Origin of the sequence: Cupriavidus sp. Agwp_2 (assembly GCF_040784895.1) — a bacterium.
GTDB lineage: Bacteria > Pseudomonadota > Gammaproteobacteria > Burkholderiales > Burkholderiaceae > Cupriavidus.
In genome coordinates this window covers 2221437-2276670 of sequence record NZ_CP088084.1, presented here as the reverse complement: position 1 = coordinate 2276670, position 55234 = coordinate 2221437, and the positions used below count along the sequence as shown (strand labels likewise).

The 55234-nt window shown below is 69.0% G+C and carries 53 protein-coding genes and 1 pseudogene (1 of these 54 running past the window's edge); 33 read left to right on the top strand and 21 right to left on the bottom strand.

Annotated elements, in window-relative coordinates:
• The 19 genes from narJ to LPA45_RS27995 form a co-directional block, all read left to right on the top strand.
• Positions 1-511: the 3' portion of a nitrate reductase molybdenum cofactor assembly chaperone gene (narJ, locus tag LPA45_RS28085; protein ID WP_116322410.1), read on the top strand. Its footprint begins 155 nt before the window's first position; only the last 511 of its 666 coding nucleotides appear in the window; the start codon falls outside the window, past its left edge; the stop codon is at positions 509-511.
• Positions 512-557: 46 nt separating this feature from the next.
• On the top strand, positions 558-1241 hold the full coding sequence (narI, locus tag LPA45_RS28080; RefSeq protein ID WP_116322411.1) for a respiratory nitrate reductase subunit gamma: 684 nt from the start codon (positions 558-560) through the stop codon (positions 1239-1241).
• Positions 1242-1257: 16 nt separating this feature from the next.
• Positions 1258-2010 (top strand): peptidylprolyl isomerase, encoded by a 753-nt coding sequence (locus tag LPA45_RS28075; protein WP_317923748.1) that lies wholly within the window; start codon positions 1258-1260, stop codon positions 2008-2010.
• Between the two features lie 29 nt (positions 2011-2039).
• Positions 2040-2738, top strand: a complete 699-nt coding sequence (locus tag LPA45_RS28070) for a carbonic anhydrase (RefSeq protein WP_317923750.1) — start codon at positions 2040-2042, stop codon at positions 2736-2738.
• Positions 2735-3310 (top strand): molybdopterin-guanine dinucleotide biosynthesis protein B, encoded by a 576-nt coding sequence (gene mobB, locus LPA45_RS28065; protein WP_116322414.1) that lies wholly within the window; start codon positions 2735-2737, stop codon positions 3308-3310. Before LPA45_RS28070 ends, mobB begins: the two co-directional genes overlap by 4 nt.
• Positions 3311-3514: 204 nt before the next feature.
• Positions 3515-6400 carry an AMP-binding protein gene (locus LPA45_RS28060; protein ID WP_317923752.1) on the top strand — a complete coding sequence of 962 codons (2886 nt, stop codon included), beginning with the start codon at positions 3515-3517 and terminating at the stop codon, positions 6398-6400.
• 75 nt (positions 6401-6475) lie between these two features.
• On the top strand, positions 6476-7492 hold the full coding sequence (locus LPA45_RS28055; protein WP_116322416.1) for a TerC family protein: 1017 nt from the start codon (positions 6476-6478) through the stop codon (positions 7490-7492).
• A 10-nt stretch (positions 7493-7502) separates the two neighbouring features.
• Positions 7503-7928 carry a universal stress protein gene (locus tag LPA45_RS28050; protein ID WP_116322417.1) on the top strand — a complete coding sequence of 142 codons (426 nt, stop codon included), beginning with the start codon at positions 7503-7505 and terminating at the stop codon, positions 7926-7928.
• A gap of 275 nt (positions 7929-8203) precedes the next feature.
• Positions 8204-9889, top strand: a complete 1686-nt coding sequence (locus LPA45_RS28045) for a nitrite reductase (protein WP_116322418.1) — start codon at positions 8204-8206, stop codon at positions 9887-9889.
• Between the two features lie 71 nt (positions 9890-9960).
• The gene (locus tag LPA45_RS28040) at positions 9961-10302 is read left to right on the top strand and encodes a c-type cytochrome (protein ID WP_116322419.1); all 342 of its coding nucleotides are present in this window, start codon (positions 9961-9963) and stop codon (positions 10300-10302) included.
• Positions 10284-10676 (top strand): cytochrome c, encoded by a 393-nt coding sequence (locus LPA45_RS28035; RefSeq protein WP_116322420.1) that lies wholly within the window; start codon positions 10284-10286, stop codon positions 10674-10676. The genes LPA45_RS28040 and LPA45_RS28035 overlap by 19 nt, the downstream gene beginning before the upstream one ends.
• Positions 10604-11845 (top strand): cytochrome D1 domain-containing protein, encoded by a 1242-nt coding sequence (locus LPA45_RS28030; protein WP_271815858.1) that lies wholly within the window; start codon positions 10604-10606, stop codon positions 11843-11845. Before LPA45_RS28035 ends, LPA45_RS28030 begins: the two co-directional genes overlap by 73 nt.
• 8 nt (positions 11846-11853) lie before the next feature.
• A complete protein-coding gene (locus LPA45_RS28025) occupies positions 11854-12840 on the top strand; it encodes an Lrp/AsnC family transcriptional regulator (protein ID WP_116322422.1) in 987 nt (328 codons plus the stop codon).
• A 2-nt stretch (positions 12841-12842) separates the two neighbouring features.
• Positions 12843-13325 (top strand): AsnC family transcriptional regulator, encoded by a 483-nt coding sequence (locus LPA45_RS28020; protein WP_116322474.1) that lies wholly within the window; start codon positions 12843-12845, stop codon positions 13323-13325.
• On the top strand, positions 13325-13840 hold the full coding sequence (locus tag LPA45_RS28015; RefSeq protein WP_116322475.1) for an AsnC family transcriptional regulator: 516 nt from the start codon (positions 13325-13327) through the stop codon (positions 13838-13840). Before LPA45_RS28020 ends, LPA45_RS28015 begins: the two co-directional genes overlap by 1 nt.
• Complete coding sequence (gene nirJ, locus LPA45_RS28010) at positions 13840-15003, top strand: heme d1 biosynthesis radical SAM protein NirJ (protein ID WP_116322423.1); 1164 nt, start codon at positions 13840-13842, stop codon at positions 15001-15003. Before LPA45_RS28015 ends, nirJ begins: the two co-directional genes overlap by 1 nt.
• Positions 15000-16499, top strand: a complete 1500-nt coding sequence (locus tag LPA45_RS28005) for a nitrite reductase (protein ID WP_116322424.1) — start codon at positions 15000-15002, stop codon at positions 16497-16499. The genes nirJ and LPA45_RS28005 overlap by 4 nt, the downstream gene beginning before the upstream one ends.
• A gap of 33 nt (positions 16500-16532) precedes the next feature.
• Positions 16533-17294, top strand: coding sequence for a uroporphyrinogen-III C-methyltransferase (gene cobA / locus LPA45_RS28000; RefSeq protein ID WP_116322425.1), 762 nt, complete (start codon positions 16533-16535; stop codon positions 17292-17294).
• Between the two features lie 92 nt (positions 17295-17386).
• On the top strand, positions 17387-18160 hold the full coding sequence (locus LPA45_RS27995) for a helix-turn-helix domain-containing protein (RefSeq protein WP_116322426.1): 774 nt from the start codon (positions 17387-17389) through the stop codon (positions 18158-18160).
• 46 nt (positions 18161-18206) lie between these two features.
• Here the strand turns inward: LPA45_RS27995 and LPA45_RS27990 are convergent, their stop codons facing one another.
• Genes LPA45_RS27990 through LPA45_RS27980 form a run of 3 tightly spaced genes read right to left on the bottom strand, consistent with a single transcriptional unit; the run spans position 18207 to position 20555 of the window.
• Positions 18207-18674 carry a RidA family protein gene (locus LPA45_RS27990; RefSeq protein WP_116322427.1) on the bottom strand — a complete coding sequence of 156 codons (468 nt, stop codon included), beginning with the start codon at positions 18672-18674 and terminating at the stop codon, positions 18207-18209.
• A complete protein-coding gene (locus tag LPA45_RS27985) occupies positions 18671-19552 on the bottom strand; it encodes a PhzF family phenazine biosynthesis protein (RefSeq protein WP_116322428.1) in 882 nt (293 codons plus the stop codon). Before LPA45_RS27985 ends, LPA45_RS27990 begins: the two co-directional genes overlap by 4 nt.
• A 16-nt stretch (positions 19553-19568) precedes the next feature.
• On the bottom strand, positions 19569-20555 hold the full coding sequence (locus LPA45_RS27980; RefSeq protein ID WP_116322429.1) for a tripartite tricarboxylate transporter substrate binding protein: 987 nt from the start codon (positions 20553-20555) through the stop codon (positions 19569-19571).
• A 169-nt stretch (positions 20556-20724) separates the two neighbouring features.
• On the opposite strand from LPA45_RS27980, the gene LPA45_RS27975 reads away from it, so the two are divergent.
• Complete coding sequence (locus LPA45_RS27975) at positions 20725-21189, top strand: potassium channel family protein (protein ID WP_116322430.1); 465 nt, start codon at positions 20725-20727, stop codon at positions 21187-21189.
• Between the two features lie 25 nt (positions 21190-21214).
• On the opposite strand, the gene LPA45_RS27970 is transcribed toward LPA45_RS27975, so the two are convergent.
• The 4 genes from LPA45_RS27970 to LPA45_RS27955 all read right to left on the bottom strand — a co-directional run bounded on the left by LPA45_RS27970 (position 21215) and on the right by LPA45_RS27955 (position 25490).
• Entirely contained in the window at positions 21215-21979 is a 765-nt protein-coding gene (locus LPA45_RS27970) for a DUF4410 domain-containing protein (RefSeq protein WP_116322431.1), read from the bottom strand.
• Positions 21980-22211: 232 nt separating this feature from the next.
• Positions 22212-23543, bottom strand: coding sequence for an ATP-binding protein (locus LPA45_RS27965; RefSeq protein ID WP_116322432.1), 1332 nt, complete (start codon positions 23541-23543; stop codon positions 22212-22214).
• A 14-nt stretch (positions 23544-23557) separates the two neighbouring features.
• Entirely contained in the window at positions 23558-24271 is a 714-nt protein-coding gene (locus LPA45_RS27960; protein WP_116322433.1) for a response regulator, read from the bottom strand.
• Positions 24272-24491: 220 nt separating this feature from the next.
• Positions 24492-25490, bottom strand: coding sequence for a hypothetical protein (locus LPA45_RS27955; RefSeq protein WP_116322434.1), 999 nt, complete (start codon positions 25488-25490; stop codon positions 24492-24494).
• A gap of 252 nt (positions 25491-25742) precedes the next feature.
• On the opposite strand from LPA45_RS27955, the gene LPA45_RS27950 reads away from it, so the two are divergent.
• A complete protein-coding gene (locus tag LPA45_RS27950; protein ID WP_116322435.1) occupies positions 25743-26657 on the top strand; it encodes a sterol desaturase family protein in 915 nt (304 codons plus the stop codon).
• Between the two features lie 90 nt (positions 26658-26747).
• Here LPA45_RS27950 and pobA read toward each other — a convergent pair whose 3' ends face one another.
• Entirely contained in the window at positions 26748-27917 is a 1170-nt protein-coding gene (pobA, locus tag LPA45_RS27945; protein WP_116322436.1) for a 4-hydroxybenzoate 3-monooxygenase, read from the bottom strand.
• Between the two features lie 127 nt (positions 27918-28044).
• Here pobA and LPA45_RS27940 point away from each other — a divergent pair.
• Positions 28045-28949: pseudogene (locus LPA45_RS27940) on the top strand (helix-turn-helix domain-containing protein).
• A 4-nt stretch (positions 28950-28953) separates the two neighbouring features.
• Here LPA45_RS27940 and pcaD read toward each other — a convergent pair.
• From pcaD to pcaH, 4 genes are all read right to left on the bottom strand, one after another.
• On the bottom strand, positions 28954-30129 hold the full coding sequence (pcaD, locus tag LPA45_RS27935; protein ID WP_116322438.1) for a 3-oxoadipate enol-lactonase: 1176 nt from the start codon (positions 30127-30129) through the stop codon (positions 28954-28956).
• 19 nt (positions 30130-30148) lie between these two features.
• Positions 30149-31516: a 3-carboxy-cis,cis-muconate cycloisomerase gene (locus LPA45_RS27930; protein ID WP_233528330.1), complete on the bottom strand. Its 1368-nt coding sequence runs from the start codon at positions 31514-31516 to the stop codon at positions 30149-30151.
• A 127-nt stretch (positions 31517-31643) separates the two neighbouring features.
• A complete protein-coding gene (pcaG, locus tag LPA45_RS27925) occupies positions 31644-32213 on the bottom strand; it encodes a protocatechuate 3,4-dioxygenase subunit alpha (protein ID WP_116322440.1) in 570 nt (189 codons plus the stop codon).
• Between the two features lie 4 nt (positions 32214-32217).
• Positions 32218-32919, bottom strand: a complete 702-nt coding sequence (gene pcaH / locus LPA45_RS27920) for a protocatechuate 3,4-dioxygenase subunit beta (RefSeq protein ID WP_116322441.1) — start codon at positions 32917-32919, stop codon at positions 32218-32220.
• A 95-nt stretch (positions 32920-33014) separates the two neighbouring features.
• Here pcaH and LPA45_RS27915 point away from each other — a divergent pair, with 95 nt between their 5' ends.
• Positions 33015-33968, top strand: coding sequence for a LysR substrate-binding domain-containing protein (locus tag LPA45_RS27915; protein ID WP_116322442.1), 954 nt, complete (start codon positions 33015-33017; stop codon positions 33966-33968).
• Positions 33969-33972: 4 nt separating this feature from the next.
• On the opposite strand, the gene LPA45_RS27910 is transcribed toward LPA45_RS27915, so the two are convergent.
• Positions 33973-35352: an aromatic acid/H+ symport family MFS transporter gene (locus LPA45_RS27910; RefSeq protein ID WP_116322443.1), complete on the bottom strand. Its 1380-nt coding sequence runs from the start codon at positions 35350-35352 to the stop codon at positions 33973-33975.
• A 452-nt stretch (positions 35353-35804) separates the two neighbouring features.
• Here LPA45_RS27910 and LPA45_RS27905 point away from each other — a divergent pair, with 452 nt between their 5' ends.
• The gene (locus tag LPA45_RS27905; RefSeq protein WP_063237407.1) at positions 35805-36014 is read left to right on the top strand and encodes a DUF2905 domain-containing protein; all 210 of its coding nucleotides are present in this window, start codon (positions 35805-35807) and stop codon (positions 36012-36014) included.
• A gap of 28 nt (positions 36015-36042) precedes the next feature.
• Here the strand turns inward: LPA45_RS27905 and LPA45_RS27900 are convergent, their stop codons facing one another.
• Positions 36043-37995: a methyl-accepting chemotaxis protein gene (locus tag LPA45_RS27900; RefSeq protein WP_116322444.1), complete on the bottom strand. Its 1953-nt coding sequence runs from the start codon at positions 37993-37995 to the stop codon at positions 36043-36045.
• Between the two features lie 237 nt (positions 37996-38232).
• Positions 38233-39258, bottom strand: a complete 1026-nt coding sequence (locus LPA45_RS27895) for a LysR family transcriptional regulator (RefSeq protein WP_116322445.1) — start codon at positions 39256-39258, stop codon at positions 38233-38235.
• A 134-nt stretch (positions 39259-39392) separates the two neighbouring features.
• On the opposite strand from LPA45_RS27895, the gene LPA45_RS27890 reads away from it, so the two are divergent.
• Positions 39393-40625 (top strand): MFS transporter, encoded by a 1233-nt coding sequence (locus LPA45_RS27890; protein ID WP_116322446.1) that lies wholly within the window; start codon positions 39393-39395, stop codon positions 40623-40625.
• 12 nt (positions 40626-40637) lie between these two features.
• Here the strand turns inward: LPA45_RS27890 and LPA45_RS27885 are convergent, their stop codons facing one another.
• On the bottom strand, positions 40638-42554 hold the full coding sequence (locus LPA45_RS27885; protein WP_116322447.1) for an ATP-binding protein: 1917 nt from the start codon (positions 42552-42554) through the stop codon (positions 40638-40640).
• An 11-nt stretch (positions 42555-42565) separates the two neighbouring features.
• Positions 42566-43249, bottom strand: coding sequence for a response regulator transcription factor (locus tag LPA45_RS27880; RefSeq protein ID WP_116322476.1), 684 nt, complete (start codon positions 43247-43249; stop codon positions 42566-42568).
• Positions 43250-43684: 435 nt separating this feature from the next.
• Between LPA45_RS27880 and LPA45_RS27875 the strand changes: the two genes are divergently transcribed.
• The 3 genes from LPA45_RS27875 to xth all read left to right on the top strand — a co-directional run bounded on the left by LPA45_RS27875 (position 43685) and on the right by xth (position 47609).
• Positions 43685-45076: an IS4 family transposase gene (locus LPA45_RS27875; protein WP_271815723.1), complete on the top strand. Its 1392-nt coding sequence runs from the start codon at positions 43685-43687 to the stop codon at positions 45074-45076.
• A gap of 389 nt (positions 45077-45465) precedes the next feature.
• Positions 45466-46686, top strand: a complete 1221-nt coding sequence (locus tag LPA45_RS27870) for a BON domain-containing protein (RefSeq protein ID WP_317920050.1) — start codon at positions 45466-45468, stop codon at positions 46684-46686.
• 113 nt (positions 46687-46799) lie between these two features.
• Positions 46800-47609: an exodeoxyribonuclease III gene (xth, locus tag LPA45_RS27865; protein ID WP_116322477.1), complete on the top strand. Its 810-nt coding sequence runs from the start codon at positions 46800-46802 to the stop codon at positions 47607-47609.
• Positions 47610-47622: 13 nt separating this feature from the next.
• Here the strand turns inward: xth and LPA45_RS27860 are convergent, their stop codons facing one another.
• Positions 47623-48546 carry a LysR substrate-binding domain-containing protein gene (locus tag LPA45_RS27860; RefSeq protein ID WP_317920049.1) on the bottom strand — a complete coding sequence of 308 codons (924 nt, stop codon included), beginning with the start codon at positions 48544-48546 and terminating at the stop codon, positions 47623-47625.
• 146 nt (positions 48547-48692) lie between these two features.
• Here LPA45_RS27860 and LPA45_RS27855 point away from each other — a divergent pair, with 146 nt between their 5' ends.
• Positions 48693-50156 (top strand): amidase, encoded by a 1464-nt coding sequence (locus tag LPA45_RS27855; RefSeq protein WP_116322449.1) that lies wholly within the window; start codon positions 48693-48695, stop codon positions 50154-50156.
• Between the two features lie 121 nt (positions 50157-50277).
• A complete protein-coding gene (locus tag LPA45_RS27850; RefSeq protein ID WP_116322450.1) occupies positions 50278-51264 on the top strand; it encodes a tripartite tricarboxylate transporter substrate binding protein in 987 nt (328 codons plus the stop codon).
• Between the two features lie 54 nt (positions 51265-51318).
• Here LPA45_RS27850 and LPA45_RS27845 read toward each other — a convergent pair whose 3' ends face one another.
• Positions 51319-52095, bottom strand: coding sequence for an NAD(P)H-dependent oxidoreductase (locus LPA45_RS27845; protein WP_116322451.1), 777 nt, complete (start codon positions 52093-52095; stop codon positions 51319-51321).
• Positions 52096-52193: 98 nt separating this feature from the next.
• On the opposite strand from LPA45_RS27845, the gene LPA45_RS27840 reads away from it, so the two are divergent.
• Entirely contained in the window at positions 52194-53087 is an 894-nt protein-coding gene (locus LPA45_RS27840; protein WP_116322452.1) for a LysR family transcriptional regulator, read from the top strand.
• Positions 53088-53195: 108 nt separating this feature from the next.
• On the top strand, positions 53196-53591 hold the full coding sequence (locus tag LPA45_RS27835) for a nuclear transport factor 2 family protein (protein ID WP_116322453.1): 396 nt from the start codon (positions 53196-53198) through the stop codon (positions 53589-53591).
• A 24-nt stretch (positions 53592-53615) separates the two neighbouring features.
• On the opposite strand, the gene LPA45_RS27830 is transcribed toward LPA45_RS27835, so the two are convergent.
• Positions 53616-54044 (bottom strand): RidA family protein, encoded by a 429-nt coding sequence (locus LPA45_RS27830; RefSeq protein ID WP_367395058.1) that lies wholly within the window; start codon positions 54042-54044, stop codon positions 53616-53618.
• Positions 54045-54176: 132 nt separating this feature from the next.
• Between LPA45_RS27830 and soxR the strand changes: the two genes are divergently transcribed.
• Complete coding sequence (gene soxR / locus LPA45_RS27825; protein WP_233528325.1) at positions 54177-54692, top strand: redox-sensitive transcriptional activator SoxR; 516 nt, start codon at positions 54177-54179, stop codon at positions 54690-54692.
• Positions 54693-54701: 9 nt separating this feature from the next.
• Here the strand turns inward: soxR and LPA45_RS27820 are convergent, their stop codons facing one another.
• On the bottom strand, positions 54702-55091 hold the full coding sequence (locus LPA45_RS27820; RefSeq protein WP_116322480.1) for a cytochrome c family protein: 390 nt from the start codon (positions 55089-55091) through the stop codon (positions 54702-54704).
• Positions 55092-55234: the final 143 nt, after the last annotated feature.

The following is a 55234-nucleotide window of genomic DNA, read 5'->3' as shown; positions in this document are numbered from 1 at the left end:
CACGCTGCAGGAAAACTATGTCGCCACCTTCGACCGCAATCCGTCGCACTCGCTGCACCTGTTCGAGCATGTGCACGGGGAAAGCCGCGACCGCGGCCAGGCCATGGTGGACCTGATCGACGAATACCGGCGCGACGGTTTCGAGCCGGCCGCGTCGGAGCTGCCGGACTATGTGCCGCTGTTCCTGGAGTTCCTCGGCGCACTGAGCGCCGACGGCAAGGAAGCGCGCGCCGAGCACCTGCTGGGCGAGGCGATCCACGTGCTGGCCGCGATCGGCGACCGGCTCGCACGCAACCAGAGCCCGTACGCCGGCGTGTTCGCCGTGCTGCGAACGCTGACCGACGTGCAGCCGCAACCGCAGCAGGAGCCACCGGTGCGGGACATGGACGAGGCGCTGGAGACCTTCGGTCCGGGCGCCGATGGCGTGGAACCGCTGCTGGCGCCGCAGACCGGGCCGCAGGCCGTGAAGTTCTATCCGCGTGGCACAGCGCCGGTTCCTGCGCATTGCTGACCACACCTGGCAAGGCAATCCGAACACCAGACATTGGGCTAACACCATGGCAACGCTTCACCAATTCCTCTACGGCATCTACCCCTACATCGCTGCCGCCATCTTCCTGTTCGGCAGCCTGGCCCGCTTCGAGCGCGAGCAGTACACCTGGAAGACCGACAGCTCGCAGGTGCTCTACCGCGGCAACCTGCGCATGGGCAACATTCTGTTCCACGTCGGCATCCTGGGACTGTTCTTCGGCCACCTGCTCGGCCTGCTGACGCCGGTCGCGGTGTGGGACGCGCTGGGCGTCTCGCACGGCTTCAAGCAGGGCGTGGCGATGGCCGCCGGCGGCGTGATGGGCACCATGTGCCTGGCCGGCCTGCTGATCCTGCTGCACCGCCGCCTGACCAACGCACGCGTGTCCGCGGTGACCCGCACCGGCGACAAGGTGCTGCTGCTGTGGCTGCTGGTGACGCTGCTGCTGGGCCTGTCCACCATTTTTGAATCGGCCAGCCACATGGACGGCCACATGATGGTGCAGCTGATGACCTGGGCCCAGCACCTCGTCACGCTGCGCGGCGACGCCGCCAGCTATATCGCCGACGCGCCGCTGCTGTTCAAGGCGCACCTGTTCATGGGCATCACGCTGTTCGCGATCTTCCCGTTCACGCGGCTGGTGCACGTGTGGAGCGGCTTTGCCTCGGTCGGCTACGTCGGCCGTGCCTGGCAGCTGGTACGCGGCCGCTAACCCCACGGAGAACGACATGCCTGTCACCGTCAACGGCGTAGAACTGCGCGACGCCGATATCGAACGCGAGCTTGACCATCATCACGACGCGGCCAATCCCGCCAGGATGGCGACGATCTCTGCCATCCTGCGACTGCTGGTACGCGAAGAGGCCGGCCGCCTCGGCCTGAGCGTGCCCGGCCAGGACGACGACGCGCTCGCCATGGCGCTGCTGGAGCAAGAGGCCGGCATCCCCGAGCCGGACGAAGCCAGCTGCCGCCGCCACTACGACAGCCGCCCGGAACGCTTCCGCGACGGCGAGTGGGTCGAGGCCGACCACATCCTGTTCCAGGTGACGCCGCGCGTGCCGCTGGACGCGCTGCGGGAAATCGCCGCGCAGACGCTGGCACTGGTGCGCGGCGATCCGTCGAGCTTCGCACAGCATGCCCGCGCGCTGTCGAACTGCCCGAGCGGCAACAACGGCGGCCGCCTGGGCCGCGTATTCCGCGGCGAAACCGCGCCGGAGTTCGAGCGCGCGCTGTTTGCCGCGCAGCATGACGGCGTGCTGCCGCAGCTGGTCGAGACCCGCTTCGGGCTGCATATCGTGCGCGTCCTGGAGCGCTGCACCGGCACCCGCCTGCCCTTCGACGCCGTGCGCGGCGACATCGCCGGTGCGCTGGCCACGGCGGCGCGCGACCGCGCCTGGAAGCAGTACGCCAGCCTGCTGATCGGCCGCGCCCGCATCGAAGGCATCGAACTGGAAGGCGCCGACAGCCCGCTGGTGCAGTAGCGCCGCCACCCTGACCAACGGAAACCGCCATGCATCAGATCGAACATCTACTGAAGGGCTTCGAGCGGTTCCAGCAACGCTATTTCGACGACGCGCCAAGCCTGTTCGACGCGCTGCGTACCGGGCAGCAACCGCCCACGCTGCTGATCGGCTGCTGCGACTCGCGCGTGGACCCGGCCCTGCTGCTGGGTTGCGACCCGGGCGATCTCTTTACCGTGCGCAATATCGGCAACCTGGTGCCGCCCTGCACCGGGCGTCATGAAGGTAGCCTGCACGGCGTGTCCGCGGCGATCCAGTTTGCCGTCGAGCAGTTGCACGTCGACCGCATCATCGTGATGGGCCATGGCGGCTGCGGCGGCATCCGCGCGTTGCTGGCACAGCCGGCCGATGCCGGCGACCATCCGCCCGATAAGGGCGAAGGAGCCGACTACCTGGGTGCCTGGGTGCGCATCGCCGCGCCCGCGCGCCGGCAGGTGGAGCAAACGCTTGCCGACGCCAGCCCGGCGCAGCGCCAGCGCGCCTGCGAACAGGCGGCGATCCTGGTATCGCTGCGCAACCTGCAGACCTTCCCGTTCGTGCGGCGCGCGCTGGCAGCAGGAAAGCTGACCCTGCACGGCTGGTATTTCGACCTGCAGGCCGGTGCGCTGCTGGCCTACTCGCAGCGTGCCGATGCCTTCCTGCCGCTGGTATGCCCGTTGCCCGCACAACCTGAATCCGTCACACCATGAATCCCTTTATCTTTGGCATCGCCGGCACCTCGGGCAGCGGCAAGACCACGCTGATTACCGCCCTGCTGCCCTGGTTTCGCGCGCAAGGCCTGACCGTCAACGTGATCAAGCACAGCCACCATCCGCTGGAACTCGAGCCTCCCGGCAAGGACAGCGCGCGCTTTCGCGCGGCCGGTGCAACCGAGGTGATGGTGGCCTCGCCCTATCGCTACGCCATCGTGCGCGAGCTGGCCGACGAAGCGGAGCCGACGCTCGCCGAACAGGTGGCGCGGCTGCGGCCCGCGGACCTCACGCTGGTCGAAGGCTTCCGCCAGGAGGATATTCCGCGCATCGAGGTGTATCGGCCAGCGCATGGGCGTGCGCCGTACTACCCCTGCGATCCTTCGATCGTCGCAGTGGCCACCGATGCGCGGCTCGACACTTTGCTGCCATGCCTGCCGCTGGGCGATGCCACGCAGGTCGGGCGGTTCATTATTGCCATGCGGAGCCAGAACCATCTGGATCCGCTACGGGATCCGCTAAGCCAGGGGGCAGTCGCCTTCCCGAAGTCGACGGGCATGGTCGCCGCCTGACCGCAGCCTCCCGGCGGCATGTGCGCAATCGTGCGTCTGTGTGTCACCGGAACACCCCCGCTTGTGCCCGCCTCGCCACCCGCCTCGACAATTTCCGCACGCCGCCTATCTTAAGGGTGTCAGTACCGTCGCCGTCGGTGCTGCCGCCTTGCGCATGTGCGAGAGGCGGCGGTCGCCGTCTTGCCCGGACACAGCACTAAGCGAATGAACGAGGACTCGCCCCCGCGGCAGAACTACGAGGATGCCTTGCTCGGCATCGTGGGGGAGATGTCTACCGCCATGCGGCCGCAGACGGAATCCGGCGCAGCGGCCTCGCCCTCGCTGGACAGCGCGCTCGAAGCCGAACTGGGATTCGACAGCCTGACGCGCGCCGAGCTGCTGACCCGTATCGAGCAGCGTTTCAACGTAAGCCTGCCGGAGCAGGTACTGGCCCAGGCCGACACGCCACGCGCGCTGCTGCGTGCCGTGCTCGCCGCCAGGGACTTGCCCCCCGGCGCCGCTGATGCGCCGGCTCGGCTGGCCCGTCCGGCACCCGCGGACGAGGCAGCGCAGGCGCCCGAGGGCGCCGCCACCGTCACCGACGTGCTGCGCTGGCACCTGCACCGCCACCCGGAACGTACCCACATCATCCTGCACGGCGGCGACGGCGAAGATACGCCGATCACCTTTGCGCAACTGCACCGGCACGCCTGCGCCGTTGCCGCGGGCCTGGCCGCGCGCGGTGTGCGCGCCGGTACGACCGTGGCGCTGATGCTGCCAACCGGCGCGGAGTACTTCTACTGCTTTACCGGCATCCTGCTGGCAGGCGGGATCCCCGTGCCGCTCTACCCGCCCGCGCGGCTGGCGCAGATTGGCGACCACTTGCAGCGCCACGCCGGCATCCTCGCCAACGCGCAGGCGCCGATCCTTGTCACGGTGGCCGAGGCCCGGCCGCTGGCCGCGCTGCTCAAGGCCAGCACCGGCACGCTGCAAAGCGTGCTGACGCCGCAAGAGGTGGAGGACACCACCGCGGCGCCGGTCCAGGCGATGCTGCGCGCGCACGACATCGCGCTGCTCCAGTACACCTCCGGCAGCACCGGATCGCCCAAGGGCGTGGTGCTGACGCATGCCAACCTGCTGGCCAACCTGCGCGCCATGGGCAAGGCGCTGTCGGTCGACTCGCGCGACGTCTTTGTCAGCTGGCTGCCGCTGTATCACGACATGGGCCTGATCGGCGCCTGGCTGGGCAGCCTGTACTACGCTTTCCCGCTGGTGGTGATGTCGCCGCTCACGTTCCTGGCTCGGCCCGAGCGCTGGCTTTGGGCGATACACAAATATCGTGGCACGCTTTCCGGAGGGCCCAATTTCGCCTATGAGCTGTGCCTGCACAGGCTCGCGCAGGCGGACCTGTCGGGGCTGGACCTGTCGAGCTGGCGCTTCGCGTTCAACGGCGCCGAGCCGGTCAGCCTGCAGACCATGCGCAAATTCACGGCGCGCTTCGCCCGCCACGGACTGCGCGCGCAAGCCGCAGCCCCGGTCTACGGGCTGGCGGAAGCATCGGTGGGCCTGACGTTCCCGACGCCCGGGCAGAGTCTTACCGCCGACCGCATCGACCGCGCCGCATTCGTACGCACATCGCGGGCCGTTCCCGCCGATGGGAACGCAGGCCGGTCGGCAGGCGAACGGGACCAGATGGAAATCCCCTCGTGCGGCCGGCCCCTCCCCGGACACGAAATCCGCATCGTAGACGTCAGCGGCCGCGAGCTGCCCGAGCGGCAGGAAGGCCTGCTGCAGTTCCGCGGGCCGTCGGCCACCACTGGCTATTTCCGCAACCCGGCACAAACGCGCCAGCTCTTCGACGGCGGCTGGCTCAACACCGGCGACTACGCCTATATCGCCGACGGCGAGCTCTTTATCACCGGACGCGCCAAGGAGACCATCGTCCGCGGCGGCCGCAATCTCTATCCCTACGAAGTGGAGCAGGCCATCGGCGCCATACCCGGCATCCGCAAAGGGTGTGTCGCGGTGTTCGGCAGTCCCGATCCGGACAGCGGCACCGAGCGCATCGTGGTAATGGCGGAAACCGCCGCAACCGAGGAACCGGCGCGCCGCGCGCTGCAACAGCAGGCGCTGAAAACCGCGCTCGATGTACTCGGCATGCCGCCCGACCATGTCGTGCTGGTGCCGCCGCACACCATCCTGAAGACGTCGAGCGGCAAGATCCGGCGCGCCGCTTGCCGCGAGCGGTTCGAGCATGGCGGCACCGGCCTCGGCGATGCCGCCCCCTGGCTGCAGATTGCGCGTTTCGGCTGGCAGGCGCTGCTGCCGCAGCTGCGGCGCGGCCGGCATGCCGCCGCCGGGCTGTCCTATTCGTTGTACACCTGGCTGTTGTTCGCCGCGATGGCGCCGGTGACGTGCCTGGCCTCGGTGGCGATGCACCGGCCCGCCATGGGCTGGGCGCTCAGCCACCATGCCGCCCGGCTGCTGCTGCGGCTGGCCGCGGTGCCATGGTTCGTGCAGGGGCTGGAGCAGCTGCCGCGCAACCGCGCCTGCGTGCTGGTATCGAACCATGCCAGCTACCTGGACGGCATCGTGCTGATCGCCGCACTGCCCATGCCGGTGTGCGTAGTGGCCAAACGCGAACTGCAAGCGCAACGCATTCCGGGCGCCTACCTGTCCAGCATCGGCGCCGACTTCATCGACCGCTTCGACAACGTGCGCGAATCCGAGGCCATCGCGCGCCTGGTCGCGGCGGTGCGTGACGGACGATCCGCCCTGCTGTTCCCGGAAGGCACCTTTGGCCGCGAGCCGGGGCTGCAACGTTTCCGCTCGGGCGCCTTCCTCGCCGCCGCCCGTGCCGGCGCGCCGGTGGTTCCCATTGCGCTGCGGGGCACCCGCTCGGTACTGCGAGACGGCCAGTGGCTGCCGCGCCGCGGCCCGATCAGCGTCGTCATCGGCCGGCCCGTGCCGCCTGACGGGCAGGACTGGCCGGCGGCAATGCGGCTGCGCAACGCGGCCCGCGCCGAGATCCTGCACTACTGCGGCGAACCCGATGCACTGCGCGTGAAGGCCCAGCCTGCGCGGCCCCACCTCGCGCGGCAGCTGCCATGATCCCGGTTGGCCGGACCGGGCGCCGGCCTCCGGCAGTTGCACCGGCAGTTACCCCTGCAGTTACCCCATAAGGCAATGGACACCTTTGCAACCGCCCCGATGTGGGCCGGATTCTTCATCCTGGTGCTGGGCACGCTGCTCGTGGATATCTTCGTCCTCGGCGGGCGGCATGCGCACCGCGTCTCCACGCGCGAGGCGCTGGGGTGGACCCTCGTCTGGATGACCCTGGCCGCGCTTTTTGGGCTGGCACTCTGGTATGTGGTGGCCGAGGACGCCGGCCGGGATACAGCCTCTCGCAAGGTGCTGGAGTTCTACACCGGCTACCTGATCGAGCTGTCGCTGTCGGTCGACAACATGTTCGTGTTCGCGATGATCTTCAGCTACTTCGCCGTGCCGCCGGAGCTGCAGCGCAGGGTGCTGCTGCTCGGCGTACTCGGCGCAATCCTGATGCGCGCCGCCATGATCCTGGTGGGAGTGTGGCTGATCAGCCAGTTCGCCTGGATCCTCTACGTGTTCGGCGTGTTCCTCGTCATCACTGGCATCAGGATGCTGTTCATGTCCCGGCATGCCCCCGACCTCTCGCGCAATCCCATCGTCCGCTTCCTCTGCGCCCACATGCGGATCACCTCGGACTATCACGGCGAACGCTTCTTCGTGCGCATCGACGGCCTGCGCTATGCGACCCCGATGTTCGTGGTAGTGCTGATGGTGGAAGCGACCGACCTGGTGTTCGCCGTCGACAGCATCCCGGCGATCTTTGCCGTGACCACGGATCCCTTCATCGTATTCACCTCGAACATCTTCGCGATCATGGGGCTGCGAGCCCTGTATTTCCTGCTGGCCAACCTGGCGGCGCATTTCCAGTACCTGAAGTACGGCCTCGCCATCGTGCTCGCTTTCATCGGCGCCAAGATGCTGGTCGAGCCGTGGTTCCATATACCGGTGCACTGGTCCCTGGGCGCGGTCGCGATGACGCTGTTCGTCTCCGTCCTGCTCAGCCAGGCCAGGACCAGGCGAGCCGCCGCAGCGGGCGATCAGCCGGGCCGCAGCGGCGCACCGCGCGAACGCGGTGCCGGTAACCGGCGCACATGAGGAGCAAGCCATGAACAAGATCCTGCTGGCGACCGACGGGTCGTCCTATAGCGACGCGGCTGCGCGCTACCTCGCGCAAAGCCCGTTGCTGACCCGCGACTTCGTCGTGCACGTAGTGCATTGCGAACCGGATGTGCCGGGCGACATCAAGTCCTTCATCGACCGCGGCACGCTCGACGACTGGCATCGCGAGCAGAACGAGAAGGCGATGGGCTCGGTGGCCACCATCCTCGGCGAAGCCGGGATCCCGTTCGAGCGCCATGGCTTCACAGGCTTTGCGCCGACCCGCATCGTCGAGTATGCAAGCCAGATAGGGGCCAGCCTGATCGTGATGGGCTCGCATGGCCGCGGCGGCTTTCTCGATGCCATCGTCGGATCGGTAGCCAGGCGGGTCCTTGCCCATGCGCACTGCCCGGTGCTGTTGATCAAGGATTAGCAGCGCGTCGGTCCACTTCTCCACGCCATGCCGTGAGGGCGCTGCGCTATCCCGCGGGATAGCGCAGCGCCCCGTGCATGCATGCGCCTGCGCGGCACGCACGCAACCATCTTCGGCTCCGCGCACAAACCGTTGCGTGTCATCCATCCCGGTTTGATGCCAGTCAATCCCCTACTCGCAGTGTGTCCGCATCATCACTGCAAGCGCCTGGTGCCAGTTCGCGCCCCACAAGCACCGCGACAACAGCTTTCCACAACCCGCTGAACCACGGCACCATGAAAGCAAGAAGATGGCTTTACCCCGCATTCGCGGCACTGCCGCTCTCACTCTGGCTGGGACTTCCCCAGGCAGCCACCAACCCCGCCAAGGCCGCACAGAAGCCTGAAACCAAGGCAGAGCAAAAGGCGACGATCCCCACGCTGACCACGGCCGAGTTCGATCACGCCAGGCAGATCTACTTCGAGCGCTGCGCCGGCTGCCACGGCGTGCTGCGCAAGGGCGCGACCGGCAAGCCGCTGACGCCAGACATCACACGCGCGCGCGGCTCGGAATACCTGAAGACCTTCATCAAGTACGGCAGCCCGGCCGGCATGCCGAACTGGGGCACATCCGGTGACCTCTCCGACAAGGAAGTCGACCTGATGGCCCGTTATATACAGCTCGATCCGCCGACGCCGCCGGAATTTTCACTGGCTGACATCGAGAAAAGCCGCAAGGACATCCTGCCCGTCGCGCAACGGCCGTCGAAGAAGATGAACCAGTACAACCTGGACAATCTCTTCTCGGTCACGCTGCGCGATGCCGGCGAGGTCGCGCTGATCGACGGCGACAGCAAGCAGATCATCAGCATCGTCAAGACCGGCTATGCGGTGCATATCTCGCGCATGTCGGCATCGGGCCGCTACCTGTACGTGATCGGGCGCGATGCGCGGCTGGACCTGATCGACCTGTGGCTGCCCAAGCCCGACATCGTCGCCGAGGTCAAGATCGGCATGGAGGCGCGCTCGGTCGAAACCTCCAAGTACAAGGGCTATGAAGACAAGTACGCGGTGGCGGGCTCGTACTGGCCGCCGCAGTACGTGATCATGGAAGGCGATACGCTCAAGCCGCTGAAGGTGGTGTCCACGCGCGGCATGACCGTTGACAACGAGTACCACCCCGAGCCGCGCGTCGCCTCGATCGTCGCCAGCCACTACCACCCCGAGTTTGTGATCAACGCCAAGGAGACCGGCAAGATCCTGATGGTCAACTACTCGGACCTGTCCAACCTGAAGACCACCACCATCGATTCGGCCAAGTTCCTGCATGATGGCGGCTTCGATTCCACCGGGCGCTACTTCCTGGTCGCGGCCAATGCGTCCGACAAGATCGCCGTGGTCGACACCAAGGAAGACAAGCTCGCCGCGCTGATCGAGGTGGGCAAGACCCCGCACCCGGGGCGCGGCGCCAACTTCACGCATCCGAAGTTCGGCCCGGTCTGGGCCACCAGCCACCTCGGCGACGAAACCATCAGCCTGATCGGCACCGATCCCGCCGGCCATGCGGCGCAGGCCTGGAAGGTGGTGCAGACGCTCAAGGGCCAGGGCGGCGGCTCGCTGTTCATCAAGACGCATCCCAAGTCCTCGAACCTGTGGGTCGATACACCGCTCAATCCCGATGCCAAGCTGAACCAGTCAGTGGCGGTGTTCGATACGCGCAACCTGGAAGACGGCTTCAAGGTGCTGCCGATCGCCGATTGGGCCGGCCTGAAAGGAGCCGGCGCCAAGCGCGTGGTGCAGGCCGAATACAACCAGGCCGGCGACGAGGTCTGGTTCTCGGTCTGGGGCACCAAGGACGGCGAGTCCGCACTGGTGGTGGTCGATGACAAGACCCGCACGCTCAAGACCGTGATCAAGGACAAGCGCCTGATCACGCCAACCGGCAAGTTCAACGCCTACAACACACAACACGACGTCTACTAACAACCCGCGGCACCGCACCGCTCTGTCGGTTGCGGTGCCCGGTTCCATTCCCCCCAAACGGAGAAATCAAGATGAAGCACCCCGTCCAACTGCCTGCTCGCCTGCCCGCGCTGCTCGCAGCCGCCGCCTGTGTCCTGTCGTTCGGTGCCGCCATGCCCGGCGTGGCCCACGCGAACCAGCAGCTTGCATCCAGCAAGGCCTGCCTGTCCTGCCACGGCGTCGACAAGAAGGTGATCGGACCGGCCTTCAAGGACATCAAGGCCAAATACGCGGGCAAGAAGGACGGGCAACCGCATATGGTCCAGTCGATCCTCAAGGGCAGCAATGGCCAGTGGGGCGCGATGCCGATGCCGGCCAACGCCGTCAGCGAGGCCGAGGCCAATACGCTGGCCAAATGGATCCTCTCGCTCTGATTACCCGGGCATGGCGTGGCGCCACGGTGAACGTACTCGCCGCGACGCTGCTGGCCGCGCCGGCCACTGCGCCAGCGCAGTCAGCGCCCCCTCCCGTTCGGCAGGCGCAACTGGCGCACTGGCTGCGCGATGACTGCGGCGCCTGCCACGGCATGACGCTGCGCGGCGGGCTGGGTCCGCCGCTGACGCACGAGGCGCTGGCGGACAAGCCGCCGGAAAGCCTGGTGGCCACCGTGCTGTACGGGCGGCCCGGCACCGCCATGCCGCCCTGGCAACCCTTCATGACGCAGGATGAAGCCCAATGGCTGATCGAACGACTCCGGGCCGGCGACCCGCCGGCCGTCATGCCAACCAACGCGGCGCCGGCACGCTGATGCGCGGCCTGGCCGCCGCGCTCGGCTGCGCCGCGGCACTGTTGGCCGGCTGCGCCGGCGCGGTGCGCGGCACCGGCGATCTCGGCGTGGTGGTGGAACGTGCCGCCGGCCGGCTGCAGATCGTGGAAACCACCGGCATGACGCGGCTGGCCACGGTCGACGGGCTGGGCGACCTGTCGCACGCCAGCGTGGTGTTCTCGCGCGATGCGCGCTACGCCTACGTGTTCGGCCGCGATGGCGGGTTGACGCGCGTAGACCTGCTGGACGCGCGCATCACGCACCGCATCCTGCAGGCCGGTAACAGCATCGGCGGCGCGATCTCGCAGGATGGCCGCGTGGTGGCCGCGCAGAACTACGCGCCTGGCGGGATCCGGCTGTTCGATGCCCAGACGCTCGAGCCGCTGGCGGACCTGCCAGCCATCGGCCAGGACGGGCGCCGCGCCAAGGTGGTGGGCCTGGCCGACCTGCCGGGCCGGCGCTTCGCCGCCAGCCTGTTCGAGTCCGGCGAGATCTGGATCATCGATGCCGCCGATCCGCGCCAGCCGCAAGTGGCGCGCCTGCCGGCCGGGCGCGAGCCCTACGACGGCCTGGTCACGCCCGACGGCCGCTGGTATCTGGCCGGGCTGTTCGGCGAGGACGGCCTGGCGCTGGTCGACCTGTGGCAGGCGCCGCCGCAGGCACGCCGCATCCTCGCTGGCTACGGCCGCGGCGGCCAGCCGCTGCCGGTCTACAAGATGCCGCACCTGCGCGGCTGGGCGATGGCGCAGGGCCAGGCATGGCTGCCGGCCATCGGCCGCCACGAAGTGCTGGTCGCCGACCCGGCGCGCGGCTGGCAGCAGACCGCGCGCGTGGCGCTGGCCGGCCAGCCGGTCTTTGTCATGGCACGCCCGGACGGCCGGCAGGTCTGGGTCAACTTCGCCTTCCCCCACAACGACGCCGTGCAGGTCATCGACACCGCCACACGCGAGGTGGTGCGCACGCTGCGCCCGTGCCGCGGCGTGCTGCACATGGAATTCACGCCCAAGGGAGAGGCACTGTGGCTGTCCTGCCGCGACGACAATCGCGTCGAGGTCTACGACACCGCCACGCTGGCGCGCATCGCCACGCTGCCTGCCGACAACCCCAGCGGCATCTTCTTCACCGCGCGGGCACAGCGCTTTGGCATGTAAGGGGCAGCATGCTAGACGAACGCACCCTGTACGACACGCTGCAGCGCGACTTCCCGCTGCAGCCCCGCCCCTACCAGGCGCTCGCGGAAGGACTGGGCCTGTGCGAGCACACACTGCTGTCGCTGCTGGCGCGCGACCTGGGAGCGGGCCGGATCAGCCGCGTCGGCGCCGTGTTCGCGCCCAACGTGATCGGCGTCAGCACGCTGGCCGCGCTGAGCGTGCCGACGGGGCACCTGGATCGCGTCGCCGCGCGCATCAGCACCTGCGCGTCGGTCAGCCACAACTACGCACGCAGCGGCCACGCCTACAACCTGTGGTTCGTCGCGGGTGCGCGCGAGCGCGGCACGCTGGATGGCACGCTGGCCGCCATTGCCGACATGGCCGGGCAAGTGCCGCTGGATCTGCCGATGGCGCGCGAGTACCACATCGACCTGGGCTTTGCGCTCGGTACCGGCAAGCGCGGCACGCCGGCCCGGCGCCGGACCGCCGCACCCGTGCCGCCGATCTCGCTGGATGCGGATGACTGGCGCCTGGTGGCGGCGCTGGAGGCGGGCCTGCCGCTGACGCCGCGCCCGTTCCAGGAACTGGCGTCGCGCACGCGGCTGCCGCTGCCGCGGGTGCTGGAGCGGATTGCACAATGGTCGGCACTGGGCGTCATCCGGCGGCTGGGCGTGGTGCTGCGCCATGGGCGCTTCGGCTATGGGCACAACGCCATGTGCGTGTGGGACGTGCCGGACGCCCGTGTCGACGCGATCGGCCTGCGCCTGGCACGCCAGCCGCGCGTGACGCTGTGCTACCGGCGCGAGCGGCGCCTGCCGGCCTGGCCCTTCAACCTGTTCGCGATGATCCATGCCCGCGATGCGCACGACCTGCGGCCGGCGCTCGACCACATCCGCGCCACCGCCGGGCTGGACCAGACACCCGGCGCGGTGCTGGTCGGCACCCGTTGCTACAAGCAGCGCGGCACGCGCTACGCCACGCAGGAGGCGGCATGAGCATGGCCGCCGATGCCTCCTGCGCCGTGCTTCCCGACACCATCGACGCCACCGACCGCCGCATCGTCAACGCGCTGCAGCGTGGCCTGCCGCTGGTGCCGCGGCCGTATGCCGAGGCTGCCGCCGCGCTCGGCATCGAGGAAGACGAACTGCTGGCGCGGCTGCGCCGGCTGCTCGACCGCGGCGTGCTGACACGCTTCGGCCCGCTCTACCAGATCGAGCGCGCGGGCGGCCGCTTCGTGCTGTGCGCCTGCCACGCGCCGGCACAACAGCTCGCCGCCGTGGCCGGCGCGATCAACGCCTTTCCGGAGGTCGCGCACCACTACCAGCGCACCCACCACCTGAACCTGTGGTTCGTGCTGGCGGTCGCGCGGGCCGAAGACGTGGCCCCGGCGCTCGATCGCATCGCCGCCGCGGCTGGCGTCGAGATCCTGCCGTTTCCCAAGGAACGCGAGTTCTTCGTCAACCTCTACCTTCCCGCATGATGTCCGCCGACGCCCACGATGCCATCGACCTAGCCTTGATCCGCGCCACCCAGGCGGGCCTGCCGCTGGAGCCGGCGCCGTTCGCGGCCGTCGCCGCCACGCTGGGACTCGACGAAGCCGAAGTCATCGCCCGGCTGGCGGCAATGCATGCGCGCGGCACGCTGCGCCGCATCGGCGCGGTGCCCAACCACTACCGGCTGGGCTGGCGCGCCAACGGCATGACCGTGTGGGATGTGGACGATGCCTGCGTCGATGCGCTCGGCGAACTTGTCGGTGCGCTGCCCTTTGTCAGCCACTGCTACCTGCGCCCGCGCCGGCTGCCGCACTGGCCTTACAACCTGTTCGCGATGGTCCACGCGCGTGCCCGCGCCGACGCGGCGCCGCAGATCGAACGCATCACGGCACTGCTGGGCGACGCCTGCCGCGCGCATGACGTGCTGTGGTCCACCCGCATCCTGAAGAAAACCGGCCTGCGCCTGCCGCCGGCCGGACCTGCCCCACAGGAGCCACGCTGATGTTCCGCCTGTCCCGTTTCATGGAAGCCCTGCGCGACGCCGGGCCGGTGCCGCCCGCCCGCAAGGCCGCCGGCCCGGTCGTGATCTGGAACCTGATCCGCCGCTGCAACCTCAATTGCCGCCATTGCTATGCCACTTCGGCCGATACCGACTTCAAGGGCGAACTGGATACCAACGAGGCGCTGCGCGTGCTGCCGCAGTTGCATGACGCGCGCGTGCCGGCGCTGATCCTGTCTGGCGGCGAGCCACTGCTGCGGCCGGACCTGTATGACATTGCCGCGCATGCGCGCGCGCTTGGCTTCCATTTGTCGCTGTCGTCGAACGGCACGCTGCTCGATGCCGGTCACGCTGCGCGGCTGGCCGCGGCAGGCTTTGACTATGTCGGCGTCAGCCTGGATGGGCTGCCCGCCACGCACGACCGCTTCCGCCGCAGCAACGGTGCCTTCTCGCAGGCACTGGCGGGATTGCGGGTCGCGCGCGCCGTCGGCCTGCGCGTCGGCGTGCGCATGACGCTGACCGAAGCCAACGCCGCGCAGTTGCCCGACCTCGTCGCGCTGGCCGAACGCGAAGGCATCGACAAGTTCTACCTGTCCCACTTCAACTACGCCGGCCGCGCGCGCAGCCATCGCGCCGAGGATGCCCGGCATGCGCGCACGCGCGCCGCGCTGGACTGGCTGTTCGACCATGTCTGGCAGCGCGCTTGCGCGGGCCATGCCGGTGACTTCGTCACCGGCAACAACGATGCCGACGGGGTCTACCTGCTGTACTGGATCGCGCAGCGCTTCCCGCACCGCGTCGCCGACATGCGCCGGCGGCTGGAACAGTGGGGCGGCAACGCCACCGGCGTGGGCGTCGCCAATATCGACAATCTCGGCAACGTACATCCCGACACGATGTGGTGGCACGTCACGCTGGGCAACGTGCGCGAACGGCCCTTCGGAGAGATCTGGGCGAGCCGCACCGACCCGCTGATGGCGGGACTGGCCAGCCGGCCGCGCCCGCTGCAGGGACGCTGCGCTGTCTGCGCGCACCGTGCCATCTGCAACGGCAACACGCGCGTGCGCGCATTCACGCTGACCGGCAACGCGTGGGCGGAGGATCCGGGCTGCTACCTCAGCGATACCGAGATCGCCGCCGCGCCCGGCTCGGAGGTGGCGGCATGACGCGCATTGCCCGATGGCTCCTGTCCCTGGCTCTGGTTGGCGGGATGCAATCCGCGTTCGCGCTCGATCCCGCCGCGCTCTATGGCCAGCACTGCGCCGCCTGCCATGGCGCCGACCGCCTCGGCGCCATGGGCCCCGCGCTGCTGCCGGAAAGCCTGGAGCGCCTGCGCGCCAGCGAACTCGACACCGTGCTGCGCGACGGCCGCGCCGCGACGCAGATGCCGGCCTTCGGCGCCACGCTGGCCGCCCGGGAATTGCAGGCGCTGGCGCGCTGGCTGCGCACGGCGCCCGCCGCCGCGCCGCAGTGGAGCACCGACGCGATCCGCGCCAGCCACGTCGTCACGCACGCGCCCGGCACGCTGCCCGCGCGTCCCGTCTTCAGCGCCGATCCGCAGAACCTGTTCGTGGTCGTCGAGGCGGGCAGCCATCACATGACCGTGCTCGACGGCGACCGGCTGGCACCGATCCATCGCTTTGCCACGCGCTTCGCCCTGCACGGCGGCCCCAAGTTCAGCCGCGACGGCCGCTATGTCTACATGGCCAGCCGCGACGGCTGGGTCAGCAAGTACGACCTGTGGAACCTGGCCTACGTCGCCGAGATCCGCGTCGGCATCAATACGCGCAACGTTGCCGTCAGCGACGACGGGCGCTGGGTGCTGGCCGGCAATACGCTGCCACGCACGCTGGTGCTGCTGCACGCCGACGACCTGTCGCTGGCGCGGGTGATCGACGTCAAGGGCCGCAGTGGCGATGCCTCGCGGGTATCTGCGGTCTACGACGCGGCGCCGCGCCGCAGCTTTATCGCAGCGCTGAAGGACATTGCCGAGGTCTGGGAAATCCCGTATGCCGACGCCGCCGGCAAGCCCCTGGCATCGCTGGCGCCGCGCGCCATCGTGCTGGACGATGTGCTCGACGATTTCTTCTTCGACCAGCCCTACCGCCACATCCTCGGCGCGTCGCGCAGCGGGGGCGGGCAGGTGATCGACCTCGACCAGGGCCGCAAGGTGGCCTCGCTGGCGCTTGGCGGCATGCCTCACCTCGGCAGCGGCATCACGTGGCAACGGGACGGCCATGAAGTGATGGCGTCGCCCGACCTCGGGCAGGGGCGCATTTCGGTAATCGACATGCAGGACTGGCACACCGTCGCCGCCATCCCGACCAACGGCCCGGGTTTCTTCCTACGCAGCCACGAGAACAGCCGCTACGCCTGGGCCGACGCGATGATGAGCCCGCGGCGCGACACGCTGCAGGTGATCGACAAGCTGACCCTCCAGGTCGCCGGCAACGTCACGCCCAGCCCGGGCCGCACCGCCGCGCATGTGGAATTCACGCGCGACGGGCGCTATGCGCTGGTCAGCCTGATGGAGCGCGACGGCGCGATCGTGGTCTACGACGCCGCCACGCTGCAGGAAGTGAAGCGCATCCCGATGGACAAGCCCATCGGCAAGTACAACGTCTTCAACAAGACCACGCGTTCGGCTGGCACCAGTCATTGACGCGCTGCCGCCGCGCGCGCAGGAGTCCTACACATGAACTCTCCCCTCAAGCCCGGCAAGGTCTGGCTGGTCGGCGTCGGCCCCGGCAGCCCAGACCTGGTCACGGTGCGCGCGATGCGCGCGCTCGCGTCCGCCGACGTATGGCTGGTCGATGACCTGGTCTCGCCGGAAATGTCCTGCTATGCCCGGCCCGGCACGCATGTCGAGTGGGTCGGCAAGCGCGGCGGCCGCTGCTCGGTCACGCAGGCGCGCATCCAGCAGCTGACGCTGCAGCATGCGCTGGCCGGCCGCACCGTGGCGCGTGTCAAGGGCGGCGATCCGCTGCTGTTCGGCCGCGGCGGCGAAGAGGCCGCCTTCCTGCGCGCGCACGGCGTGCCGGTGGAAGTGGTCAACGGCATCAGCAGCGGCATGGCGGCGGCGCAGGCCCTGGGCGTGGCGCTGACCCACCGCGCCCACTGCCACGGCGTGACCTTCGTCACCGCGCATACCAGCGAACACGGTTCGCCCGACTGGAACGCGCTGGTGCGCGGCGGCACCACGCTGGTGATCTACATGGGCATGAGCCGGCTCGCGGCGATCCGCGACGGGCTGCTGGCGGCCGGCATGCGCGCCGACATGGCGGCGGCGGTCGTGATGCATGCCGGCGGCGCGGAAGAGCGTTCGTGGACCGGCACGGTGCAAACGCTGGCCGAAGCATTGTCCGCCGGGATGGCCAGCCCGGCGGTGGTGCTGGTGGGAGGCGTGGTGGCAGAGGCGATGCCGCGGATGATGGCGATGTCGTCCGCCGCCCAGTAGCGCCCGCCGGCGGGGCTCCCCCTCCCGCCCGGGATATGGCACCATCGTTGGCACGCCCCACCTGCCCCGCAATCGCCCCGCAATCGCCAAAAGTGGCTGCCCTGACACATCACTCCCCCAAGCTGCACCTGACCGCCGGTCGTGGCTTTGCCTTGCACGAAAGCCGCCACGCGGGATTCCGGCGCGAATGGCATACGCACGACTGCAGCATGCTGCTGTGGACGCGCGCCGGCCGCCTGCGCAGCGTGTGGGAAAACCAGCCCGACGCGCAGCATCCCGGCCCGGTGGCGACCACGCTGGTACGCGGCGGCGCCGTCCTGCTGCCGGCGTCGACGCGCCATTTCACCACGGCGGAAGCCGGCCGCCAGCATCACGGCGAACTCTACCTGGCCCCCGACAGGCTGCACGGCCCCGCACCGTACGGCGCGCTGCGGCTCGACGGCGCTGCGCTGGCGATGCTCGAAGCGCTGCTGACGCCCGGCCTTGCGCCTGCCAGCGCGGAACTGCTGGTGCGCGCCATCGTCGGCCAGGTCATGGCCAGCCCGCTGCTAGCGCTGCCGCAGGAGCCCGCCTCGCTCGCGCTCCGGCTGGTGCGATGCTTCAGCGCGGCGCTGGAGCGCGACCAGGCGCTTCCGTCGATCGATGCCGCGGCCTGCACCCTGGGCGTCTCGGCGCGGCAGCTGCAGCGCGCCTGCCAGCTGGAGTTCGGCGCCAGCCCGGTCGCGGTCCGCCGGCGCGTGCTCGCGGCGCATGCGCGCAGCCTGCTGGCCGCAGGGTTGCCGTTGTCCCGCGTCAGCGAGCGCCTGGGCTTTGCCAGCAGTGGCCATCTCGCACGCCTGCTGCGCGAGGTGCCGCCAGCCGGCTGAGCACACTGGCCGGGGGCTTACCTGCCATTCAGGCCAGGGAGGCCATTCAGGCCAGGCAGGCTTCCAGTTCGATCTCGATCCAGGCACAGTCCGGCAGGCTTGCCACACCCACCGCGGTGCGAGCGGGGAGCGCCTGCGCGGGGAAGGCCAGTGCCAGCACGGCGGAGGCGCTGTCGACCACCAACGAATGCCGGGTGAAATCGCCGTGCGCGCGCACGAAGCCGCGCAGCCGCGTAACCTGCCGCACTGCCGCCAGCTGGCCGCCGGCGGCTGTACGCAACGCGGCCAGCGCGTTCAGCATCGCCACCTCGGCGGCCCGGCGAGCGCCCGGGATATCGGCTTCAGTGGCGCAGCAGCCGGCCAAGGCAACGCCGTCGCGTCGCGGCGTCTGGCCGCTGATGCTGATGCGCCCGTCGATCACGCAGGCCGGGGCGTAACTGCCGCGCGGCACGGGCGCGGGCGGCAGCACAAAGCCCGCGGCCGCGAGCCGGCCTTCCGGCGTCGTGGCACTCATGGCTGGCTCCATTGCACCGCGCCGCTGAGCCAGCAGCCCTGCGCGGTGCCGTCGGCGGCCACGCGCGGTGCCACCACGATCTCCGACGGGCGGCCCATGGTTTCACCCTGCCGTACCGCCAGCACTGGCGCGACACCCCGAGAATTGCCGGCAAGGTGACCCCACAGCGCAGCCGCGGCAATACCGGTGGCGGCATCCTCCGGGTAGCCGGAAGAGCGGGGAAACTGCCGTGCATGCACCGCCCGCGTGGCCGGCGGCGTTGCCGGGTCGCCCGTTGCCGCGTCCGCGTACGGATACAGCCCGGTGGACCCGATCGCATCGCACAACGCCGCCATCCGTGCGAAGTCCGGCCGCAACGCGGCCAGCGCCGCCACGTCCGGCATCGCCACCAGTGTCTTGACGCGGCTGGTGCAGGCGTTGGTCATGGCAATGCCTGCACCATCGCCGGGCAGGCCCAGCACCGCGGCGACCGCCCGGCGCTGGGCCGCATCCAGCGCGCTCGCCTGCACCGGCGGCTGCGAAATCCACACCCGTTGCGCCGCGTCGTCCCAGCGCGCCGTCACGCTGCCGCTCAGCGTCTCGATGCGCGCGGCCGGCGTGGTCCAGCGGCCCCACTGCCGCAACGCCCACAACGCGCCCACCGTGGCATGGCCGCACATTTCCATCTCGTGCCGCGGCACGAAAAAGCGCAGGCGCAGGTCCGCCCCATCGGCCGACGGCGGCAGCACAAAGGCGGATTCATGGCCGTGGCGCGCCGCAACCTGCTGCATGTCCGTCTCGGACATGCCTTGCGCATCGGCCACCAGCGGCACCGGATTGCCGCCGCCGGGGCCGCGCACGAATACGTCGATCAGCGCGACGCGGCCGCGCGCTGGCATGGTGTGTCGCTGTGGCTTATTCAATCGTCGCTCCCACGGACCGGGCAGTCGCGCCCCAGTAAGACAGGTCGTGCTGCACGGCGGCCAGCATCTCGGCAGGTGTGCCCGGCCGCGCCGTCACGCCCTTGTCCGCAAGTTCGCGGATAGTGTCCTTGTCCGCCAGCACCTGGTTGAGCACGTGGTTCATGCGCGCGATCACCGGCGCCGGCGTCCCGCGCGGAAACGCCAGTCCATACCAGAGCTGTTGCGCGAAGCCCGGCACCCCCTGGCTGGCGAAGGTCGGCACGTTGGGCAGCAGCGGCGTTGGCGCGGTCGTCGCGACGGCAACCAGCTTGTTGGCGCGGAGGTACGGCACAAGTCCCGCCGGGTTGTCGAACATCAGCTGCACCTGGCCGCCGATGAGGTCGGTATAGGCGGGCGCTGCGCCGCGATACGGCACATGCGTGAGCGGCACTTTGGACAACGCCTGGAATTGCACCCCGATCAGGTGCGATACCGTGCCCACGCCAACCGAGGCAAAGCTGTGCTGCGCGAGCTTGTCGTGGCGCAGCCGGTCGAGCAGCGTCTTCACGTCAGGTGCCTGCAGTGCGCGATTGACTGCGAGCACATAAGGCGACGTGCCGATAAAGCCAGCGTAGGCAAAGTCGGTGGCGGGCTTGTACGGCAGCCTGGGATAGACGCTGGCGCTGACAGCGTGCGTGCTGGTCGTCGCCACGCCCACCACGTAGCCGTCCGGCGCGGCACGCGCCACGAACGTCGAGCCGATGGTGCCGCCCGCGCCACCGCGGTTGTCGATCACCACAGGCTGGCCAAGCGCCGCCTGCAGCTTGGGCTGGATGGTGCGGACCAGCAGGTCGGTGCCGCCGCCGGCCGGAAACGGCACCACCAGCGTGACCGGCTTGGTGGGCCAGTCCTGGGCGACGGCGGCGCCGGCTGGAACCAGGCAAAGCGCCCCGAGGATGCAGGCGGACAGATGGGGCACGAAGGGTGGCAGGGTTGCCATGGCGCGTTCTCCTTGACTCGAACGGCTTGAGTCTAGGGACGGGGCACCCTGCGGCCAAACCGGCAGGCGACAGGTCTTGATCCGAAATCGGACAACGGCAATTGCCGCCCCGCCATGCCGCCGCGCCACTGGGGTAGCATGGGACCGCCCGATACCCACGGACACGACCATGCTGACCAAGGCTCTCCTCGCATTCCTCCTGATGGCGCTTTGCGTATCGATCCACGCGATCGGCATCATGGCGGCGTTTCACTGGCTCAAGTGGCGGATCCCGGCGGGGCCACGCTACTTCTGGCGCGCCACGCACGCGCTGATCAGCCTGGCGGCGTGCACGATCCTGCTGCACCTGCTGCAGATCGTGGCATGGGGCCTGTTCTACTACTGGCGCGCAGGGTTGCCCGACCTGCATACGGCGCTCTACTTCAGCGCCGTGACGTACACCACCACCGGCTATGGCGACGTGGTGCTGCCGCAGGAATGGCGGCTGGTGGGAGGCGTCGAAGCGCTGACCGGGATCCTGATGTGCGGCCTGTCGACCGGCCTGTACTTTGCGTTCTTTTCCAGGGTGGTGAGCAAGGTGCTGCGCAAGGGGGACGACGAAGGCCCCGCACAAGGCGGGGCCGCACAGGGCTGACCAAGCCCACCGGTGGGCGTGTGGCTCAGCGGGCCGCCGAGGCGGTCAGCCAGCCTTCTTCGGTGCTCGCGGCCGCGACCTGACTGGCGATCGAATTGCCCAGGCGCGTCGCATCGGCGGAGATCGAGTCATGCGTCATTTCCGTGGCGCCGTGCACACCGGCACCACCGGCAGCCGCCATCGCCACGTGCCCGGCCGCGGCACCGATGCCGGCGGTTTCGGCCACGCCCGGGATATGGCCGCTGTCGGCGTTGGCGACAAAGCTCTGCAGCGGGACCGGGGCGCCATTGGCGGGCTTGTACGAGATGCGCACGTCGGCGCCGACTTCGCTCTTGCCGGCACCCAGGCCGATGAGCAGACGGCGGCGGCCGCTGCCTTCGTCGATCTTGCGGAAATCGCCTTCGACGATCAGTGCGTTGGCACCCGCCGGCGCCGGGGCATCGGAACGCACGGCGTTGAGGCCCATGCCGCGCAGTTGGCGGACGATCTCGTTGGCGACCTGATCGCGCGCTTCGGCTGCGGTCTGGCCTTGCGCATTGGCCGACGAGCCGCCGGCGGCCATCATCTTGACCTTCTGCGCCAGGCCACCGTCAAGCTTCACCTGCCCGGCATCGGCGTCGAACGCGTGGACATAGATCACGTCGGCGTGCACGGCCTGCGTCAGGCCCATCTGGTTGATGCCGGTGACAGCGGCGTTGGCGTAGCCGGCGCCGAGCATGGCGGTGGCGGCGAGTGCGGCGATGGTCAGGCGCTTGGTTTGCTTGGCGATGGTCTGGAGAGCGTTGCGCATATTCGGTTCCTTCAGGTTGGCAGGTCGTTGCCGGTCGGTAGTGGAAAGCTGTCGCCGACATCGTTGCACCAGGAGATCGCAAACCATCGGGAGCTTCTTGTCGCGCTGCCTGCTTCGGTGTTTCCGTGTCTGGCCTCGCGGTGACGGAAGTATGGAAAAAACCCGCGCGCAGCGCCATCTGGGAATTATTTCGCGCCATGTCACGGCGCCGGGGGACGAGGTGGTGCCCGCGCTACGCCGCCGGTGCCTGCAGCGGCAGCGCCACCACTGCTTCGAGCCCGCCGCCATCGCGCGGGCGGAACTGCAGCGAGCCGCCGTGCAGCCGCGCGATGCGGTCGACGATGGCCAGCCCGAGCCCGGTGCCACCAGCGTGGCCGCGCGCGTTGGCGCCGCGGCTGAAAGGCGCCTTGAGCTGCTCCAGCTCGTGCGCGGCGATGCCGGTGCCGCGATCGCCAACGGCCACATAAGCGCACGCGGCATCGCGCCACGTGCGCACGCTGAAGCCCGACTTGCCGTAGACGACAGCGTTCTGCATCAGGTTCATCAGCAGCCGCATCAGGCTGACCGGGCGATAGGGAACCGGCGGCAATTCCGCCAGCGACAGCTCGAACTCATGGCCCAGGCCGGCGAAGTCGGCGGCCAGTTGCGACACCAGGGCGTTGACGTCGCCGGGCTGGGGCTGCTCTTTCTCGCCGCTGCCGGCGTAGTCCATGAACTGCTGCAGGATGGTCTCGATGTGGTCCAGGTAGCCCTCGGCCGAGGCGACGAAGGCATCGTCGGCGCCGCGCGGGATCGACATGGCCATGGCCAGGCGCAATTTGGTCAGCGGCGTGCGGATGTCGTGCGAGACACCCGCGAGCATCAGCGCCCGGGTCTGCTCGGCCTGCTGCAATGCCTGCGTCATCTGGTTGAAGGCGCTGCTGACCTGGGCGATCTCGGTCGGGCCGTCGGTCGGCAGCGGCGGCGGTGTCGAGCCCCCGCAAATGTCCTGCGCTGCACGCGCCAGGTCCTGCAGCGGCCGGTTCAGGTGGCGCTGGATCAGGTAGCCGGTCAGCGCCGCCAGCAGCGCCAGCGCGGTCGACAGCGCCAGCGCCGTGGCAATGCCGCCGGCGCGCACGTCATCGCTGATCGGCAGCCCGATCCAGCGGGGCGCGCCGCCCACATGCATGCGGATCCACAGCTGCTCGGCCTCGCCGGCCTGCCATCGCACCGGCATGTCGGCGGGAAGATGGCGGCGCAGGGCTTCCATGAAGACGTCGCGCTGCCAGGTGCGCAGCAGGTGTTGCAGGTCTGGCGCCGGCTTCTCGGCGGCGTGCGCGGGCTCCTGCGCCTGCGCGCCCATGCGCGTGGCCGTGGCACCGCTGGGATCAAGCGGCATTGCCGCCACCACGCGGTCGAGCGTGCGCACGTAATCGGCAAAGACGATGGCGGCGCGCTCGATGCGCGGGCGCTGGACGTAGTGCAGCAGCACCGTCAGCGAACACGCCTGGGTGATGGCCACCAGCGCCACCAGCAGCAGGATATTGCGCGCCAGCAGCGAGCGTGGCAGCAGGCGCCTGAGCATGGGCGACGACCGCGTCACGAATCCACGCCGGCGACCAGCATGTAGCCGACGCCCCACACGGTCTTGATAAAGCGCGGCTTGGACGGATCGTCTTCGACGATCTGGCGCAGCCGGAGGATCTGCACGTCGATGCTGCGGTCGAGCGCGTCATGGTCGCGCCCACGCGCCCGCGCGAGCAGGTTCTCGCGGCTGACCGCACGGTTCGGCGACGAACCCAGCGCGTGCAGCAGCAGCATCTGCGCCGAATGAACTTCGACCGGCTCGCCACCGCGCATCAGCGTCTGCTGGCCGACATCGAAGGTAAAGTCGCCAAAGCGCAGCCGCTGCGTAGTCACGGTGGGATCGCCGGCCGACATTTTCTGCCGCCGCAACAGCGCGCGGATGCGCGCCACCAGCTCGTCCGGCACGAAGGGCTTGGCAAGGTAGTCGTCGGCGCCCGTTTCCAGGCCGGCGACGCGGTCCATCGGGTCGCCCTTGGCCGTCAGCATCAGGATCGGCAGCGTGTGGCCCTCGGCCCGCAGGCGCTTGCAGATGGTGAGGCCATCCTCGGGCTCCATCATCAGGTCGAGCACCAGCAGGTCATGCGGCTCGCGCTGCAAGTACTTGTCGAGCTGCTTGCCGTCGGCCACCGCGCGCACGCGGAAGCCGTGCCCGGTCAGGAAGCGTTGCAGCATGTTGCGCAGCTCGGCTTCATCGTCGAGCACGACAATCCTGTTCACCTGTTCCATCACGGGTCTCCGGCGATGCCGGCGTGCCGGCTTGCTGTCCCAAACTCGGCGCCAGGCTTGAGCGCATGGCCTCAGCGCGACTGCATCCCGGCACTTTGTGCATAGGCGCCTGCAGAAACAATACACAACATAAGCACTGCAATCATCTTCCTCATGATGGACTCGGTGGGCTGGCCGGTCTTTTTCCGGCGCTCTGCAATGGGTAACCGCCTCGTGGCGCTCAGACCACATGGGCGGGTACCCACACGCCGCCGGCCCAGTGGCCGGGGATCATGACGGCCGGACGGGCCACGTAGACCGCGCGCGGCGCGACATAGATCGTGCGCGGCACCGGTGCGGCGACCACGACGCGGACCGGCGGCGGCGGGGCAACCACGACCTTGGCGGGCGGCGGCACGTACACCGTGGCGGGCGCCGGGGCCGGCACATAGACAGGCACCGGCGGCGGGGGCGGCGGCGTGACCACCACCGGCGGCGTGCTGACCGCCACCGTCGTACCCACCGTACCCACCGTACCGACGGCAGCGACCGTTCCAACCGTTCCGACCGTGGTGACGGTAGTGCCGCCGGTCGTCACCGCCGCGCCGTGGACCACGGTAGTGCCGCCGCCGGTGGTCACGACTCCCGGCGCCACGCTGGTGGCGCTGCCCGAGTGCGTAACGGTGCCGCCCTGCGCGCCGGTCCCGGTGCCGGAGCGGTAGCAGGTCGAGCCGGCGCAGTTGGTGGAAGCGGCGTGCCCGTAGCTATTGCCGTTTGCGCCAGTGACCGTGCCCGACGACGAATACTGGCCCACGCCTTCGCGGGTCACGCTGCCTGAAGTGGTGGCGGTCTGGCCATTGGGGCCGGTCAGGTCGCCACTGTGCGAACAGGTGCCGCCGGCGCAACTGGTGCTGCCGTCGTGCTGCACCGAGCGCCCGTTGGGACCGACGGCGGTGCCGCTGTTGCTGAACTGTCCCGGCGCGGTGCGCGTCACGGTGCCGGTGTTGGTGGCCAGGCCACCATGCGGCCCCTCGATGCCACCGGCGTGCGAGCAGCTGCCGCCGCCGCAGGCGCCGATATGCCCGCTGCTGAACGTGCCGCGCGGCGTATAAGCCGTGCTGTGGCCACCGAATGCGGCAAAAGCGGGCGTGCTGGCCAGGATCACCAGTGCGCCACTGGCGATACCGAGCAGGCGGGGCAGGCGCAGGGAAGAGGCAAGATTGCTGAGGCGTTTCGTCATGGCAGGTCCTTCCGGTTCGTTTCATGCCGCGCTCCGTTGCGCGGCGACGGTCGAACTATAGGAAAGGGGCTGCAGCTTTTCGCGGTAAGAAAAATGTCGCGGTGTTACACCGCCCGCGGCCCGCCGGGCATGACATACGGCGAAATAATTGCCGCATGGCGCCGCACGGGTCCAGCCACTACATTTGCCTCACCGACGCAGCAAGCAGCAACCCGCAAGCCAAGCGTCCCACCTCACCGCACTGGACCCGACATGCACAACCTCGGCAAATTCACCCTCTACGTCACGGCGTTTATCGTGGCGGTCTCCCTGGTCGAAGCCTTCGTGCTGGCACGCAAGGCGAACCGTCAGGGCAAGGCCTATCCCTGGCATGAAGTCGCCCTGTCGCTCGCCGACCTGGTTGGCCGCAAGCTGCTGGCGCTGCTGCCGCTGTCGCTGGCCACGCCGGTGTTCGCGTTTGCCTGGCAGCACCGCCTCTTCACCGTCGAGATCAACAGCGCGCTGGCCGTGCTGCTGCTATTCCTCGGACAAGAGTTCTGCTACTACTGGTACCACCGCGCCTCGCACCGCATCCGCTTCTTCTGGGCGACGCACGCGGTGCACCACTCGCCGAACGAACTGACGCTGGGCACCGCCTATCGCCTTGGCTGGACCGGCAAGATCACGGGCACCGCCATCTTCTTCGCGCCGCTGGTCTTCCTGGGCGTTCGTCCTGAAGTGGTGCTGGCCACGGTGAGCCTGAACCTGCTGTACCAGTTCTGGCTGCACACCACCTGGATCCCCAAGCTGGGCTGGCTCGAATACGTGTTCAACACCCCGTCGGCGCACCGCGTGCACCATGCCTCGAACATCGACTACCTCGATGCGAACTTCGGCGGCGTGCTGATCATCTTCGACCGCCTGTTCGGCACCTATGTGGCAGAGCGTGAAGACGAACCGTGCCGCTACGGCCTGGTCCACCCGACCACCACGCACAACCCGCTGGTCAACCAGTTCGAACACTGGATCGGCCTGGGCAAGGACATGGCCAATGCCGGCAGCCTGCTGAATGCGATTGGCTATCTGGTGATGCCCCCGGGCTGGACGCCGGATGGGTCGGGGGATACCACGGAAAGCCTGCGGCTGCAGGCGCAGGCTGGGGGGAAGGTGGCGGTGGAGATCAGGTAATACCTGATGGATGCAGGTTAAAAAGCGCGGCAAATGCCGCGCTTTGTCTTTGCTACCATCTACGCCCCGCGCGCCGCCGGTTTTGGCCGTTCAGTAAGGCAACCCCACATAATTCTCCGCCAGCACCCGGCACGCCGCTTCCGAACCCACCAGGTAATCGAGCTCGGCCCGCTGCATGCGCAGCGCAAACGGATCCGCATCCGGGAAGCGATGCATCAGCGAAGTCAGCCACCATGAAAAGCGCTCGGCCTTCCAGATGCGGCGCAGGCAGCGCGCCGAATAGGCATCCAGCTCGCGCTTGTCGTCATGCCGGTAGGCGGCGATCAGTCCGTCGGCCAGGGTCAGCACGTCGCTGGCCGCCAGGTTCAGCCCCTTGGCGCCGGTGGGCGGCACGATATGCGCGGCATCGCCGGCCAGGAACAGGTTGCCGAAGCGCATCGGCTCGCTGACAAAGCTGCGCAGCGGCGCGATGCTTTTCTCGATGCTCGCGCCCGTCACCAGCGACTGGGCCGACTGCGGATCGAGGCGGCGGCGCAGTTCGTCCCAGAAGCGTTCATCGGACCAGTCCTCCACACGCTCGCTCGACGGCACCTGCACGTAGTAGCGGCTGCGCGTGCGCGTGCGCATGCTGCACAGCGCAAAGCCGCGTTCGTGGCTGGCGTAGATCAGTTCGTCCGCGACCGGCGGCGTGTCGGAGAGGATGCCAAGCCAGCCGAACGGATAGACGCGCTCGAACAACTGCGTGGCGGTCTGCGGCACGCTCTGGCGGCTGACGCCATGAAAGCCGTCGCAGCCGGCGATGTAGTCGCAGTGGATCTCGTGCGCCACGCCATCCTTGCGGTAACGGACCACCGGCCTCGCGCCATCGAAGTCATGCAGGCTGACCTCCTGCGCGTCATAGACCGTGGTGATGCCCGCTTCCTGCCGTGCCGCCATCAGGTCGCGGGTGACCTCGGTCTGGCCGTAGACGGTCACGCTGCGGCCGACCAGCGCGTGCAGGTCGATGCGATGCCGCTGGCCATCGAATGACAGCTCGATGCCGTCGTGCACCAGCCCTTCCTCATGCAGCCGCGCCGCCACACCCGCGCGCTGCAGCGCATCGACGGTCACGCTCTCGAGGATGCCGGCGCGGATGCGCCCCAGCACGTATTCCGGACTGCGTTGCTCGACGATTATGTTGTCGATGCCCGCCTTGCTGAGCAACTGCCCGAGCAGCAGGCCGGCGGGGCCGGCGCCGATGATGGCAACCTGGGTGCGCATGTCTTGTCTCCTTGTGCATATCGATCTACTGGCGCTAACGATAGTGGCAGCACGCCCGCTACGGAATGGACAGACCGAACCAATGAAAGGACAATCGGAACATCGCTGGTAAACACTGACGCCCCCCGTGAGACCTGTCCCGACCTACTCCCTGTACGGCGTGAATTCTTCCGAGCCGCTGTCCGACCAGCTGCATTTCGAGTCCATTGCCGCGCGCAGCCGCCTGCACGGGTGGGAGATCAAGCCCCACCGGCATGAGCGATTCCTGATCTGTACATTCATGCGGGTGGCGGCGAAGCCCTGCTCGAAGAGCGCCGCGAGCCGCTGCGCGGCGGCTCGCTGGTGACGATGCCGCCGCGGCACATCCACGGCTTCGTGTTTACGCCAGACACCGATGGCATGGTGGTCACCATGACCGACAGCCACCTGCGCACGCTGCTGGCGGGGGTGCCGGATGCTCTGCCGCTGTTTGAACACCCGCGCCATGACCGCGTGCGGCGCGGCCACGCGCTGGCGGATGCGCTGGCGCTGTTTCGTGGGGAGATGGAGGCAGTGTCCGCCTGGCGCGGGGCGTCGCTGTCGGCGCTGCTGACGCTGGTGCTGATCGGCATTGCGCGGCTGGCCAATGCCGCGGCGCCGGCGGCCGCGCGCAGCAGCAGCCGGCCGGCGCGGCATTTCCAGCACTTCCAGCAACTGCTGGAATCGGATTACCGCGAGCAGAAGGAGATCGGCCACTACGCCGGCGCGATCGGCATCACGCCCACGCAACTCAACCGCGTGTGCCGGCAGGCGTCGGGGCAGTCCGCCCTGCAGATGATCCACGCGCGCGTGCTCGCCGAGGCGCAGCGCGACCTGCTCTTCAGCGACCTGGAGATCAAGCACATCGCGTTGTCGCTCGGCTTCTCCGATGCGGCGTACTTCTCCCGCTTCTTCGCGCGGCTGGTGGGCCAGGCGCCCACGGAGTTCCGGCAATCGGGGCGGGCGCGGCTGCCGACGTTTGCGGTGCAGCCGGCCCGGGAGCCGGCCGGCTGATTGCTCAGGCTGGCCTATCCATCTCGGCGAAGACCTCTTCGGCCAGGTGGAACGCCGAATTCGCCGCCGGCACACCGCAATAGATCGCGGTTTGCAGCAGCACTTCCTTGATCTCGTCGCGCGTGACGCCATTGTTGGCCGCGGCGCGCAGATGCAGCTTCAGTTCTTCCGAACGGTTCAGCGCCACCATCATGGCGATGGTCAGCAGGCTGCGGGTGTGGCGCGGCAGGCCTTCTCGCGTCCAGATCTCACCCCAGGCGTAGCGCGTGATCAGGTTCTGGAACTCCTCGTTGAGCGGCGTCAGCCGCGCCAGCGAGCGATCGACATGCGCGCTGCCGAGCACCTCGCGCCGCACCGAAAGGCCGGCGTCGTAGCGCGCGTGGTCGTCGGTCACGGGCAGGCGGCCTTGCACGAAGTCCACCAGTGCAGCGGTAAAGCGGCCGGGCTGCTCGAAGCTGGAAATATGCGCGGCAGGCAGTTCGACGAAGCGCGCACCGGGAATCGCATCGGCCAGTGCGCGGCCCTCCTGCGCGGTGGTCGACGGGTCCTGGCTGCCGGCGATGACCAGCACCGGCACCGGAATCGACGACAGCGCCTCGCGGAAGTCGGCGTCGCGCACCGCCGCGCAGCTGGCCGCATAGCCGCGTGGGTCTAGTCCTGCCAGCACGCTGCGCAGGCCGTCCAGGGCTCGGTCGGCCGTGGCGGCAAACCCGGGAGTGAACCAGCGCTCGACCGAAGGCGCGACCATCACGCCCATGCCGTCGCGCAGCACGGTATCGATGCGCGAATTCCATCCCTCGGCGTTGCCGATCTTCGCGGCGGTATTGGCCAGAACGATGCGGGAGAAGCGCTCGGGCGCATGGATGCCGAGCCACATCCCGGTCAGGCCGCCCATCGACAGGCCACAGAACACGGCCTGGCCGATACTCAATGCATCCAGGATAGCGATCACGTCCTGGCCGAGTTGTTCAGCTGTGAAGGCATCGCCGGGTGCGGTCGAGCGGCCGTGGCCGCGCGTGTCGTAGCGCACCACGCGAAAGCGCCCGGCCAGCGCGGCGGCCTGTGGCTCCCACATGGTGTAGTCGGTGCCAAGCGAGTTGGAGAAGACGATGGCCGGTGCGGATGCGGGGCCGTCGACGGTGTAGAAAAGCCGGGCACCGGCGTGATCGAGATAGGGCAATGCAGTCTCCTGAGAATCTTCAGGCCGGTCGGCGTGCGGCACGTCCGGCGAGCGCGGATTTCCACGCCTGCACGGCAGCGTCGGCAAAGGCTGCTGACTGGCCCGCGTAGTTGGCGGGGTTGGCGAGGCGGTCGAGCGTGGCGTCGTCGAGCAGGCCCGCATGGGCAGGCTCCTCCTGCAGCGTGCGGGCCAGAGCATCGCACAGGCTGGTGCCATCGGCCACGGCACGCCGCGAGGCGCGCTCCACCACGTGATGCGCCTGCAGCCGGCCGATCCTGCCGCCGAGCTCCAGCATCGCGGCTTCGCCGAGAATCAGCCCATGCGTGAGATCAAGGTTGGCACGCATGCGCGCCGCATCGACCTGCAGCCCCGCCACCACCTCGCCCATCTGGCGCAACGCGCCCGCGGCCAGCGTGACGATCTGCGGCAGCGTGTCCCATTCCGCCTGCCAGCCGCCAAGCGCGCGCTCGTGTTCCTGCACCATGCCCGACAGCATGGTGGCCACCAGCGGCGGCACGCGCACCGATGCCGTCAGCACCGCCGCGCAGCCGACCGGATTGCGCTTGTGCGGCATGGTGCTGGAACCGCCGCGGCCAGGCCCGGTGGGCTCGGCCACTTCCGCCACCTCGGTCTGCATCAGCAGGGAGATGTCGCGCGCCATCTTGCCGAGCGTACCGGTCAGCATGCCGAGCGTGGTGGCAACTTCGACCATGCGGTCACGATGCGCATGCCACGGCAGCACGGGTGCGGCCAGGCCCAGCTCGCGGGCCAGTGCGGCAGCTACGCCGGGCGCGGCGTCGCCGAGACTGGCGAGCGTGCCCGCTGCGCCGCCAAACTGCAGCGTGCGGGCCTGCGCGCGCGCTGCATCAAGGCGGGGGAGGTCGCGGCGCAGCGCGTCGAGCCAGCCGGCGGCCTTGCAGCCAAAGGTGGTCGGCAGCGCATGCTGCAGCCAGGTGCGCGCCACCATCGGCGTGGCGCGATGCATGCTGGCCAGCGCGGCGCTGGCATCGCCCAGGCGGACCAGGTCGGCATCGAGCGCGCGCAGCGCGTCGCCGAGCTGGAGGACCAGCGCGGTGTCGATGATGTCCTGGCTGGTGGCGCCCCAGTGCACGAAGCGCGCCGCATCGGCATCGCGCGCGGCCACGGCGGCGGTCAGTTGCCTGACGAAGGGAATGGCGAGATTGCCGGCGGCGACCGCGGCCTGTGCCAGCGCATCGCGGTCGATGGCGCCGATGTCGCTGCAGACTTCGGTGATGACGGTCGCGGCAGCGGCCGGGATCACGCCGCATTGCGCTTCGGCGCGCGCAAGCGCGGCCTCGACGGCAAGCATGCGTTGCACGGTGCCGGCGTCGGAGAAGATGTCCAGCACAGCGGGGCTGCCGAACATGAAATCGGTGAGACGCGTGACGGTTGGCATGGGGGCGATCGGTAGGGGGTCGTGGCGATGACGACCACCTGATTATGCGTCTGTCGCCGGCGGCCTGGGGAGAGTCCCCGGCCGCCGGCGCGGCGTGTCAGATATCGAAGAACACTGTCTCGCCCGGGCCTTGCAGCACGATATCCCAGCGCAGCGTGCCGCTGCCGGCATCGTTGCCGACCAGCGTGCCGCGCCGCCCGGCCGGCACCAGCGCCAGCACCGGATCGGCGCCATTGGCCGCGGCCTCGTCCGGGAAGTACATGCGCGTGGCAACGTGCTTGACCAGTCCGCGCATGAACACCGACACCATGATGTGCGGCGCCTGCGGCCGGCCGTCGGCCCCGGGCACGGCACCCGGCTTGACGGTGACGAAGCGGAACGACCCATCGGCCTCGGTCGGCACGCGGCCGAAGCCGGTAAAGCCGGGCACCAGCGGCAGCTCGCGCGTGTCTTCGGCGTGGCGGTAGCGGCCAGCGGGATTGGCCTGCCAGATCTCGACCATGCCGTCCGGCACGGGCTCGCCGTTGCCGTCGATGACGCGGCCTTCGATCACGATGCGCTGGCCGGCCAGTGCCGGCGCGCTGGCGGTCAGGTCGGCGCAGTTCAGCCCGCTCAGGCCGATATGAAGGTAGGGACCGACGGTCTGGGATGCGGTGGCGTAAAGCATGGTCTTACTCCATCGGCGTGGCATCGCGGCCACGCAGCACGATATCGAAACGGTAGCCGAGCGCGTATTCGGGCTGGGTGGTTTCCCAGTCGAGGCTGGCGATGAGCCGGTCGCGCGCCTTCTCGTCCGGCACGCAGTTGAAGATCGGATCGAACGGCAGCAGCGGATCGCCGGGGAAATACATCTGCGTCACCAGCCGCGTGGCGTAGGCGTTGCCGAACAGCGAGAAGTGGATATGCTGCGGCCGCCAGGCATTGTGGTGGTTGCGCCAGGGATAGGCGCCGGGCCTGATGGTCTTGAACCGGTAGTGCCCGTTGGCGTCGGTGACGGTGCGGCCCTCGCCGGAGAAATGCGGGTCCAGCGGTGCGTCATGCTGGTCGCGCTTGTGCACGTAGCGGCCGGCCGCGTTGGCCTGCCACACCTCGATCAGCGCATTCGGCACCGGGCGGCCATTCTCGTCCAGCACGCGGCCGGTCACGAGGATGCGCTCGCCAATGGGTTCGCCGCCGTTGCCGACGGTGAGGTCGTTATCGCCTTCGCGGACGAACTCGGCGCCGAAGGTGGGACCGGTCACTTCGGACAGCGACTGCGGCAGCGCAATCAGCGGCTGATCCGGCGAGCGCTTCTGCGTGGAGGCGTAGGGATCGAAGCGGTATTCGGGCTGGGTGTCCCAGTAGGGACGGCGATACTGGGCAAGGCGGGTCATTTGCGCAGTCTCCTTGTCGTTGGAATGGTATGACTTTAAGCAACACATAAAGTCATGTAAATTAAGATTTTTGAGAATTAAGATAACTTTTAGGCATGAAAACCGCCGCTTCGCCCGTGCTCGAAATCTTCCGCAACCGCGTGCGGCTGCGGCATCTCTATTGCTTCGTGGCGGTGTCGCAGACCCAGCACCTGGGCCGCGCCGCCGACCGGCTGGGGCTGACACAGCCTGCCGTGTCCAAGACCCTGAGCGAGCTGGAGGAGTTGACCGGCACACGCCTGCTGGTGCGCCAGCGCGCGGGTACGGAGCTGACCACCGCCGGCACGCGCTTCCTGCGCCACGCGCTGCGTATCCTCGCGGACATCGATGCCGCCGCCGACAGCATGGCCGGCGAGCAGACCCAGCCACAGGAGCGCATCCGGCTGGGCGCATTGCCCAGCGTAGTGCCGGCGGTGCTCACCGATGCCTTGCTGCGCTTCCGTGCCGCGCACCCCGAGGTCGGGCTGGCCGTCCAGACCGGCATGAACCGCAGCCTGATCGACCAGCTCAAGGCCGACGTGCTGGACCTTGTCATTGGCCGGATGGATGACCCGGTGGCCATGGAAAGCCTGTGGTTCGAGTCGCTGGGCCCGGACTCGCTGGCGCTGGCGGTGCGTCCCGGGCATCCTCTTGCCGCCGTCTCGCGGCCGACCTTGCTTGACGTGCTGGCGTGGCCGCTGGTGATCCCCGCCGCGGGCTCGATCCCCCGCCACAACACGGAAAGCCTGCTCGCCCGACACGGCCTGCCCCTGCCGGGCGGATGCGTGGAAACGTCGGACGCCTACCTCGGACGGCTGCTGGCCCGCGACAGCGACTGCGTGTGGGCGGCGCCGCTGTCCGCCGCGCAGCGCGCGGTGGCCGAGGATGGGCTGGTCCTGCTGCCGCTCGATACGCAGGGCACGGAGGAGCCGATCGGCCTGCTACGGCACGGCGACCGCACGCTCAGCCCGATGGCCGAAGCGCTGGCGGACTGCATCCGCGCCGCGGCCCGGCCGCTTGGCGCTCAGTGAATGTTCAGTGAGCGGCCACGCCGGCGCCGCTGCCGGCGTCGGCACCCGGCGCGCGGCTGCCGCTGACATGCTTGACCACCAGCGCACCGGCGGCCAGGAATGCCGGCACGGCGAGCAGCGTAAAGATGGTGTCGAAGCCCAGGTGCAGGCGCAGCAGTTCGGCACCGAGCAACGCGCCGGTGATGCCGCCGAAGCGGCCGATGCCAAGCATCCACGCCACTCCGGTGGCACGGCCCTGCGTCGGATAGAACGCGGCGGCCAGCGAAGGCATCGACGACTGCGCGCCGTTCATGGCGGTGCCGGCGAGGAAGATCAGCACGCCAAGCAGCACCTGGCTGCCGGTCCCCTGCCCCACGGCGTAGATCAGCACGCCGGTGGCCGCATAGGTGATCGCAATCACCTTGTTCGGATTGAAGCGGTCCATGAACCAGCCGGCCGCGATGGTGCCGATGCCGCCGCCGAGCGGGAACAGCGCCGTCAGGAATGACGCGTGCTGGATCGAGAAGCCGGCATCCTTCATCAGCGTGGGCATCCAGCTCGTCAGCAGATAGAAGATGACCAGGCCCATGAAGTAGGTGCACCACAGCATCGCCGAGCCCAGGCGATAGCCGGGCGCCAGCACGGTGCCGACGGCGGAGCGGGTCGCGGGCGCCTGCTCGCCGATGCTGAAGGCGTTCGCGCCGGCCACGTCCGCGCCGGTCACGCGCCGCAGCAGCTGGCGGATCTGGCCGGCCGGATAGTTGCGCAACACCATGTAGCGCACCGACTCAGGCAGCAGCACCACCAGCAGCAGCGCGAGCGCAAGCGGCACGATGCCGCCCAGCAGCAACACGCTGTGCCAGCCGAAGTGCGGGATCATCGCGGCGGCGACAAAGCCGCCGGCGGCGGAGCCGAGCGGAAAGCCGCAGAACATGGTGTTCACCAGCACGGCCCGGCGGCGTTGCGGCGCGAACTCGGCGGTCAGCGTCACGGCATTGGGCATGGCCGCGCCAAGGCCGAGGCCGGTCAGGAAGCGCAGCACCGTCAGCCAGCCCAGCGTGGGCGCGAAGGCCGTGGCCAGGCTGCAGGCGCCAAAGAAGAAGACCGACAGCACCAGCACCTTCTTGCGGCCGATGCGGTCAGCCAGCGGGCCGGCAAAGATCGCGCCGAAGGCGAGGCCGAACAGGGCCGCGCTCATGACGGGACCGAGGGCCGATTTTTCGATCCCCCAGTCCTGCACCAGCGCCGGCGCGATATAGCCGATGGCGGCGGTATCGAAGCCGTCGACGGCAACCACCAGGAAGCAAAGCACAAGGATGAGCCACTGGTAACCAGTGAATCGCTGGCCGTCGATCAGGGCCTGGACGTCCACGACGCCAGCCTTGGATTGGAGGGATTGGTGCACTGTTGTCTCCGTCTGCCTTGGAAATCGCGCGGTTCGCCTGCAAGCAGGCGCTACTGGGCGCTACGATTTTGTTCTAATAGCGAACTCACGTTCTCTAATTGAACGAATCTTAGGCAACGGGGATCGGGGCCAAAAATTAGCGTTAACCCGGCAAAAACGCGCGGCCAGATGAGCACGGATTCACCGTGATTTCTGGGGTTATAGCCTTTCTAACTATCTTGTGACGACTTTCTTGATATTTTCTTCCGAAAATCTTCATCATTGAGAAATTTTCACTACGACGCAAGAATTTGATTAAGAAAATTTCATATAAAAAGCGCCAGCCTTCAATTTACATTCCATAAATCTCTGGAAATCGAGGAATTCCGACCAACTGGCGCTCGTGGCACGCTGGAATCAATGCATCAACCCGCCGGTCAAATGCTTCAAGATCGCCTCGCCCCGCCTATTCCATGCAACGCGTGCTCCTCATCCTCGGCTGCCTGCTGATCGCCGCCGCCGCGGCCTGGCCCTGGCTGTCCAGGCTTCCCTTTGACCGCCTTGGCCGCCTGCCCGGCGACATCCATATCGTGCGCGACGGCTTCAGCTTCTACCTGCCGATCACCACCTGCATCCTGGTGTCGGTGGTGGTATCGGTCGTGATCTGGCTGCTGCGGCGCTGACCGCGCGCCGCGTGGCGTAGTACCGGAATCAGGCGGCCTGCGCCTCGGTGCGGAACACCGCCATCGCGTGCTGCATCTGCTGCGCCTGCGCCTGCAGCGACTGCGCCGCGGCGGCGGCCTCCTCCACCAGCGCGGCGTTCTGCTGCGTGACCTGATCCATCTGCGCCACCGCCTGGTTGACCTGGGCGATGCCTGTGCTCTGCTCGCGCGAGGCGTGGCTGATCTCGTCCATCATCGCCGTCACGCGCCGGATCGCGGCCACGGTGCTGTCCATGCTGGCGGCAGCATCCACCGCCAGCGACGTGCCCGAGGCCACGCGCTGCGCCGACTGCGAGATCAGCGTGCCGATTTCCCTGGCCGCGCTGCCGGCGCGCTGCGCCAGCCCGCGCACCTCGGTCGCCACCACGGCAAAGCCGCGCCCGGCCTCGCCCGCGCGCGCCGCTTCCACCGCCGCGTTCAGCGCCAGGATATTGGTCTGGAAGGCAATGGCATCGATCACCGCGATGATGTCGACGATGCGGCGCGAATCGGCCTCGATGTCCTGCATGGTCTGCCGCATGCGCCCCACCGCGGCGCCGCCGGCCAGCGCGATGTCCGACGCCTCGCGCGCCAGCTCGCTGGCCTGCCCGGCGCTGCCCGCGTTCTGCTGCACGGTGGCGGTGAGCTGCTCCATGCTGGCCGCGGTCTGCTCCAGCGACGAAGCCTGTTCCTCGGTGCGCCGCGACAGGTCGATATTGCCCTGCGCGATCTCGCCGGCGGCGGCCAGCACGTTGTGCGCGCCGGCCTTGGTATCGCCGATCAGCCCGCGCCAGCTATCCACCAGCGACAGCAGGTGGCGCTTGACCTCGCTGAACTCGTCGCGCCCGTGCACGGCCGTGTGCAGGCTCAGGTCGCCGGCGTTGATGCGTTCCACCATGTCGCCCACGGTACGCACGTCGCTGCGCATACCGCGGCTGAAGCCGGTGAACAGATAGAAGGCAAGGGCCAGCGTGACCACGCCCAGCGCGGCCAGCAGCGCGAACTGGCGCTGCTGCGCCGCGATGCGTTGCGCCAGCATGGCGCCGGCGATCGCCGAAAACTCCTTGTTGGCGGCCAGCACGCCGTTGATTGCCGCGCTGGCCTCGTCGAAATAGCTCTTGGCGTCGATGCCGATGCCGCTGGCACCGAGCATGCGCACCTTGAGCGTGCGGTGGAAGTTGTCCATCGCGGCCAGCCGCTGCATGGCCGCGTCGACCTGCGGCTGGTAGGCCGGCGCGTTCTCGCGCACGCGCGCGGCATCGCGCCGGATGGCTTCCAGTCCATCCTGGATCTGCTCGGCCAGCGCGCCCAGGTCGGCCTGCTGCGCGGCATCGGCATAGCCGCCCTGCGCGATGATGCCGGCGCCGCGTCCGCGCGCCAGCGCGCTCTGCTCAGCCAGCCGCGGCATCGGGCCAACCACCAGGCTGATCAGGTAATAGGCGCCGGCTTCGCCATCGAGCGCCAGCTCGGAGCGGTCGGCCACGTCGCCGATGAACAGCTGCGTCTGCCTGACCAGCGCGCTGTGCCGCTCGAACAGCGGCCCCGGCGTCGTGTTCAGGCCGAGGCCGCGGACGTGCTGCCAGTCCTGCTCCAGCTTGCGCGCCGCGGTCTCCAGCGCAAAGCCGGGATTGTCTGCAGTGGCGCGCAGCAGTTCGGCGAGGTTGGCCGCGGCCTTGCCGTCGGCCGCGTCGAAAGTCGGACGGAAACCGGCGTTGCCGGCCAGCACGGTATTCGCGGCGCCGCGCCGCACCTGCGTCTCGCGCATGAAGTCGAGCGCATGGCCGACGATGACCAGGCCGCGCCGTTCGCTGTCGGTGGTGCGGATCGACTGCGCCGAGCCATGCAGCACGACATACATCGCGCCGCACAGCGGCACGAGGAACAGCACCGCGATCAGGGTCAGTTTCTGGTTGATGTTGAGGCGCGCCATCAGGCGCTCGGCAGGGCGGAAAAAGGCGGTCATCGGCTCGGTGGGACTGGCAAAAAATGGACTGCAAGGGGTTGGCTGTCCCCCCGGCTATCGGCCACGTTTTCCACGCCTGAAGCAAGAAATCCGATCGTTTTGACGATGCGCAAACGGGGTGCAGGAAATGCCCTGCCGCGGGGCAAAATGCACGCACAGAGGGCAGGAAATTCGCGCTTGCACACGCAGCGACCGCTATGCCGCCGGAGCCCTTCGCGAGGCCGCCCACTCGCGTTCTTATCGCTTCGCCGTTCCCGCTTTACCCGCCGACCGTGCCTGCGCCTGCCTGCGCCGCGCACGCGGCGGCTGCACGCCGGCCATGAATGGCACCGCTTCGCGCATGGCTTCGATGAACAACCTGAGCCGGGCCGGGTAGAAGCTCGCGCGGGGATAGACCAGGTAGACCGGCAGCGGCTCGGCGTGCCAGTCGGGCAACAGGTGCAGCAGGTCGCCACGGGCAATGTCGTCGGCAAAGATCCACGCCGAGCCCACGCCGACGCCAAGCCCCTGCAGCACAGCCGCGCGCAGCGCATAGAGGCTGTCGGTGCTCAGGCGCGGCCGGAACCGGAGTTCGCGGCTGGCGCCGCTGACCGCGTGCGACAACGCCATCGCCTGGCGGTAGAAGGTGTGCAGTGCCAGCCAGGGCAGCGCCTCCAGGTCCTCGGGCTGGCGCGGCAGCCGCCGGCCCTCGAACAGCGCCGGCGCGGCGACGGCCACGCGCGGCACTTCGGCCAGCCTGACGGCGACCAGCCCGGGCTCGCGCACCTCGCCGACATGGATGGCGCAATCGATAGCCTCGGCGATGAAATCCGGGGTGCGGTCATGCAGCAGCCATTCCACCGCGACCTGGTCGTGCCGGCGCATGTAGGCGGCCAGCGGGGGCACCATCAGGTCCTGGCCGAAGGCATGCGGCACCACCACGCGCAGCGTGCCTCCGGGTGCATGGCCGGCGCCGCGCAGGTCGGCCTCCAGCGTCGCCCAGTCGCCAACCAGCGCCTTGGCGCGCTCGTAGCAGCGCCCGCCGTCTTCAGTCAGCTTCATCGCATGCGTGGAGCGCTGCAGCAGGCGCACGCCCAGTTGCCGCTCCAGTGCCTGCAGGCGGCGGCTGACGGTGGGCTGGGTGGTCTGCAGCTGCGCGGCGGCTTGCGACAGGCTGCCCGCCTCGACGATGCGCACGAAGGTCTGCAGCAGCTCGATGCGGTCGGCGCCGGCCGGGGCCGCCTCACGGCTGCTGGCCTGCGCCTTGGTCGGCGATTTGGTCATACGCGCCTCGTATAGCCGTTGTTCACCGCACACCTCTACCAGAAAAGGCGGTGGCCGGACAACATTTGCATCTGTCGCGTCCATCGCGGATCCGCGCTATTTCCATCGACTCGCCAGATTCAGGAACACCAACCATGTCTTGCCTTTCCGCCTCGCCCGCCGCTGCCATCGCGGCGCCCTTGCCCGCGCCGGCGTTGCCGGCGCGCCTGGTATTGATGCTTGCCACCGCCGCGGGCCTCGCCGTCGCCTCGCTGTACTACAGCCAGCCCATGCTCGGCATCATGGCGCCCGACCTGCACGCCTCCGGCACGGCGGTCGGCGCCATCCCGACGTTGACGCAGCTTGGCTATGCGCTGGGCATCCTGCTGCTGGCCCCGCTCGGCGACCGCTTCGACCGCCGCCGCATCATCCTGGCCAAGTCGGCGGCGCTGGTGGCCGCCCTGCTGCTGGCCGGGCTGGCGCCCGGCATCGGCATGCTGCTGGCGGCGAGCCTGGCCATCGGCCTGTCCGCTACGCTGGCGCAGGACATCGTGCCCGCCGCGGCGACGCTGGCGCCCGACGCGCAACGCGGCAAAGTGGTGGGCACGGTCATGACCGGGCTGCTGCTCGGCATCCTGCTGTCGCGCGTGGTCAGCGGCTTTGTCGCCGCGCATTTCGGCTGGCGCGGGATGTTCATCGCCGCGGCCGGCAGCATCGCCGCGATGGCGCTGGTGGCGCAGCGCGGCCTGCCGCGATTTGCACCGACCGCGGTGATGCCCTACCGCGCGCTGCTGGGCTCGCTGCTGACGCTGTGGCGCCGGCATGGCGAGCTGCGCCGCGCGGCGCTGGCGCAGGCGTTGCAGTCGGTCGGCTTCAGCGCGTTCTGGTCGACGCTGGCGGTGATGCTGCATGGCGCCCCGTTCCACCTTGGCAGCGAAGCTGCCGGAGCGTTCGGGCTGGCCGGTGCGGCGGGCGCGCTGGGCGCCCCCATCGCCGGCCGCATTGCCGACCGCCGCGGCCCGCAGGCGGTGACCCGGCTCGGCGCCGCGCTGGCCGCGCTGTCCTTTGCCGCCATGCTGCTGGCGCCATGGCTGTCGCCGCAGGCGCAGCTCGGCCTGCTGGTGGCGGCCGCCGTCGGCTTCGACCTGGGCGCGCAGGTGACGCTGGTCGCGCACCAGACCATCGTCTATGGCATCGACCCGGGCGCGCGCAGCCGGCTGAACGCGGTGCTGTTTGTCTGCATGTTTGCCGGCATGGCCGCCGGGGCGGCGCTCGGCAGCCTTGCACTGGCGCATGCCGGCTGGGCGGGCGTGGCCACGCTGGCCACGATCACGTCGCTGGCCGCGCTGGCGGTGCGGCTGCTGCCGTCCGGGCAGGGTGTTCGGTGAGCCGCGGCAGGACTACGCCGCCGGTGCCAGCCCCTCCCCTTCCCCGCCGTCCTCCTCTTCCCCTGCCGGCGCCGCCAGCGGCACCTCGATCGTCAGCGTGGTCCGGCCCGGCACCGATCGCAGTTCCAGCCGCCCGCCGATGGCTGCCGCGCGCACCTGCATATTGCGCAGCCCGCGCCCGCCGCGCGTGGCGTCGGCGTCGAAGCCGCGCCCGTCATCGGCCAGCGTGATGCGGATCACCTCCGGGTCGGCATGCGCCGCCAGCGTGATCGAACTAGCGCCAGCGTGTTGCAGCACGTTGGTAATGCCCTCGAGCAGCAGGTACTGCAGTTCCTGCACCTTGCGCGCGGTGAAGTGGGGCAGCACCGGCAGCCGCTCGACCTGCCAGTGGATGGCGATGCCGGCCTCTTCGATGCGCGGCCCCAGCCGGTAGCGCAGGTTGCCCAGCACCGCCGCGAGGTCGCCGCCGGTGTCCTGCATGGCATCGATGGAAAGCTTGAGCGAGTCCAGCGCCTGCCGCACCTGCCCGGCGATTTCCGCGCGGCTGGGCTTTCCGGATTCCAGCATCGACAGCGTGGTCACCAGCTGGCTGCCGAGGCCGTCGTGCATGTCGCGCAGGATGCGGCTGCGCTCGCGCAGCGCGGTCTGCTCGGCGGCGATCTTCTGCGCGCGCGCGAACACGGCGTGCAGCTCGGCCTCGCGCTGCGCCACGCGCTCGCTCAGCACCTGGTTGGCGCGCTGCAGGCTGCGCACCGCGCTGGTGTAGCGCTCCACCAGCATCCACGCCATGACCACGCTGAACGGCACCGAGACATAGCGGGTCATCGAGCGCACCCAGTAATAGTCGCCGGTCAGCCAGACGCGCAGCCAGTCGCCCAGGAACAGCACCGCCGACACGCCCACGGTGGCCGCCAGCAGCCTGGCCTCGCGGCTCGGGTGCCGCAGCGCGGCCCATACCAGCGCAACCGCCACCGTCAGGATGATGCCGACCTTGGCCAGCCAGCTCAGCGGGAACACCAGCGGATGGCTCGACAACGCGGCCAGCGGCGCCAGCACCGGCAGCGCCAGCCACAGGTAGGCGTTGAGCGTGCGGTGGAGCCAGCGCCAGGGCACGCGGATCACCAGCAGGCAGAACTTGCCGATGGCGCCGAGGAAGACCTCGCGCGCTGCCGCGACGATATAGCCGCGCAGTTCCGGCGGCAGCGCCAGGTCGTCGACGAAATAGTCGAGCAACCGGATGCTCCAGGCGATCTCCGCCAGGCCGTACAGGCCGAACAGCGGGTCGCGCTGGCGCCACCAGATCAGCAGCGCGATGGTGCCGAGCACGGCGCTGAGCACCGCGACGATGAAGGGCCCGGCCACGCGCACCAGGAACGCGTCCTGGTAGCGTGCGCGCACCGCCTTGGCCGGCCCCACCGTGACCGGCAGCAAACCCGCCCGTGAAAACGCGCGCGCCGCCACCGTGATGCGCAGCGTGTTGCCGTGCTCGTGCAGCAGCTCCGGCGGCAAGGGCACGTAGTAAGGGCGCTTGGCCAGCGCGGACGAGGGCGCGGCCAGGCTGCCGCCCGTGGCCACCAGTATGCCGTTCAGGCGCACCTCGTAGCTGCCGCCGGCCCACGGCACGAACAGCCCCGCCGTTGCCGCCGCCGGCCAGCCGCGATCGAAGCGCAGGTCGTACACCGCGGTGCCCGACTTGCCCGGCAACGCGCGGTCCCAGTAGTCGGGCAGCGTCAGCGGCTGCGCCGGCAACACGGTGCCGTCGCGCAGCGTGGCGCTGCGCACCGCCTGCGCCAGCTCTGCCAGCCCGTCGCCGGGGGCCGGCGCGGCGGGCGTGGCGCCGCGGGCCGGCGACGCGAGCCACGCCAGTGCCAGCAGCACCGACAGCACGGCAACCAGGGTCCGGGTGAGTCGCAGCCAGGCTGGCGGCATGGCGCGGGAAGCTACAGGGATTTGAGCAGGCCGAGCTTGGCGGCCTCGAACACGGCTTCGCCACGCGAGCGTACCGCCAGCTTGCCGTAGATGTTCTTGATGTGGGACTGCACGGTATGCACGCTCAGGCCGACATAGCGCGCGGTCTCGGCATAGGTGTAGCCGCGCGAGATCAGGTCGAGGATCTCGCTCTCGCGCGCAGACAACGCCACGCTGCGCTGGGCGGCGTTGTCGCGGCCGGCGCCGTCGGTGGACTCGGCGGGCTCGCCGCGCAGGCGGTTGACCACCTGGCGCGCGATCAGCGGGCTCATCGGCGAGCCGCCGGCGCGCAGCTCGCCGATCGAAGCGGCGATGCGATCGGTAGTCTCGTCCTTGAGCAGGTAGCCGATGGCGCCGGCCTCGATGCTGGCCAGCACGTGCTGGTCATCGCCGAATACCGTGACCACCATGCATTCGCACGCGGGGTAGCGCTCGCGCGCCTGGCGTATCACGGCGATGCCGCTGCCATCAGGCAGGCCCAGGTCGCACAGCAACACGTCGGGCTGGTGCCGCGCCAGCCAGGCCATCGCCTCGGCAACGCTGGCGGCGCAGCCGGCCACGATGGTAGCTGGCGCATGCATTTCGACGGCCTGCACCAGGCGGCTTTGCGCCGCCGGGTCATCCTCGACGATCAGGACTCTTGTTGTGCTTGTCATGCCAGTGTGTTCAGGCCGGGCCTTGCGCCGCCGCGACGGGTTGCCGGCGGATTCTGACATATCCACCGGGTCGCGCGCGTGGCACGTGCCGGATTTCAGGGTAAACACAAGCGCCGCCGCGGCGCGCCTGCACCAGCCCTACCCATCGCACAGTGGCCTGTACTTGCCCATCCCATGTTTTAGGGAGGCGCCGCCGCGCACGCGCTCCTATCATCGCCACAAACGAGCCCGGCGGGCGTCCTGGCAAGGGGCGCGAACGCACGCGGCAGACAACGCGAAACACGGGGAGCCGCTCGCGCGGACGCAGGGGCCAAAGCAGCCAACGCACGCGCAACGGAGTTGCAGGGAAGGCAGAGCTTGCCTTTACCCACATCTCGATTGGAAAGGTTGTAAACCGGATTGGACGGTGTTAACTTCGTGTGAAGTTGACAATCAGTGGTGGCAATTTTGCCGGATACGGAAGATCTCGAAGACTGGGCCAGCGACGAATTCAGTGGCGCACAATTGGGCGATGCGCGTCGCACGCAGCGCCTTGTGGCATTGGCGCGCGGACTGGCGCAAAAAGCCCATGTTTCGTTCCCGCAGGCCTTGAGTGGTGCCCAACTCAAGGCGGCATATCGCTTCTTTGATAATGAGGCGGTCGACCCGGACGGAATCCTGGCGAGCCACGTCGCTCAAACCGTGGGTCGCATGCAGCGGGTACCTGTCGTACTGGCGGTGCAGGACACCACGGAATTCAATCTGGCAAATTTGCCCGCGACTGAGGGACTTGGTCACGGCACGGGCGGCAATTTGCACGGATTCATGTTGCACAGCGTGCTGGCGGTGACGCCTGAAGGCCTGCCACTGGGCGTGTTGAGCATGAAGACGTGGGTGCGTGCGCCGCAAGCATCGGGCAAGGCCGGGCAGCGCCGGGCGCTGTCCATTCGTGACAAGGAAAGCGTGAAGTGGCTGGAGGGGCTGGAATGCCTTGAGCCGCTCAAGATGCAGTGTCCGGACACGCACCTTGTTGCCGTCAGCGATCGCGAGGGCGATGTGTACGACGTGTTCCTGGCGCCGCGCCCAGCGGGGGTGGACTGGTTGGTGCGGGCCGCCTGGAATCGAGGCGTGGACCACCCAGAGAAGTATCTGTGGGAGACGGTTGCTGCGGCTCCTGTACTTGGAGAGACCGTATTGCACGTGCCCAGGAGCGGCGCCAGGCAGGCGCGTAGCGCCCGACTGGCTTTGCGTTGTGTGCCCGTCCAACTGCGACCGCCGCGCAGCCGCGGTGCAGAGGATCTACCGAGTCTCGAAGTGTTTGCCATTCACGCGCTGGAGATCGAGCCGCCCCAAGGCGTTGAGCCGCTCGAATGGATGTTGCTCAGTTCAATGCCTACCCAAACGCTGGAAGATGCGCTGGAGCGACTGAGCTGGTATGCCCGGCGCTGGACCATTGAATCCTGGCATCGTGTCCTGAAGAGTGGCTGCCAGATCGAAGCGCGGCAGTTCGGGACGCTGGAGCGGTTCCTACGTGCTACGGCGCTGTTCGCCGTGATCGGCTGGCGCATTATGTACGCGACCATGCTGGGCCGGCTCGAAGCCGATATCCCTTGCTCGGTGCTACTGCAACCGCTCGAATGGCGGGCCTTGTACTGCCGCACGCACGGCACAACCAAGCCACCGGAAGAGGCGCCAAAACTCAGCGACGCGGTCCTTTGGATCGCCAAGCTCGGTGGCTACCTGGGTCGCAAAAACGACGATCCCCCGGGAGCCACCGTCCTCTGGCGCGGCTTCCTCGCCCTGCACGAAATCACCGAAATGTATCGGATCTTCCAGAAAGACGAGTAAGCCGCCGCAAGTTGTGGGTAAAGGCAAGAAGGCAGAGGGGGGGAGCCCGCGGGCGCCATCCCGGCAGGCGCGGCGGCTTGCCGGGATGGCCGGCTGCGGGCTGGGGCCGCGAGCGTGCCAATGCCGCGCTGCGCAACCAGTTGCCGTCACTGCGGTTTCGGTCGTTGGCCCGCGGCCTCCCGCTGTGGACGCTCCGCCATTTTTCCCATTTCGCACCCTGCATCCCTTACAAGGTCTGCAAGGCTTGCACGGCCTGCGGCGTCATCGGCGCCACAGGCGGGCGGCTGCCGCACGGTACGAATCTTGCCGTTCCTGATAACCCGCCAGCGGATCGAGGGCGCAATTGTGCCCGCCCGCGTACGGCGCCATTCACATATCAGGAAACCAGCATGAGTGACTACTACGACGAACGCCAACGCCGCCAGGCGTCGGACGACGACGACTGGCAACCGGAATCCGAACGTGACCGCTGGCAGACGCAGCGCCGTCGCCAGCAACTGACACCGGGGCAGACCAGCTACGGTGGCCCGGCACGCCGCGCAAGCGGCTACAGTGACGAGTACGGCGCCGGCCGCTACCCAGAGCGGCCCACCCAGGGTGACTATGGCGGCCGCGGCGACTCCAGCGGTGACTTCGGCGGCGGCTACAGCCGCGGTTCTGGCGGCGATTACGGCGGCGGCGGCGGCGGCGGCGGTTACAGCGGCGACGACCGCAGCCGTGACCAGGAGCGCTATCGCAGCGCACAGCGGGGTGCCCAGGACTACCAAGGCCAGCAAGGCTACCAGGGCGATGAACGAAGCCGGTATCAGCAGCGCAACGAGCGCAACGAGCGCGGCCAGCGAGACGAGCGCGACCAGCGCAACCAGCGCTATGGCCGCCGCGCCGGCAGCAGCCTGCGCTATGGCCTGAACGGCGGCTATGGCTGGGAACGCGCTGGCGAATGGCGCAATCCGCAAGCCTGGCAGCGCGATGACGACTACGCCGAGCGCCAGTGGCGCGAAAGCGCCGACCGCGCCCGTGACCCCTATGAGTCGGCCGGCGAGCGCGACCGCGACACCTACTTCAGCGACCTGCGCAGCGACACCCGCTACTGGACCGAGGGCCGCGACGAGCGCGAGGACGAACAGCGGTACGGCCAGCGCTACAGCCGCGAGGCGGCACGCCAGCGTGGCTGGGAAACCGATGACCGGGAAGGCTATCGCGACGATGGCCGTGAAGACCATGGCGTGCTCTATAACCTCGGCCGCCGCATCGGCGAAGCGGTCGGCGACCTGTTCGGCACGGACCACCGCGAGCACCAGGCCGGCCCGCGCGGCTACCAGCGCAGCGACGACCGCATCCGCGACCAGATCTGCGAGCGGCTCAGCTATGCGCGCGGCGTAGACGTCAGCGATGTCAGCGTCGACGTCAGCGACGGCGTGGTATCGCTGACCGGAACGGTGCGCGAACGCGGGCAGAAGTACTATATCGAAGACCTGGCCGATGGCACCTACGGCGTGAAGGAGGTCAACAACGACATCCGGGTGCGCCGCGAGGGCCAGGGCAGCGGCGGCGATAGCACCGGCAGCACCAGCGCCGCTGCCGCGACCGGCAGCACGTGGCGCGCGTAGGTAGCCTCGCAAGTCGCCCCTGCAGCAGCGCACCGGCGTAGCGCCGTTGCGCGCAGCAGATGTTCCGGCCGGCACTTGTGCCGGCCGGCCTCGTTACCGATCGGCCAGCTGCCATGCCCGCCATCAAGATCGCCACGTTCAACATCAACGGCATCCGCAGCCGGATCGGCGCGCTTTGCCACTGGCTGGAGCGCGAGGCGCCCGACGTGGCCTGCCTGCAGGAACTGAAGACCGCCGACGAGAGCTTTCCCGCGCGCGAACTGCGCGAAGCCGGCTACGGCGCCATCTGGCACGGCCAGAAGTCATGGAACGGCGTTGCCATCCTGGCACGCGGCACCGACCCGGTGGAAGTGCGCCGCGGCCTGCCCGGCGATCCCGACGACAGCCACAGCCGCTACCTGGAGGCCGCCGTGCACGGGATCCTGGTCGGCTGCCTTTACCTGCCCAACGGCAATCCCCAGCCCGGCCCCAAATTCGACTACAAGCTGGCATGGTTCGAGCGGCTGATCGCACATGCGCAGACGCTGTTCGACAGCGGCCACCCGGTGGTGCTGGCGGGCGACTACAACGTCGTTCCCACCGACGAAGACATCTACAACCCGCGCTCGTGGCGCAAGGACGCGCTGCTGCAGCCGGCAAGCCGCGACGCCTACGCACGCCTGCTGGCGCAAGGCTGGACCGACGCGCTGCGCGAGCACTATGGCGACGAACGCATCTACACCTTCTGGGACTACTTCCGCCAGCACTGGCAGACCAACTCGGGCCTGCGCATCGACCACCTGCTGCTGAGCCCCGACCTGTCCCCGCGGCTGCGCGATGCCGGCGTCGACCGCTGGGTGCGCGGCGAAGACCATCCCAGCGATCACGCCCCCGCCTGGGTGGTGCTGAACCGGCCCGCCGCCCGGCGCAAGCGAGCGGCGTAATCCAGCGGCAAGTTCAGGAGCCGGCTGCCATCTCCGCCGCCAGGCGCTCCCGGGCAAAGCCCAGGAAAGCGCGTACCCCTTCGGGCAGCGTGCGTCCCGCCAGCGTCTGCAGTTCGACCGCACGGCTCTTCATGCCGCGTTCGCGGATGGCCGCGGCATGCAGTTCGCCGCGGCGCAGGCGGTCGCCCACCGTCACCGCCCCCGAGATCGACAAGCCGCCGCCATGCAGCACGAAGCTGGTCAGCGTCTCGAAATGGTTGGTCAACAGCACCGGCTCGAACACGATGCCGCGCTCGCCGCAGGCAATGTCGAACAGCTGGCGCACGGTGTTGTCGCCTTCCGGCAGCGCCAGCGGGTACGGCTGCATCTGCGCCAGCGTGATGCTGCGGAAGCGCGCCAGCGGGTGATCCGGCCGCATGATGGCGATGACCGGCGCGGGCTGGCGATGTTCGACGCGGATGCCTTGCTCGGCCGCGCGGCTGTAGGTGATGCCGATGTCGGCGTCGCCATGCAGCACGATGCCGGTCACCTCCGCCGGCGCCGCCACGCGCACGTGGAAATGCAGCCCCGGATAGCGCTGGCGGAACTCGGCGATGATGCGCGGCAGGAACTCGATGGCAAACCCGGCGGAACTGGCGACGCGCACGCGGCCACGGCGCAGCCCCTGAAGCGCGGCGATCTCTGCCACCACGCGGTCCGCTTCGAGGGCGCCGCGCAGCGCATAGGCGGCGAGCACTTCGCCGGCCGCGCTCGCGACCATGCCGCGCGGGCGCCGGTCGAACAGCGGCACGCCCAGCAGCGCCTCCAGCGCCGCGACCTGCCGGCTCACCGCCGACACGGTCACGCTCAGGCGCTGCGCCGCCTCGGTCAGCGAGCCCGCGCGCACCACCTCCAGGAAGTAGCGCAGCGAGGTGTCCTGCAGGCGGTGCGACAACATGGGGCGGCTCCTTGGGTGGCGGCGGCACGGCGGGGGTCCGCGCTTTGCGTTTTACGCAAGGATATTTGAAAAAATCATCGATTGCGGGAAACCCCGCCGGGCCCGTATGCTTTTTCCCGAAACCAAAGGAGACACCGGGAGAAACCATGGCGAATACGCTTTCCACCGACCCGATCACCGAACTCGACGCCGTCGCCCTCTCGCGCGCCATCCATGCCCGCGAGGTCTCCTGCGTGGAGGTGCTGGAGGCGTTCCTCGGCCAGGTCGAGCGCCACAACCCGCGCGTCAATGCCATCGTCGCCCCCGTCGACCGCGATGCGCTGCGCACCCAGTCACGAGCGCTCGATGCCGAACTGGCGCGCGGCCACAGCCGCGGCCCGCTACACGGCTTTCCGCAGGCGCCCAAGGACATCAGCCCGGCGGCGGGCATGGTCACCACCAAGGGCTCGCCGATCTTTGCCGGGCAGGTCACCCAGAGCGATGCCGCGATCTTCGAGCGCATGCGCGCCGCGGGCTCGGTCTTTATCGGCCGCACCAACTCCCCTGAGTTCGGCCTGGGCGGCCATACCTACAACCCGGTCTACGGCACCACTCGGAACGCCTTCGACCCGGCGCGCTCGGCCGGCGGCAGCTCTGGCGGCGCCGCGGTGGCAGTGGCGCTGCACATGTTGCCGGTGGCGGACGGCTCGGACATGATGGGCTCGCTGCGCACCCCGGCGGCGTTCAACCATGTGTACGGGCTGCGCACCTCGGTCGGCTGCGTGCCGCACGGGCCCGCCGACGAGGTCTTCTTCCAGCAGTTCAGCGTGGCCGGGCCGATGGCGCGCAACGTGCCCGACCTGGCGTTGCTGCTGTCTGTGCAGGCCGGCTTCGATGCGCGCATGCCGCTGACGCGCCGCACCGAGGCGCCCGGCAACTTCACGCTGCCGCCCGCGCGCGACTGGAACGGCGTGCGCGTGGGCTGGCTCGGCGACCTGGGCGGCCACCTGCCAACCGAACCGGGCATGCTCGAGACTTGCGAACAAGCGCTCGACCACCTGCGCGCGCTCGGCTGCGACGTCGACGCCGCCCTGCCCGATTTCGACCTGGAGCGCCTCTGGCAGGCCTGGATCGACCTGCGCAGCTTCTCGGTGGCCGGCGCCAATGCCGCGCTGTACCACGATCCGGCCACGCGCGCGTTGCTCAAGCCCGAGGCGGCCTGGGAAATCGAGCGCGGACTGGCACTGCCCGGCACGCGCGTCTATGAGGCCCTGCGCGAGCGCAGTGCGTGGTACCAGGCGCTGTGCGCGCTGTTCGAGCGCTTCGACTACCTCGTGTTGCCGGCCGCGCAGGTGGCTCCGTTCGACGCGGATTGGGACTGGCCGCGCACCGTCGGCGGCCGCGACATGGACACCTACCACCGCTGGATGCAGGCCGTGGTGCCGGCCACCATGGCCGGGCTGCCGGCGCTGGCCGCGCCCGCCGGCTTCGGGCCGCAGGGGCTGCCGGCCGGCATCCAGATCATCGGGCCGGCGCAGGCCGACGCGGCGGTGCTGCAGCTTGGCAATGCCTACGACCAGGCCGGCGGCTTCTCGCGCGTGCGCAGCCCGTGGCTGGACCGGGCGGCCTAGTCCGGCACCATTTCCCCTAACCAAGCGACACCACACGACACCACGGACCGGCCTGTCTCGACCCTGGCCGGGCCGACGCCCACGCTTCGCTTTCCTACAACTGCCGGCAGGAGTGATTCCGATGACCGCATTGCCCCCGAAGCTGTTTTTCGCCTGTGCCGCATTCAGCGCGGCAATGGCCACGGCGCCCGCCATGGCGCAAGCCCCGGCCTGGCCCGAGCGCCCGCTGCGGCTGGTGGTGCCGTTCGCCGCCGGCGGCGCCACCGACTTGCTCGGCCGGCTGCTCGCCGTCGGCCTGGGCGAAAAGCTGGGCCAGCCGGTGGTGGTCGAGAACAAGCCCGGCGCCAGCACGGTGGTCGGCGCCACCCAGGTCGCCAAGACCGCGCCCGACGGCTACACCCTGCTGCTGGCGGCCAGCACCACGCTGACGCTGAACCCGGCGATCCGTCAGCAGCTGGGCTACGACCCCATCAAGAGCTTCACGCCGCTGGGCCTGGTCGCCGACATGAGCCTGGTGCTGGTTGCCAATCCCGATGCGCAGGTCGGCTCGGTCAAGGACCTGGTGACGCAGGCCAAGGCCCATCCCGACAAGTTCTCCTACGGCTCGTTCGGCACGGGCTCGTCGGTGCATTTCGGCGGGGAGATGCTCAAATCCGCCACCGGCATCCGCATGGTCCACGTGCCGTTCAACGGCAGCGCACCGAGCCTGACCGCGCTCGCCGGCGGGCAGGTGCAAGTGGCGGTCGATACCGTGGTGGCCAGCCTGCCCCTGATCAAGGGCGGCAAGATCCGGCCGGTGGCGGTGCTGTCGCCGCAGCGCCTGCCCGCGCTGCCGCAGGTGCCGACGGTGGCGGAGAGCGGCTATCCGGGCTTCCAGATGGGCACGTGGTTCGCGCTGCTGGCGCCCGCCGGGCTGCCCGCGCCGGTGCAGCAAAAGCTGGAAAAGGCGCTGGCCGAGGTCGCCAATGCGCCCGCCACGCGCGCGCGCATGGTTGAACTGGCGCTGACGCCGGCCTACGGCAACGGCGCCGCGGTACGGGCACGGGTCGAGAAAGAACTGCCTGAAATGCGCGCGGTGGCGGCGCGCGCGGATATCCGGGCGGAATGACGGCGGCAGGCGTCGCCTCTGCGGCGCGCCTGCCTGGCAACGCAGCGCGCGTCCTCAGGCGACGTGCGCTGCAAACCCTTCCAAGCCGGGCGCCACGTCTTCACGCAGCGTCAGCGCGGGGATCTGATAGTCGCCGGCGTTCTGCGGCCGGAACGGAATCGGCGCCGTGGTCGCCAGCGTATCGAGCCGCTGGCCCAGTTCTTCGCGGATCGCGGCGAAGCGCGCATGGTCGACCCGGCTGGTCCGGTACACCACATACGGCGGCAGCACGTCGAAGCCGGGGTAGTACAGCACGCCGTGATGGATCGGGAACAGGATGTCGCCGATCGGGCCGTTGATGCCGCGCGCGCTGTAGTGCGATTCCCAGCCACCGGTGGTAACCAGAAGCATCGCGCGCTTGCCGGCCAGCATGCCTTCGCCGTAGCGGTCGCCCCAGCGTTCGTCCGAGTGCTCGCCCACGCCGTAGGCAAAGCCATAGGCATAGACGCGCTCGATCCAGCCTTTCAGGATCGCCGGCATCGAGAACCACCATAGCGGGAATTGCAGGATCACCGTATCGGCCCAGCGCAGCTTGTCCTGCTCGCACGCGATATCGTCGCTTTGCAGGCCGTTTTCGAACGCGTGCTTGGAATCCAGCGACGGATGGAACGGCGCGTCGCCCCGACGCGCCTTGCTGTCGGCGGCATCGAGCCGGGCTTTCCATTGCATCGCGTACAAATCGGAGACCTGCACCTGGTGGCCGGCATCGCGCAGCCGCTGCACCGCGAAATCGCGGATGGCGCCGTTGAGCGAGGTGGGTTCGGGGTGGGCGTAGACGAGAAGGACGTTCATGACAGCGGCTTCCATTGCGTAAGCATTGATCGGGAGAAGCCAGCTTAGGCCGCCGCACGGTATATTGGAAATGAATATCCAATATCACAGGTATTGTCATGACTAATCTCAGGCGCCTCGACCTCAACCTGCTGGTCACGCTCGATGTGCTGCTGTCCGAGCACAACGTGACCCGCACTGCGCAACGCCTGCACTTCTCGCAGCCCTCCGTCAGCGTCCACCTTGCCAGGCTGCGCGACTATTTCGGCGATCCGTTGCTGCTGCCCGGGCCGCGCGGCATGCGGCCCACCGCCAAGGCCGAATCCCTGCGCGAGCCGCTGCGCGAGGCACTGGCCGCGCTGGAGCACGCGGTGTCGCCGGACAGCCCGTTCGATCCCGCCGCCTCGACGCATACCTGGCGCGTGGCGGCGACCGACTACGGCGAATCGACCATCGTGCTGCCGGCCATGCAGGCGCTGCGCATCGCCGCACCGAACGCGCGGCTGGCGGTGCTGGAGATGGTGCCGTCGCGCATCGCCCGCCAGTGCGAGCAGGCTGAACTGGACCTGGCCTTCCACACGACCGAAGGCTCGCCGCCCGCGCTGCACCGGCGTGCGCTGTTTACCGAACGCTATGTACTGGCGGGCCGCGCCGGGCATCCGCGGCTGAAGCGACGGCCCACGCTGGCGCAGTTCTGCGCGCTCGAGCATGTGATGGTGTCGCCCGACGGCGGCGGCTTCTCCGGCGTCACCGACGAGGCGCTGGCGCTGGCCGGCATGCAGCGCCGCGTGGTGCTGTCGGTGCCCCACTTCCTCTTCGTCACCGCCGTGCTGGCGAGCACCGACCTGGTGGCCATGGTGCCGGAGCGGCTGGTGCGCCAGGCGCCGGCACTGCGCGTGGTGGCGCCGCCGGTCGAGGTGCCGGGCTACGAGATGTCGATGCTGTGGCACGAGCGTGTCCATCGAGACCCGGCACACCGGTGGCTGCGGGAGCGGATCGTGGCGTCGCTGTGAGGCACAGCAATCCCAGCTCTTTTTGCATACAAAACTAGAATACAATCAGCGTTTTCAACGCCGCGGCCGGGTGCGTTCCGCGCCGCCCCAGTTTTGGAGGAGAGACTTATGACTTACTGTGCAACCGGCCTGACTTCCAGCCACACCGCCGCGCTGGCCCCGATCGAGGACTACCTGCAGGGTCACGCCACCGGCAACCCCGAGGTGATGCGCCGCGCCTTCCATGCCGACGCCCGCATCGTCTCGTTCCGCGACGGCAAGCTGCATTCGCTGACGGTGGAAGACTTCATCGCCGCGCGCTGCCCCGGCCATCCGGCGGCCGACGAAGCGCAGCGCAAGCGCGCCATCACCCAGTTCGACGTGGTCGGCAATGCCGGCGAGGCCAAGGTCGTGCTGGAGCATCCGGACGTGGTCTTTACCGACTACATGACGCTGCTGCAGATCGACGGCGCGTGGAAGATCGTCAACAAGACCTTCAGCGCGGCCCCGCGCGCGCCGCAGTAACGCCCCGGCGGCTGGCCGCGCGGCTCAGCCCGGCAGCACCGCGGTGGCTTCGATCTCGAACAGCATGTTGTCGAGCGCCAGCCGCGGCACCGGGATCAGCGTGCAGGCCGGCGCCGGCCGGTCGCCCCACATCTCGCGCAGCGCGGCGCCGAAGGTGCGCAGGCGGTCGTGCGAGTGGTCGACCACCAGCACGGTGAGCTTGGCGACATCGCCCACGTCGGCGCCCGCCGCCTGCAGCGCGGTGCGCAGGTTCTGCATGGCCCTCGCCACCTGCCGCGGGAAATCCGCCGCCAGGCAGCCGGCGGCATCCTCGCCGCCCTGCCCGGCCACGTAGACGATGCGGGCGGGCCCTTCCACCACGGCCACGTGCGAATAGCCATTGGGACGCGGGTCGTACAGCGCGGGGGGATTGATCAGGTTCAGCGAAGCATTGGGGCGGGCAAGCGTCAGCATGGTCATCAACTCTGTGTTGGGCAATGGCGAGGCGAACAATGGAGCCGCAAGTATCAAACCTCAAGTTAGGTTAAGGTCAAGCGCGGCCATGGTGTTAGCATGGGCATTCCCGCGGCCGCCTGTTCCCCTGCCATGCCCAAGACTTCCAAGCCTGCTTCCGCCGCGCCAGCCACGGCCAGTGCGCCGCGCCGGCGCCGGCCTAAACCCGCCGAAGAACTGCTGTCGGTCGGCCAGGTGGCCGAGCGCACCGGCATCGCGGTATCGGCGCTGCATTTCTATGAATCGCGGGGGTTGATCGCCAGCACGCGCAGCGGTGGCAACCAGCGCCGCTATGCGCGCGCCGTGCTCCGGCGGCTGGCAGTGATCCGGGTGGCGCAGCGCATGGGACTGCCGCTGGCGGTGATCGCCGGGGCGATGCAGAAGCTGCCCGATGGGCGCGCGCCTACGGTGGCGGACTGGCGACGGCTGTCGGCCAGCTGGCGCGATGACCTGGACGAACGCATCCGCACGCTGACGCTGCTGCGCGACCAGCTCGATGGCTGTATTGGCTGCGGCTGTCTGTCGCTGAAGGCGTGCCCGTTGCGCAATCCGCAGGATGCGCTGGCCGGAGAAGGGCCGGGGCCGCATTTCCCCGGCGAAGGGGAATAGGCGGGCGCTTTACCGGAAGGTCTGCAGGTAGCCGAGCAGGTCTTCAAGCTGCTTGTCGTTGCCCATGCCCCAGAACCGCATCCTGGTGCCCGGCACGACCTTGGCCGGGGCACGCAGGAAGGCGCTCAGCGTGTCTTGCGACCACACCACCTTCGACGCGCGCATCGCCTCCGAATACTGGAAATCCGCCGTGGTGCCCGCCTGCCGCCCGAAAAGTCCGTTCAACTGCGGCCCGAACGCCCCGCGCGCATTGCGGCCGACGTGATGGCAAGACGCGCAGCGCGTGGCAAACAGCGCCTTGCCCGCCTGCAGGTCAGGCTCGGCACGCGCCACGGCGGGCGTTGCGGCGAGGATGGACAAGGCAAGCGCGGAGGCTGCGGACAAGACGGTACGGCGCATGGACAACATCGGGCAAGAACTGCGAAGCCGCATGATACAGGCCCGCGGGCTGGTGGTCAGGTTACACGGCGTCACACTTGCAACACTTCGAGCGCCCAATATTACGGACCCTGCCCCTACAGTGAGCCCATGTCCAACGCCCC

What these genes read in the sequence shown, in the direction of transcription:
- LPA45_RS28035 (WP_116322420.1), top strand. Translation starts at nt 10,284, where the DNA reads ATGGATCCTCTCGCTCTGATTACCCGGGCATGGCGTGGCGCCACGGTG.
- LPA45_RS27915 (WP_116322442.1), top strand. Translation starts at nt 33,015, where the DNA reads ATGAAAACCGCCGCTTCGCCCGTGCTCGAAATCTTCCGCAACCGCGTG.
- LPA45_RS28055 (WP_116322416.1), top strand. Translation starts at nt 6,476, where the DNA reads ATGGACACCTTTGCAACCGCCCCGATGTGGGCCGGATTCTTCATCCTG.
- LPA45_RS28040 (WP_116322419.1), top strand. Translation starts at nt 9,961, where the DNA reads ATGAAGCACCCCGTCCAACTGCCTGCTCGCCTGCCCGCGCTGCTCGCA.
- pcaG (WP_116322440.1), bottom strand. Translation starts at nt 32,213, where the DNA reads ATGCTTTACGCCACCGCATCCCAGACCGTCGGTCCCTACCTTCATATC.
- LPA45_RS28020 (WP_116322474.1), top strand. Translation starts at nt 12,843, where the DNA reads ATGGCCGCCGATGCCTCCTGCGCCGTGCTTCCCGACACCATCGACGCC.
- LPA45_RS28015 (WP_116322475.1), top strand. Translation starts at nt 13,325, where the DNA reads ATGTCCGCCGACGCCCACGATGCCATCGACCTAGCCTTGATCCGCGCC.
- LPA45_RS27855 (WP_116322449.1), top strand. Translation starts at nt 48,693, where the DNA reads ATGGCGAATACGCTTTCCACCGACCCGATCACCGAACTCGACGCCGTC.
- nirJ (WP_116322423.1), top strand. Translation starts at nt 13,840, where the DNA reads ATGTTCCGCCTGTCCCGTTTCATGGAAGCCCTGCGCGACGCCGGGCCG.
- LPA45_RS27980 (WP_116322429.1), bottom strand. Translation starts at nt 20,555, where the DNA reads ATGGCAACCCTGCCACCCTTCGTGCCCCATCTGTCCGCCTGCATCCTC.
- LPA45_RS27840 (WP_116322452.1), top strand. Translation starts at nt 52,194, where the DNA reads ATGACTAATCTCAGGCGCCTCGACCTCAACCTGCTGGTCACGCTCGAT.
- cobA (WP_116322425.1), top strand. Translation starts at nt 16,533, where the DNA reads ATGAACTCTCCCCTCAAGCCCGGCAAGGTCTGGCTGGTCGGCGTCGGC.
- LPA45_RS27895 (WP_116322445.1), bottom strand. Translation starts at nt 39,258, where the DNA reads ATGACCAAATCGCCGACCAAGGCGCAGGCCAGCAGCCGTGAGGCGGCC.
- LPA45_RS27870 (WP_317920050.1), top strand. Translation starts at nt 45,466, where the DNA reads ATGAGTGACTACTACGACGAACGCCAACGCCGCCAGGCGTCGGACGAC.
- LPA45_RS28005 (WP_116322424.1), top strand. Translation starts at nt 15,000, where the DNA reads ATGACGCGCATTGCCCGATGGCTCCTGTCCCTGGCTCTGGTTGGCGGG.
- LPA45_RS27990 (WP_116322427.1), bottom strand. Translation starts at nt 18,674, where the DNA reads ATGAGTGCCACGACGCCGGAAGGCCGGCTCGCGGCCGCGGGCTTTGTG.
- LPA45_RS27975 (WP_116322430.1), top strand. Translation starts at nt 20,725, where the DNA reads ATGCTGACCAAGGCTCTCCTCGCATTCCTCCTGATGGCGCTTTGCGTA.
- LPA45_RS27880 (WP_116322476.1), bottom strand. Translation starts at nt 43,249, where the DNA reads ATGACAAGCACAACAAGAGTCCTGATCGTCGAGGATGACCCGGCGGCG.
- LPA45_RS27930 (WP_233528330.1), bottom strand. Translation starts at nt 31,516, where the DNA reads ATGTTCGGCAGCCCCGCTGTGCTGGACATCTTCTCCGACGCCGGCACC.
- LPA45_RS28025 (WP_116322422.1), top strand. Translation starts at nt 11,854, where the DNA reads ATGCTAGACGAACGCACCCTGTACGACACGCTGCAGCGCGACTTCCCG.
- narI (WP_116322411.1), top strand. Translation starts at nt 558, where the DNA reads ATGGCAACGCTTCACCAATTCCTCTACGGCATCTACCCCTACATCGCT.
- LPA45_RS27900 (WP_116322444.1), bottom strand. Translation starts at nt 37,995, where the DNA reads ATGACCGCCTTTTTCCGCCCTGCCGAGCGCCTGATGGCGCGCCTCAAC.
- LPA45_RS28070 (WP_317923750.1), top strand. Translation starts at nt 2,040, where the DNA reads ATGCATCAGATCGAACATCTACTGAAGGGCTTCGAGCGGTTCCAGCAA.
- LPA45_RS27970 (WP_116322431.1), bottom strand. Translation starts at nt 21,979, where the DNA reads ATGCGCAACGCTCTCCAGACCATCGCCAAGCAAACCAAGCGCCTGACC.
- LPA45_RS27950 (WP_116322435.1), top strand. Translation starts at nt 25,743, where the DNA reads ATGCACAACCTCGGCAAATTCACCCTCTACGTCACGGCGTTTATCGTG.
- LPA45_RS28050 (WP_116322417.1), top strand. Translation starts at nt 7,503, where the DNA reads ATGAACAAGATCCTGCTGGCGACCGACGGGTCGTCCTATAGCGACGCG.
- LPA45_RS27905 (WP_063237407.1), top strand. Translation starts at nt 35,805, where the DNA reads ATGCAACGCGTGCTCCTCATCCTCGGCTGCCTGCTGATCGCCGCCGCC.
- LPA45_RS28060 (WP_317923752.1), top strand. Translation starts at nt 3,515, where the DNA reads ATGAACGAGGACTCGCCCCCGCGGCAGAACTACGAGGATGCCTTGCTC.
- pobA (WP_116322436.1), bottom strand. Translation starts at nt 27,917, where the DNA reads ATGCGCACCCAGGTTGCCATCATCGGCGCCGGCCCCGCCGGCCTGCTG.
- LPA45_RS27960 (WP_116322433.1), bottom strand. Translation starts at nt 24,271, where the DNA reads ATGGAACAGGTGAACAGGATTGTCGTGCTCGACGATGAAGCCGAGCTG.
- LPA45_RS28030 (WP_271815858.1), top strand. Translation starts at nt 10,604, where the DNA reads ATGGCTGATCGAACGACTCCGGGCCGGCGACCCGCCGGCCGTCATGCC.
- LPA45_RS27955 (WP_116322434.1), bottom strand. Translation starts at nt 25,490, where the DNA reads ATGACGAAACGCCTCAGCAATCTTGCCTCTTCCCTGCGCCTGCCCCGC.
- pcaH (WP_116322441.1), bottom strand. Translation starts at nt 32,919, where the DNA reads ATGACCCGCCTTGCCCAGTATCGCCGTCCCTACTGGGACACCCAGCCC.
- LPA45_RS27830 (WP_367395058.1), bottom strand. Translation starts at nt 54,044, where the DNA reads ATGCTGACGCTTGCCCGCCCCAATGCTTCGCTGAACCTGATCAATCCC.
- mobB (WP_116322414.1), top strand. Translation starts at nt 2,735, where the DNA reads ATGAATCCCTTTATCTTTGGCATCGCCGGCACCTCGGGCAGCGGCAAG.
- LPA45_RS27820 (WP_116322480.1), bottom strand. Translation starts at nt 55,091, where the DNA reads ATGCGCCGTACCGTCTTGTCCGCAGCCTCCGCGCTTGCCTTGTCCATC.
- xth (WP_116322477.1), top strand. Translation starts at nt 46,800, where the DNA reads ATGCCCGCCATCAAGATCGCCACGTTCAACATCAACGGCATCCGCAGC.
- LPA45_RS27885 (WP_116322447.1), bottom strand. Translation starts at nt 42,554, where the DNA reads ATGCCGCCAGCCTGGCTGCGACTCACCCGGACCCTGGTTGCCGTGCTG.
- LPA45_RS27890 (WP_116322446.1), top strand. Translation starts at nt 39,393, where the DNA reads ATGTCTTGCCTTTCCGCCTCGCCCGCCGCTGCCATCGCGGCGCCCTTG.
- LPA45_RS27985 (WP_116322428.1), bottom strand. Translation starts at nt 19,552, where the DNA reads ATGCCAGCGCGCGGCCGCGTCGCGCTGATCGACGTATTCGTGCGCGGC.
- LPA45_RS27965 (WP_116322432.1), bottom strand. Translation starts at nt 23,543, where the DNA reads ATGCTCAGGCGCCTGCTGCCACGCTCGCTGCTGGCGCGCAATATCCTG.
- LPA45_RS28045 (WP_116322418.1), top strand. Translation starts at nt 8,204, where the DNA reads ATGAAAGCAAGAAGATGGCTTTACCCCGCATTCGCGGCACTGCCGCTC.
- LPA45_RS28075 (WP_317923748.1), top strand. Translation starts at nt 1,258, where the DNA reads ATGCCTGTCACCGTCAACGGCGTAGAACTGCGCGACGCCGATATCGAA.
- LPA45_RS27845 (WP_116322451.1), bottom strand. Translation starts at nt 52,095, where the DNA reads ATGAACGTCCTTCTCGTCTACGCCCACCCCGAACCCACCTCGCTCAAC.
- LPA45_RS27850 (WP_116322450.1), top strand. Translation starts at nt 50,278, where the DNA reads ATGACCGCATTGCCCCCGAAGCTGTTTTTCGCCTGTGCCGCATTCAGC.
- LPA45_RS27835 (WP_116322453.1), top strand. Translation starts at nt 53,196, where the DNA reads ATGACTTACTGTGCAACCGGCCTGACTTCCAGCCACACCGCCGCGCTG.
- soxR (WP_233528325.1), top strand. Translation starts at nt 54,177, where the DNA reads ATGCCCAAGACTTCCAAGCCTGCTTCCGCCGCGCCAGCCACGGCCAGT.
- LPA45_RS27860 (WP_317920049.1), bottom strand. Translation starts at nt 48,546, where the DNA reads ATGTTGTCGCACCGCCTGCAGGACACCTCGCTGCGCTACTTCCTGGAG.